Origin of the sequence: Mesorhizobium neociceri (assembly GCF_013520985.1) — a bacterium.
GTDB classification, from domain to species: Bacteria; Pseudomonadota; Alphaproteobacteria; order Rhizobiales; family Rhizobiaceae; genus Mesorhizobium; species Mesorhizobium neociceri.
Genome location: NZ_JACDTY010000023.1, coordinates 1 through 56,372, shown reverse-complemented (window position 1 = coordinate 56,372; position 56,372 = coordinate 1). Strand labels below are relative to the sequence as shown.

Here is a 56,372-nt window from a genome sequence, read left to right as displayed (position 1 = left end):
GCCGGAATATCCTCGATCGTATCCGCAACGGCTCCCAGGACCGACTTCGTCGTCGGGTGCGCCGGGTCGAGCCGGCCGAACACGTGGCTGAGCTCGGCAAGGCAGACGGCCGAGTGGTGACAGAGCCGATACGTCAGAAGGTTATCGACCGCTTCGGGCGTACGTCCCTGCAGGACATCCAGATAGACGCTGGCGTCGAGGAGCAATACGCCGCCGACAGGCGGCTGGTCACCTGCCCAGGACAGGGCGGAATCTGGTCGCCGTTCCAGCCCAGCGCTCCGCCGCTGTGGTTTTAGGGACCGCAGTGCGCCGCCTAGATCAAATGCCAAGATCGATGTCCGCGGAGATGCTGCCCTTGCGGCCGACGAGCCGGGCGCCAAAATCATCCTCGAGGGCCAGCCGCGACAAGGCGAGCTCAAGCAGTTCGGTGTCGGAGGTCACATGGGCGCGCTTCTTTGCCGCCTCGATCAATTCCGATGGCACCCTGCCCGAAAGGCGTGTGTTCTTGGCCGCGCCAAGCAGGCCGACCGCCCTCGCCTGCTCAAGCACGAGGCGGTTGCGGTTGTGGGCGATCCGCTCCTCGATTGCGGCTGCCGCTGCGCCACGGATGGTCATCCGAGATTCTCCTACTGTTGAACGGAATATAATGAATGTTGAACATGAAAGCAAGGAGACCACCCTCTGAGAGGCCATCACTGGATATGGACCCGACCCGACGCAAATCTCGCGGCTATTCCGTCACGCTGCGGCGATGGACAATTCCGCGCTTTGGCCGCACCTTGGCGCCCAAGAATCGCAGTGCTGCGACATTAAAATGGACGAGACTTCATGGGCAATGCCTGTAATTTGATGGTGTCCACCGACGCAATCGACGCCGATGACCTGCCGGACATTGTCGACGTCGTCATGGAGATGGGGCGGCCGGATGAAGGCCCCTCCCCTCCCCCGCCGGTCCTTGACCCGCGACGGACATCGTTGCCTACACATCTCGAAAAGCTCGCCGACCGTGCGCGCGATTATGTCGAGGCAGCCAGTTCGGCGAACACCCGTCGCGCCTACGCAGCCGACTGGAAGCATTTTTGCGCCTGGTGCCGGCGCCAGTCGTTCGATCCGCTGCCGCCAGATCCACAAGTTGTCGGCTTCTACATCACCGCCCAGGCCTCGGGATCGGAAAGGGACAAAAAAAGGTCGGTGGCGACGATCGAGCGCCGCCTGTCATCCCTGACCTGGAACTACACGCAGCGCGGCCAATCGCTTGACCGGAAGGACCGTCATATCGCCACCGTGCTCGCCGGCATCCGCAACACGCACGCCGCCCCGCCCCGTCAGAAGGAGGCCGTGCTGCGCGACGATCTTGTCGCCATGCTGGAGACCCTCGACCGCGGCACGCTGCGTGGCATGCGTGACCGCGCCATGCTGCTTTTGGGCTTCGCAGGCGGCTTGCGCCGCTCCGAAATCGTCGGCCTCGATCTTGCCCGCGATCAAACCGAGGATGGCCGCGGCTGGATCGAGGTGCTCGACAAAGGTGTTCTTGTGACACTGCGCGGCAAGACCGGCTGGCGCGAGGTCGAGATCGGCCGCGGTTCGTCCGACGCCACTTGCCCGGTTGTCGCGCTCGAGACCTGGCTGAGGTTTGCCCGCATCGCGCATGGCCCCTTGTTCCGCCGTGTTACTGGTCAGGGTAAAACGGTCGGCGTCGATCGGCTCAACGATCAGGAGGTTGCCAGGTTGGTCAAGCGCACCGCCTTGGCCGCCGGCGTGCGCGGCGATCTCTCCGAGGGAGAGCGGGGACAGAAGTTTTCCGGACATTCACTGCGCGCCGGCCTCGCTTCCTCTGCCGAGGTTGATGAGCGCTACGTGCAAAAGCAGCTCGGCCATGCCTCGGCTGAAATGACTCGCCGATATCAGCGCAGACGCGATCGTTTCCGTGTCAATCTCACCAAAGCATCAGGCCTGTAGGGCGAAAGACTCCCCTGCCCTTCGGAGCCGAGCGTGCGTTATCGCCAGGATAGCTGGTCCTTCGGCAACCGGCCGCTCGGGTCGAATACAGTTACCTTGTGCGGCAGATCCGGACCCCAGTCCCAAAGGACCAGGTTGCGATCCTCCATCTCGGCGCTCGGCGCAAAGCTCGGAACCACAATGCCGGCAATATTTCGAGGCCGCAGCCGGTCGTAGATAAACCAGGACGCCGGGCGCTCTCCGTCGCTAAGAGCCGTCGCCCAGGCGCAGGCCATCTCTTGGAGCGTCACAGAAAACTCTGCCCTCCCCTCTTCCGTTGTCAGATCCGCGATGTCGTCACAATCGATCTCATAGGAGCAAAGCACGCACGGATCGATCCGCTGCGCGAAGCCCTGATTGGCTTCCTTGATCGCCGTCATAAGGGTCAACGCGAGATAGAGCGCCGGCACACCTTTGGGATTGAATCGCGCACCTCTGATCGCCGCTCCTTCACCGGAAGTCGGCTTGAATGCCCAGCGTGGATCGTGTGCCCGGTAGCAGGTTCTGACGAACCTCACGCAAACCCGCCAACGGCCATGTGATCGAGATAATCACGGACCGCAGCGGCCCTGCCGTCCTTCACCAGCGCCTCAGCGGTGCGTCCCCCAAAAGCTGGAAGCGGCTGAGCCCGATACCAAGCCATCGCCTGCTCCTTGCCACCCGCCCAATCCGTAACGCGGCTGATGATCTCGAGCATTTCCCGCAGACGCCCCTGTGTCTTTACCGCAGCGCTGCGCTCTGACCGATAAAGGGTCTCGCGCGCAAGACCGGCGGTCTGGGCCAACTGGCCCTTGGACATGCCAAAACCGTCCGCGACCTGCTCGATCGCAATCTTCCCGTTCCGGTCCATATAGGACAAGATGAGAGGTCCATTCTGCTCGGGGATCTTGAGTGCGTGGGCCACAGAATCCATCCTACCATATTGAGAGTCATATTTCTTGTGCAAAAGATATGGCAGTTCTGGGCAACTTTCAAGCTCGGCACCGAACCAATTCGAAGTGCCGCCTAGCACGTACGCGGATTGAGCCGACCGTGCGCGCGACTGTGTCGAGGCAGCAAGTTCGGCAAACACCCGTCGCGCCGATGCCGCCGACTGGGAGGATTTTTGCGCCTGCTGCCGGCGTCAGTCGTTTGATCCGCAGCCGCCAGACCCACAAATCGGCGGCCTCTACATCACGGCCCAGGCCTGGGGATCGGCAGAGGGGCAACAAGTCGGTGTCGACCATCGAGCGCCGCCTGTCGTAGCTGACCCTGGAGCTTTACGCATCGCGGTCAACCGCTCGACCCAAAGGACCGGCATATCGCCACCGCGCTCGCCGGCATCGGCAACAAACAGCCTCCCCCGTCAAAGGGAAGCCCTCCTCCTCGACGATCTTTTCGCCATGCTGGGAAACGCTCGACCGCGGCACACTGCGCGGTCTGCGCGAACCGTGCCATGCGCCTTTTGGGCTTAGTCGGTGGCTTGCGCCGATCCGAAATCGTCGGCCTGGTATTGCGCGTGATCAAACCGAGGACGGTCGCGGCTGGATTGAATTCTTTCCAGACATGGGCGTGCTGTTAGGTTGCGGGGCAAGACCGGCTAGCGCGAGGTCGAAATTGGTCGCGGCTCGTCCGACAGCTGCCCGGTTGTCGCCCTGGCAGACCTGGCTGAAGCTGGCCCGTATAGCGCATGGCTCCCTCTTCCGCTTCGTCACCGGTCAGGGCAAGGCGGTGGGAGTTGAGCGGCTGAACGATCAGGAGGTGGCGCGGCTGGTCAAACGCGCCGCCTTGGCCGCCGGCGAGCGTGGGGGTCTTTCCCGAGGCGAGCGCGGCCAAAGGTTTTCTGGCCATTCGCTGCGCGCGTCCTCGGCCGAGGTCACGAGCGCTATGTGCAAAAAGCAGCTGCCACGCCAGTGCCGAGATGACACGCAAGTATCAGCGACGGCGTGACCGGTTTCGAGTTCTAACTATGGCGTCAGGATTTGTGGGGTGCGGTACGCCCACAGCCGCAGGTGACTCGGGATGCGGCAATGCGCCCGAGAACCACATTCCCCAAAGTTGATGAGTCCAGGGTCTCTTGGTGTCGTGCATCCCTCCAACTTGAAGACCTGTTCCCAGCTGGGAACTTAAAGTACGGGTGGTGAGTGCGAGACGAAGAGTTATGCGAGAAGTTTGCATTCTCGATGCGTCCTCGGGATCCTTCGCCAACAGCTGGACTAGACCCAGAGGTAGGCCGCCTGGCGACCGCTGCAACCTCCTGCTTGCCTCATCGACTGCGCACTGGAGGGGGGAGCGCGTGACAGGACGCCCACGTGTCAAGCGGTGGCTGATTGCTGTCAACTCGCGTGGGCTGCCTAAGACGAATCCTAGTCGTTGAGCTGCCATTCTCGAGAACCACTTGGCGCGGAATGCCTTGTTGCAGGGAAGGGGGCCGTGGGGCGTCTAACTTGCCAGCCTGGTAGGCGCGATTACCGAAGCGACATCGGAAGGGTCGTGACCTGGCTGCATCACAAACACATCCGATCGTCTCCGACGCGAAGGATGTGATACCTCCCTAGGGACTGCGCGAGTAACCGTGCCTGCCGTCACCAAGGGGAATTTCGACGCCGCACCAATGTGGGGCGTCTCTCCAGGCGCCGAAAGCTGCCCGCGCCTTTGTAGGTCGCTTGCCGCCGCACGCGGAAGCTAGAGCCAACCGGCACACCGACGTCGACTATCCACCAGAACAAAGCGTCAACGGACTCGCCCGTGCGCCCATGCTGCGTGACCACCTTCATAGCTATATTTTTCAACACCTGATGCGCAATTTTGACGGAATAGTGGAGCCAGCGATAGCGAAAGTTCCCATCTGGGAACTGCCTTATGTCCATTTGCTCGACTTCTCCGAATCGGGCATAACCCCAGTAACGGAGAAACCGCGTAATTCGAAAAGTTGGCGTAGTTGGCGTGGCGTTAACAGCTTGTTAACCACAGTCGCTATCAATAGGCGCTGGGTGCAAGAGGAGAATCTGGGTGACGCGGCATCTAAGCAGCCTTCAGTTCATGAATACCTTCTCGACGAAACTCGAGAAGGCACTCAACAATCTTTCGCTGGCTCAGTATCCTCCTGACGCGGTTCGCTCGATGCGCAAATTCACTTCGACTGAAGTGGCAGCATTGCTGGGAGTGACCGAAGCTTACATACGACAGGTCTCCTTAAAAGGGCAGGGACCCGAGCCAGAGACAACGGCCACCGGAAAGCGCCTATATTCTGTGGAGCAGGTACTGGACCTGCGGATGCACCTGGCGGAAAAGGCACGGAAGAAATGGATCAATCCTCGTCGTGTTAAAGGCGAGGATTGCCAGATCATCGCGATCACGAACTTCAAAGGCGGATCGTCCAAGACAGCGACCACTATTCACTTGGGTCATTGGTTGGCACTACGAGGATATCGCGTTCTCGCAGTCGATATGGATCCCCAAGCGTCGTTAACAAGTCTGCAAGGAGCGTTACCGGGATTTGACTACCGAGAAGGTGACACCCTTTACTCGGCGATTCGGTTTGATGATCCGGTGCCAACGGAAAAGATCATTCATCAGACGCATATCATCGGATTCGATGTCATCTGCGCCGGTCTTGAGCTGACAGAATTCGAAACGGCCGTTACCCTTGAAATGCGCAAGAGCGGAGGAACCAGTTTCCTGCTTCGAGTGTCACAGGCCCTCGAACAGATCGTCGACAGCTACGATATCGTTCTTCTCGACTGTGCGCCGTCACTCAATTTCCTGACGCTTTCGTCACTCACTGCCGCTACCGGTGTCCTAATCCCAGTTCCAGCGCATATGCTCGATGTCGACTCCACAGGGAAGTTTTTGGAGCTGGCCGCATCTTATATGCAAATCCTGGATGAGGCTGGTGCAGGCGCACGTTGGGATTTCGCCAAATTCCTCATCACAAAGTTTGAGGCCAACGACCACCCGCAAGCCAACATGCAGGCCCTAATGCGCCAAGTGTTTGGCGAGGATTTACTTCTGAATTCGGTCTCCAAATCCACTGCGGTTGCGGACGCTCTTACGTGGAAGCAGAGCCTCTATGAAGTGCAACGATCGAGGTTCTCGGCACCTAAAACTTATGATCGTGCAATCGAATCGATCAACGCCGCGAACGCGGAAATAGAAAGCCTCATCACAATGGCATGGAGGCGTGAACAGTGAGCCGTAAAGATTCTAAGGGCATGTTTGCTGCTGTTTTGGGGCAACTCGGGGAAGAGAATACGGAGGAGGGCGTTAGCCGCCGCACGTCGTCGCCGCACCTGATGAAGGTGGCGGCTGGTGTTCGCCAAATGCAAGAGCGTAGCGATATCGCCGACAAGTTACTGAAGTCAGGCGAACAGATCATTGAACTCGATCCCGACAAAATACGGCCGTCATCTATCACCGATCGATATGATGACGCCTACGAAATTTCCGCCATTGCTGAGATCACAGAATCCATGCGGGAGCGCGGTCAAATTGTGCCTGGATTGGTTCGGCCAGTACAAGGCAAGGATGGCGAGTTTCAAATCGTCTATGGTCGCAGACGACTTGCCGCAGCTAAGCAGCTTGGGATCGGATTCAAAGCGGCCGTCCGCGAGTTAACTGATGAACAAGCAGTCATTTTCCAAGGCGAAGAAAACACCGCTCGAGAGGACCTTTCATACATTGAAAAGTGCGCTTTTGCGCTTGCACAGCAGGAAGCGGGGTATAAACGGGACACCATCTGCGCTTCGTTGTCGACAGGAAAATCGCATGTCTCCGAGATGATCAAAATCGCCTCCTCGGTCGACAAGGAGATACTGCAATCGATTGGTAAAGCTCCCGGGATTGGTCGAGGACGATGGCAAGAATTCTCGAACCGCTATTCAGTCGACGGCTCACTCGCAAAAGCCTTTATTCGCAAAAACAAATTTCGTGAGGCAACGTCCGACGAGAGATTCATTATTCTGCTTGAGACGCTACCATTGGATCATAATGCGATCAAAGAACCTGCGGGTCCGGCCAAGCCATCAAAGCCCAAGATTGCTCTGAAATCCTGGGCTGCTCCAGACAAAACAGTCAGCGTCAGCCTCAAAGACAACGGAAAAACTACCATGATTGCGGTGGGAGAGGCTGAAGGATCGCGTTTCGCAGCGTTTATCGCCGGACAACTGGACGACCTGTTTGAGGCCTTTCGGAAGTCCACCATGAAACAAGGAGTCTGAAACCGCAAAAGAAAAAGGCCCCCAAACGGCAAGCCGTGGAAGCCTCTCTCTGAACTAAGCACTCTGAGAATCGCATCTCCACGAATCACTGTCAAGAGTCATTGGCGTCGTTTTGGCGAGCGGATTTCTTTTGCCTGATAGAGGGTGAAAGAAAATGGAGACGGGTATTGCAACGACGCCCTTTGGGCGGCGGCCGATGTCGCTTGCCATGCTGGCAGCGCAAAACGATTCACGTGAAATCCCCAAGGGCAGGGTCGTCGACAAGTGGCAGATCTACCGCAACCTCTGCGAGGGCAAGAGCATCGTCGGCATCGGCGATCGTGCGCTGGCCGTCCTGAATGCGTTGCTATCATTCTATCCTGATAGCGAATTGGGTGAGGAAAATGACCTCATCGTCTTTCCCTCGAACGCACAGCTGACGCTCAGGGCGCACGGAATGCCCGAGCCCACAGTCAGACGACACCTGGCGGCTCTTGTTGACTGCGGGCTGATCATCCGTCGGGATAGTCCGAACGGCAAGCGCTACGCGCGCAAGGGCAGAGGAGGGGAGATCGAGGAAGCATTTGGCTTCTCCCTGGCGCCGCTGCTGGCCCGCGCTCACGAGTTCGAGGCGGCGGCCGAGCGTGTTCGCGCCGACAACAGGGCGCTCAGGCTGATGCGCGAGCGGATCACCTTGCACCGCCGTGACATCCACAAGCTGATCGAGGCGGCTGTTGACGAAGATGTTCCAGGCGACTGGGGAGGCCTGTGGAAGCGCTTCCGCGGCGTAGTAGAGGCAATTCCGCGCCGAGCCTGCATTGCCGAGCTCGAACCGATCGTGGCGGATATGGCCGCATTACACGACGAAGTGGATAAGCTGCTGGAAAGTCATATGAAATCCACGTATCCAAGCGGCAATGACTCTCAAAACGAGCGGCAGCAATCTGATTCAAATACCGACTCTATTTTTGAATTTGAACCTGCTTTAGAGAAAGGCGGGGCGACGGCCGAGCCAAGGACGAAGATCGCAGAGCCCCCGAAAGCCTATCCGCTGGGGCTGGTGCTGAAAGCCTGCCCCGAAATTGCGGATTATGCCGTCGACGGGATCGGCAATTGGCGCGATCTGATGATAACCGCGGCCCAGGTGCGTGGATATCTGGGCGTTTCGCCCTCTGCGTATGAGGAGGCTTGCCATGTGATGGGCCAGGAGATCGCGGCGATCGTGATTGCCTGCATCCTGCAAAGGGCACAGCACATCAACTCGGCCGGCGGCTATTTGCGGGTACTGACCGAAAAGGCGACGGCAGGGCAGTTCTCTGTCGGGCCTATGTTGATGGCGGCGCTCAAGGCGAACGGCGCGACGGCGAAGATGACGGGATGACGATCGCCAATCCCGCAGCTTGTCGCTTTGCGCCTAGCTCAAAGCCAATGCGGCCTTGTGAATCTTTGGTTTCGCCGACCGGTGGTTGTCCGCGCAATCTGACCGAAAATGCACAAGGGCAGGGCAGTGTTCCGTAAGTCCTGTTCCCAATCATACGATGCTGGCATTGGATCAATGCTCGAGGTGGCGTCAGCGGTCCGCCGCTTGGTGCCAAAAGGTCGTTAAACAGGCCAAAGACTTGCCATGAGGGCCATTTGCTGCATCTATCTGAAACAGCTGCGACCAGTGCAGTCAGCCAAGCGTACATGTAGACACTTACGGCAAGGAAACACCTTTATGGCGACTGGAACGGTAAAGTGGTTCAACGCGACCAAGGGCTTTGGCTTCATTCAGCCCGACGGTGGTGGACAGGACGTGTTTGTCCATATTTCTGCTGTCGAGCGCGCTGGCCTATCGACGCTTGCTGACGGCCAGAAGGTCACCTACGAGATAGAACAGGATCGGCGGACCGGTAAATCGTCTGCCGGCAACCTGAGCAAGGCTGGCTGAACCAGGCACTCAAATTGGCAATCGCATCAAGCACGCAAGCTTCAGTGCACCAAGAGGACAGGTCTGGTGGCCTACCGGCATGTTGTTGAAGTGTCACCTTTGCTGACCCATATGCGCGTTGCGTCGGATGTTTCCTCCCATTCGTCCGGCGCGTTCCCCTCTGGAGGTTTTAACCTTCATACCTGGCCGGGCCTTGGTCCGGCCTTTTTCTTGCGCGCGAGAAACGGGTAAACTGAGGTGACGAGGCCCGGCGGTGATTGCGCGATCTCGCAGCCAGAATTGGGCAGTATCGCGTTGCCACTTCATCGGTGAAGGTCAGAGCGGTTAAGCCGATGGGTTATATTCGCGAGCCCGGCTGGCGAAGACTGACCTAAGGCCGTTTCTCGGCCTGCCATTCTCTCCGGTCATTCGAAGGACAATGGCAATTCGCCGCCTGCTTTTGCCGATATTTTCACAAGAGATGTGGAAGAATTGACTATTCTGCAGGCTTGTCGAAGACCATGGGCAACCCGCGTGTCGATGCCATCTCGACCACCAGTTCTTCGATAGCTTGGTCGGAAAGGCGGGTCTGCAGTATCGTACGAATCCGCTTGACCAGTTCGTGCACCGGCAAAGGCAAGAGATCCTCGGCATCATCGATAAGCCGACTGACTTCGATCACAACGTCAGCATCGATGTCGCTCGGCAAATTTCGCATATGCCATCTCCGATCGAGGTAAATATTGCCGGTCTACCTGCCCGTTGTCGAGAGGCGCGCTGTTCCGCTTCGACCTCAGTCGCTGCGTAGGATTTTCGCTTCTAACGCCGCTACAACGAAGGCCCGTCTCGCTACCGGCGGCTGAGCTTCACCACGCAGAACCTGAAGACATGCATCCATGGCCAGTTTTCGCTTGTTCGTCTGATGAGGGAAACTCCGCAGCAGGATCTCCGCCACGTCGAGCGCGCCGCCTTCCGGTGTCAGAATGTAGATGAGCAGATCTTCCAGGAAAGAACGATTTTCCGCCGTGTCCTCAAGCTGCAATGGCGCGAACCCGGTCGGCTGAGAAGGCTCCATCACCTCATAGCGACCGCCCAGCGCCCGGACAAAAATTTCAGCGCCGCGCATATAGTCGAAATAAACACATCGGGGCCGCGGCATGATGCGCATGGCTTGCGCCATCAGGAACGACAGCACCACGGTCTTGCCCGAGCCGGTCGGGCCGAACACCGTGAAGTGCCCGACATCGTGAACGTGGAAATTGAAGTAGTAGGCCGTCTGGCTGGTCGTTTCGAGCAAAGCGACAGGGCGTTTCCAATGCAGTCTCTCGCGTTGGCCCGAGGGGAAATTGTGTCCTGAAAAAAGACCGGCGAAATTGAGCGACGAGATTAAAGCACGTCGGGCGATGTAACTGAAATTTCCCGGCAGTTGCGCCCAGAAGGCGAGCTCCGTGTTCAGGGTCTCGCGGACCGGCACGATCGACATGCGCGAGAGCTCCGCCGTGATGTCGGATAGCGCGCGGTTGAGGCCATTCATGTCCGATGCCAATGCCATGACGCTCATGTGATGTTGTCCGAAAACGACTTCGCCGCCGGCCAGCTTGTCGGCGCCGTCGTGGACGGAGACCTCGACCGTCGTGCCCGCCTCGTCGGAACCCTCGACCTGGTTGGCGATGGTATTAATCCTGCGCATCGCCGTGACACGGTCTTCGATCGCGAAGCTCTGCGTCAGGACAAACTCATGTGGCAGGCGCAAGAGACCGTCCAATGAGCCCGGAGCGGTGAACGGCGGGTATTCCTTGATCGACACCACGGCGCCGAGCTTGGCTGCGTCCGGCCCGCGCAGTTCCAACGCCGACTTGCCGAAAAACAGCTGCCGCGTCGCCAGCACTTCGCCAAGGGACATGCGCGGCAAAGGCATTTCCACGTCGACGCCGCCGGCGAGGATTTTCGCCAGAAATTCGGCGGGCTCGGAAAAGAAACTGTCGCGGCGCTTCACGACACCGAGAAGACGCCCCCCATAAGCGGTGAAATCCTTGACCATCCCGTCGAGGATGTCATGCAGCTCGACTATTGCCTCTTCGCGGGTTTCCTCGCCTGCGGTGCTGATGCGGAATGCATTAAGCGCCTTGTCCACCCAGCCCACACGGCCGACCATCGGGCGGCGTATGACCGTCAGATACGCCTCGTTGACGAAAAGGTTTTTCGACCCAAGCTCATCCATGTAGCGGGCGTCGAGCTCGGCCACGAAAGGATTGTCAAAGTCGCCTTCGATCTCGGGCGTCACATGGCGGCGAATGATCGTTGTGTAGACCGCAAATCGAGAGGTCGACAGGTTGCGGAACGTCGTGTTGCGGTTGAACATGCGGCTGTTCAACTCGGCCTGGTCCATCGTCTGGAAGGGCAGGCCGCTGAGCTGGATGGCGCCGACCAGAAAACCGCTCTTCGTCACGATCAGATTGTCATCGACATGGCGAAGGTAGGGGATGTGCATCGCAGCGGGTTTTTCGCGGCGGCGCTCACGGCCAAATTTCAGGTCGGCATCGAGCCTCATGGCGAATAGCTCCTCGCGCCCCAAAAAGTAAGGTTCGCCACCGCTCCGCGTTTGGAGACCCGCCGCTCGAAAATATGAAACATATAGGGGTCGCGCTGGCACAGATATGCGCTAACCAGATGCACCACGCCGAACACGCCAAGACCGAGCATGAAGCTGCTCGTGGCGATAAAACCGATCACCGCCAGGATGCCATTCAGTGCGAAAACCTCGTAGCGCACCCCCCATTTCATCGGCGGGCGTGTCAGTGGCAGGCTGACCGGCTCGACATAGACCTCCTCGTCGTCCATGTCTCAGCTGCCTCCGGCGGTCGCGCGAACCGCATCCACCAGCTGGGCAGCGCCGAAGATCAGAGCGATGCCAATGATGATGGAAAAAGCCATCATCCACGCCAGCCGGCCCGTCATGGCGAGGAAGCCGAGAAAACAAACTGCGATGATGGCGAATGAGCGCGCTATGTTGCCCTGCAGAACGCCGACGAACCATTCCAGCACATTTTCGACTGGTGCCGCCGACTGGGCGTACGCAGTGGCTGGCGCGAGAGCTATTCCGACCGCCGAGGCCAAGGCCAGTTTCAGCGCAAATTTGCCCGCTTTCCTGTATTCCACCCTTGGCTCCTTTCAGTTGCCGAAATCCATGACATGACCGTCCTGCCAAGCGTCCTCGCTTGCTGCCGGAGCAGCCGCGAGCATTTCGGATTTGGTCAGGGCGGACTTCTTCACGACATCGCCGAACTTCCAGCGGTTGAGTATCTTCACGATGTATTCCGCGGTCTCCGGAGCCACCGGAATCCCTTGCGCCTTGTAGACGCTGTTGGGCCCGGCGTTGTACGCCGCCAGCATCAGCAGCGGATCCTGGAACTCGTCATAGAGGGACTTCAGATAGCGCAGGCCCGCCCGAACATTCAACTGCGTATCGCAACGGTCGCTCACGCCGAGATCGGCCGCCGTCCCCGGCATCAACTGCATGATCCCAAGGGCTCCGGCCTTGGACGGACCCTGATTGGCGCCGAGATCGCTTTCAGCCCACGCAATCGCCTCGGCCAGATCGGCGTCGAAGCCTTCGTCCTGCGCGATTGAACGCACAACTTCGGCGACTTCAGTACGGTTTCCGGTCTTGCACGCCCCAGGCCTCTGCGCCCCGACTGATGGAAGGGCTTGTGCCGGCGTTGCAAAGGCGACTACGACGCGGTCTGATGCCAGATCCCGGCCGTGCGCTTCCAAGGGCATTGTAGCGGCACACAGAGTAAGCAGAAGAGCTGTTCGAGTGTTCATACTGTCGCCAAAATTTAACACTTTACTATGGCTACACGAAGCCCTAGTAAAGTGTCAATACCCTATGCATCGCAGAGACGGATTTCGAATGAAACAGACTGCCCTTTGCACGGTTTTGCTGCTCCAAGGTGCCGTGGCTTATGCCGCCGGCGCCGACGCCCCAAATGCCTTCGCGCAGCCGTCGGAGCGGTACCTGCTTCAGTTTGCCAAGCCAGGCGAGAAGGTATTCGTCTATGAGCGCTACGATGCCAAAGGCGCGCTCTTTCAGCGCGACACGGCCGCCCTCAGCTCGCCGGTTAGGGTGCCGTCGGCGACCGAGCGCGTCATCAACGGCGTGGCCTATCGACTGCGCGGCCTCGCAGCCTGCCCAAAACCAAAGATTACCTACAAGACGCAGGAGTGGGACTGCACGAAGGCCGCGCAGGACTATGAAGAAGGAATCTACAACGATCGTGCTTCTGTCGTGCTTTGCAAAACCCTTGTGCTGCAGAGCAGGAAGGGGAAACCCGACGCCGTGTCGTGTTTTTCTCTCGTGGGTGCGGGCAATACAAACGACCCGTACAACGTCGCCTACGACGATGACGAAATGATTTTTTTCCATATGGCCGCGATCGGACGCAACAAGGACGGCAAGTCGCTGCGCCCCGATCTGGAGCACTCTGCCGACCTCGGTGGACAGTTCCAGGAATGAAACAGGCGCGCTTTGCAGTGATGGCCACATTTGCCGTGTTCGCATCGGCACAGGCGCAGGATGCCACCGGTTCAGCAGTCCCAACGCCCTTCGCGGTATCGAAATCGGCTCAACTTCTGACCGGAGATACCTGGCGCGACGGAGACCGCCTTTTCCGCCTCTATGGCGTGCAGTCATGTCTTCGCGGCACGTCGGCTGAACAGCCAAATGGGAACAAACTCGATTGCGGGAACATCTCGCTGGCGCACCTTGCTGCGCTGTTCGATAGCGCGGCGGTGACATGCCAGCCAATCGGCTACGCCCTCGACAAGGCGGCCTTTGTCGTGTGCGGTGCGCAGCTGAATGGCGAAACAATCGACGTCGGCACCGCGCTCATAGCGACCGGATACGCGTTTGCCGCAACGACAGCAAAAGGCAAAGCCGTCAATGAGAACTACCTCGTCGCAGAAATCAACGCTAAGATGAAACGCACGGGTTTGTGGGGCACGACGTTTCAGCATCCTGTTCAGCTGCTGCTAAATAAGCGGTCGGAGAGACAACAATGAAGCACGACGATGAGGCGCACAAATATTACTATCCCGTGGAAGGACGCGGTGACGGCGCTATTGGCGGAGCTGCGGCGTTCTTGGCGATCATCTTGGTGCCTGCAGGGCTGTATGCGGCCTGGAACACCGTGGCTGCATGGATTTCAGCACTCTTCTCCTAGGACTGCAGTTTCGTGAAAGAACCGAGCAACGCGCGCAAATCGTCGACGTCAATCTCGCACCAGCCATGAGCCGTCAGCCGTTGAAAGTAAGCAGCCTTCATTTTCATTTCCGCGATCGTGGCTACTGGAGCAATGGCAGCACGCCTTCGCACCGCGGCCTCTTCCGCTATAATCGCGTCCAGCTTTTGACCCAGCAGAACCGCATCCTTCCCCTCGGCCTCCATCGCTTGCTTGCCGAGACTTTCAAGCTCGGCGACGCTCTGACGATGTTTCGCAATCAGTTTCGCGACGCCTTCTGCCGCTTCCATCTGTCGGTTGCTGCAGACCAGTTGAATAGGCATCGTGTTGCTCCTGGCTTACATCGGTCAGACACAGATAGCGTGGAGGCGAGGAAAAATAGGGATGGCACCATCCCTATTTTGAAGCGACCAATTCTGAAAGACAGGGGGCGGGGGGCGCCTGCGTAGAAGGATTGGCTTCTGATGTTTCGTGCCCTGGTGGTCGAAGACCAGACGCTTATGCGTCTGGCACTGATGAACGAAGTGCAAGCAAGCTTCGAAGAATGCGTCGTTCTGGGCGCCGAAACGCTGAACATCGCGACCGTAGAACTTCAAAACAACCATTTCGACATTGTCGTGATCGATCCTGGCTTGCCCGGTTTTGATCCCACCTCACAAGGCGATCGCGTCGCTGTCGTCGATAGGATCATCGAGGCTTCACCCAGTGCCATCCATATTGTCGTCACCGGTTCCGATAACCGCTCCGAGGCAGATGGTTTCCGGCGAATCGGCGCCGCCGCCTATCTCGGCAAGACCGGCCTTGCGCCCGGCGTGTTCAGCGACGTACTGGACGACATTTCCACAAAGGGATTCTCCTTGCGCCTGTCGCGGGCTGTCATGACCAAGCCCGATTACCGCTTTTCCGTCCTCACACCGCGCGAACAGGAGGCCATCGACATGATGGCGCACCGCGCACCCGGCGTGAAACGCAAGGAGATCTTTTCGCTCATGGCCGACCGGCTCGCCATCGATGCCGGCTCGGCCGAAAAATACTACAAGCAAGCTCGCGCCAAGCTCATGCGGCAAGGCCATCCTCTTCCACAGGGACTGTGATCGCGATGGCCTCTCTAACCGTACATGGGATCAAGGTTCCCGTCGAACCGCAGGATGTTTCGCCGGTCATCTGGCGAGCGCTTCAAAGCCAGAGCTATGAAGCAAAGGAAGCGAAGTGGATCTTCAGGGCGGTCAAGGCGCGCGATCGCGTACTGGAGCTGGGGTCCGGCATCGGCATCATCACCGCACTGATCGCGAAAATCCCCGACGTTCAGGTGTGGGCTTTTGAAGCAAATCCCGCAACAGCGGAACTAGCCAAGCGTGTGATAGCGGCCAACGATCTCGACAATGTCAAATATTCCCAAGGTCTCCTCACAGCAGGTCCGCCGCGATCCTTCACCTTCTACGTTCGCCGCGACCTTTGGATGTCTTCCACGGACAAAGACCAGGGACCCTACGAGCGCGAACTTTCGATCGTCTCGGCCAATATTGATCGTTTCATCACCGATCATCGAATAAATGCCCTCGTCATGGACATTGAAGGTAGTGAGAAAGAGCTTCTGCAGGATGCCGAGTTGCCAGGCGTCGAGCGCATCTTTCTTGAGCTGCACGACCATCTCTATGGCCTTGACGGCATCCGCAACATCACGCTTGCGCTGGCAGAAAAGGGATTTGCCTACGATCCGCGGGGCTCCCGAGGGCCATGCGTGCTCTTCGCCAAGAACGATGGACCCCGCGAATACGAGGATGTCGAAGATGTTGCGTAATGCTCTCGCCGTCATATTCACCTTGGTCCTCCCGCTCGCCAGCGCCGCTGAGGAAATTCCCCTCGATCCCAACCAAGTGTCGGTCCAAGAGGCCAGCGGAAAGACTGTCGCGGTCTTTTCGGTAAAGCAGCTGCGGGCAGAGTTTCCGCAACAGACCTATGACACGCGAACCCCCTGGACGGGCGACAACGAGAAAATCGAATATCGTGGGCCACTGCTTGCAAACGTGCTTGCCAAGGCCGGAGTAACCGTCGCGCAGGAGGTGAAAGTCGTCGCCTTTGACAACTTCGTTTCCGATATTCGTATTGACGAAATCCGGTCTTATAATCCGATCCTGGCAGTCGAGCGCCGTTGCAACGAGACCGACAAGGCCAGCTCGCTCTGCCCGTCGGGCCAGGAGTTCCGCCCGATCAGCATGGTGGAGAAAGGGCCCATCTTCATTGTTTGGCCCTTCGACCAGTTGCCCGCTTCCTACGTTCCCGCAAGAAACTCGATCTGGGTGTTTTTCCCAGTCATCCTGCGCGCCACGCAATGAAGTTCTACAACGGCCGTCTGCTCGCTGTTCTGCCATATCTCGGTATGGCTGCAGCCCTTGGCCTGAGTGCGTGGACATTTATTCAATCGAACCGCTACCGTCAGGAGACGGATGCCATCCTCAATCAGACCTTCGAGATTCAGTGGCGCGCCGCACAGATTCGCGAGCGCCTTATACGGGTCTATGGCTATCTTCGCATTGCCGACGCGACGGGCAAGCTTGATGCGGACATCGATCGGCAAATGGCGCTGGTGAGCGTCAACGTCGCCCAGCTGGAAAACCTGCCCTATCTGAACCGTTTTTTTCCCAACCGTGACGCCGAACTCCTGGGCGGGGTTCGCCTGACCCTCGAGCAGAAAATCGCCCCCCTTGTGTCGGCGCGCAAAAACTACACACAAGCCATTGCCGACATGGCAAAGCTTGAACAGTCAATTTACGAGATCTCCAGCTCAACCGTTGATCACAGCGCCACGTTGCAGCAGACCGCCAGCATCGACATTGCGGCCTCGCGCAACTGGTTCATTTTCGCCATAGCGCTTGGACTCGGTGCCACCTTCTATCTCGTTATCCATCAGCGCTATTCCTCAGCCAATCGCCGTGACCAGCATATGCGCTCGTTCGCGTCGCTGTTTGCGCATATGACCCGGTCGCGTGTTACAGCCTTGCGTCTTTTCCTTGAGCACGCACAACCAGACAAGCAGCCTAGTGTTGAAATGCTTGACGCTGCGCGCGGTGCTGCCAACGAACTGGAATCGATCACCAACAGCGTGCTCCAGATCGCCTATGCACCACAAGATTCCAGCACCGTGGCGCTCGGCCAACTGCTTGAGGATCTCACGCGCGATCGCAGCAATTTGGTGCAAGTTCTGGTCGATACTAAAGCGCGTCTGCACCCCGTACCGGCGGCTCCCTTCCGGCTGGTGGTCAATGAGCTGATCGAAAACGCTCTAGCCGCGTTTTCCGGCGCCAGAAACGCACGAGTACTCATCTCCGCGACACTCAAACGACAACCATTCCTCCCGCGCAGTTATCTCGTGCTAGAAGTGGTCGACAAGGGCGCGGGCATGCCACCTGCAATTGTTGCAAAGGCAACTACCCCTTTCTTTTCAACGCGAGCTGGAAATCATACTGGCCTTGGACTGACCGCATGTTCCCAGATGGTCTCGACGCTGAACGGAAAGCTCGTCATCCATAGCGCCCAAGGTGTCGGTACAACCGTACAGGTCAGGATTCCTGTGCGTTCCACCGCAGCTCTGAAATGAGTATCTACGCCTCCGGCTGCGTCAGAAGCATGTGGTCAGTTGTTGGCGGGATCTTATCGGAAAAGAGGAAGGTCGCTGGATCAAGTTTCAACGACTTGCCGATCGCGGCAATCGTGTCCACGCTGATGTTGCCGCTGGCGCGCTCCAATTTCATATATGTCGCCTCCGCCACGCCGATGAGCTCAGCCATCTCGTAGCGGTGCAAAGTACGTCGTTGTCGCTCAAAATCGATGATGTGCGCCAGCCGCTTGCGGATCGCATTGTCGTCCAACCGATGCGCCCATTCCGGAACTTTCTTGCCGCCGGCGAGCAGTGCTGCAAAAGACAGTTGCAAGCCGTTTGCCATGATCTGCAGCGTCGTCAATGTGACATTATTTTTCTGACGCACGGTCTGGATATAGGTTCGATAGGCCAGTTTTTCGCCCTCGGCGGTCCGAAACAGCTCGGCCATGTGCATATGCGATATGCCACGTTTGGCTCTTTCCCGCTCGAGCGTAAGAGCAATGTTGGCGCGCAACGGGTTGTTGACCACGCCCGCGTCGTCTCGCTTCATAAATCGATGTAGTCGCACAAACCTGCCTTTTCGATCTGTCCTTTTTCGCGCGGATCATCCATAGTAAACTGTCAAATCCGCAGCGAGGAAAAGGCTATGACCATACTCAAATTCCTTTTGGTGGGTGCCGTCGCCATCGTGGGCGCCGCGTGTTTTCCATCCCAATCAAAAGCGTCGGAATGGGGCTGTCAGGTCCTCCTATGTCTTTCCGGCGACTGGCAGGGTACCCCCTCGTGCCGCCCGCCAATTTACAAGTTGATTGCGGCGATGGAAGCCCCGGGTTTTGATTGGCCGACCTGTCCGCAAGCCAACTCCAGCGCCGCGAGGTTCGAGAAGTATGAGGATTGCCCGCCTGGCTGGCAAGCAGTTGGCGGCAATGACTCCGATCGACCCGGAACGGGGCAAGTACGCAACTTCTGCCGCATCGCGTCCGACAGGCTCACGCTGCCCGTCACTTTCATGAATAGTCGCCTCGGCCAGAATCATGACGGATCTCGACAGGCCCAGATCGAAATCAAAGGTAAGTTGGTGACGGCAGAAATCCAGACCACGGGCAACGACAGAGGGCATTCCCTTGGGAGTGGCTCGACATACTTCACCATCTCTCGGCCGATGCGAGAAAAGCCCTGGTTCATCGAGTATGACGACGCGAACGGCATACGCCAGAAAAGCTGGTTCAATCTCAACATGCCATAAGCCAGGTGCTCACGCAGGGCGAGACCCTATGAGGGCCACAACTCAGGGAGGTTTTTAGTGTTCAAGGCGCTTTTTCTGGCCACTGTGATTATGAACACAGGAGTGTTGGCGACGGCTGGTCAGAGCGATAAGCCGCGATCAAACGTGGACAATCCTATGTGGCCCGCTTCACTGAAATGGGACTGCAAGACCGCTGCCAAAATCGTGTGTGAGCGTGATGGCAGTTGCTCAGTGGCTGAGGACCACACTGGATTTGTGCTGAACTACGGCAGCAACGAAGCTGAGTTCCCGGCCAGCAATGTCAGGATCAAACGCCACTATCAACAGACCGTGCAGGCAAGCCCTTTGCAGCAGGAAGTTAAAGTCGAGCTGGCCGACAATCGCGTTCTTTGGCTGACGGCCGTGGATGCCAGCCGCACTTATTCGCAAGCGTGGGTCGGCGCACTGAGCGAGTTGAAGGGTGGCGCGGTACTGATGGAATCCGAAGGGGTCTATTGCATGCCGCACAAGTGAGTGCGCCGAGAGGGGGAGGTGAGCGAAGGCCGATATGGTCTCACCTGGGACGCCGGCCACGGCGGTTCAGAAGAGTTCAGAGTCTCCACCCCAGTTTTAATCAGACGGTGAGCTGGTGTTAATTAAACTAGATCTGTCGAAGAGTAAGCCGTACTGTTGCAACAATGAAGAGTTGTCATTCGATTGCAACCGACAAGACTTACAGAGCGCGCCATTAATACGTTCAAAATTAAGAAAAACCCCGCTCATGGCAAGCTTCTGGAAGGTTTGGACGCAAGCTTCAAGTGCGGGGACTAGCAGCCCGAGGGGCCGCCCTGCGATTGTTGAGACCATATTTCAGTCCCCGTAGTTTATCCCGGGAGACTGGGCACGGCTGTCAATCGGCATCTTGCGGATGCCTTTTCCGGTGGCGGCAAAGCGGGGCGCGCAGGACTGGCAGCACGCGCCGCGATTCTACCATCACAGCCCGTCGCGCGTCGAAGGCTGGGCCTGGGCCGCGCATATAGTGAAGTTCCGGGCGGTATCGAGGTGCAACGAGTTCGCGGAAGTCCGAGACGAGTTGCGCGATCAAAATCCGGAGTTTCATGAGATTATCTCCTGCCGTGTCTACTACCAGGATACAAGGATTACATTTGGTCAAGATCGACGGTAGATCTATTGCACGAAGGTGCATCCAATACTTTGGCATTATCCGGCCTGGCGCTGGCGCCGCTCTTAGCGCTCGCCGTGATCGCACTCGAACTTGGAGCCAGCGTGATGATCCTCACCGGTTTCTTCCGCTGGCAGGGCGCGCTTGCGCTGGGCGCTTTTACGCGGATGTCGACGTCTATTGCGCTACGCTAATGGGAATTGCCCGCCCGCCACGAGCGTTTCATGGCAGCGAACTCTTTCTTCGAACACCTCGGTCTTGTCGGCGGCTTCCTTCTTGTCGCCTGGTTCGACCTCGACCCCTGACCCTGCCCTAGCTCATGGCGTCTGCGTCCATGATCGCCTGGGCAAAGGCCTCAGGTGCTTCCTGGGGAAGGTTGTGGCCGATACCGCCGCTGACAACGCGATGCGTATACTTGCCCGAGAACTTTTTCGCATACGCGGTGGCATCAGTGTGCGGCGCGCCGTTGGCGTCGCCCTCGAGCGTGATTGTAGGAACGGTGATAACCGGCGCCTGCGCAAGTTGCCTTTCAAGTGCGTCGTACTTCGCTTCGCCTTCGGCGAGGCCGAGCCGCCAGCGATAGTTGTGGATGACGATGTCGACGTGGTCGGGATTGTCGAAGGCGGGGGCACTGCGCTCGAAAGTGGCGTCGTCGAAGTTCCACTGTGGCGACGCGATCTGCCAGATGAGCCTGGCGAAGTCGCGCCGGTATTTCTCGTAGCCGGCGCGACCGCGCTCGGTGCTGAAATAGTACTGGTACCACCACTGCAACTCGGCTTTCGGCGGCAGCGGCTGCTTGCCGATCTGCTGGTTGCCGATCAAATAGCCGCTCGCCGAGACCAGCGCCTTGCAGCGTTCCGGCCAGAGTGCCGCGACGATGTTCGCCGTCCGGGCGCCCCAGTCACAACCGCCGATAACCGCCTTGTCTATCGCAAGGGCTTCCATCAGGGCGATGATATCGGAGGCGATGACGGACTGCTGGCCGTTGCGCGCCGTCGTATCGGACAGGAAGCGGGTCGGGCCATAGCCACGCAGATAGGGAACGATGACGCGACAACCGCTCGAAGCCAGCAAATGCGTGGCATCGACATAGGTGTGGATGTCATAGGGCCAGCCGTGAAGCAGGATAACCGGCGTGCCGTCGACCGGACCCATTTCGGCATAGCTGACGCTAAGCGCCCCGGCATCAACCTGCTTCAACGGGGGGAAACTATTGCTCATGTTGGCTGCCTTTACCGGATCCGTCGTGGCGGCCGCAGCCTTGGCCGACGCGATCAGCCCCAGCTCGGCGGCGGCCAACGTCATCGCCGTGGCGCCGATCAGATGGCGCCGACGAAAATCGACGGTTGCGGGTGTCTTGTCCGTGTCCATGGCGGATGCCTCCCACATTTTCAGTCTGACCGGCGTTTCGTGAGCACCGGTCGCTGATGCTAGTGCCAACGGCCGCGTCAGACTAGACTGACAGTCACGTCGATGCTTTTGCTCAACGCCTTGGAATAGGGGCAGATCTGGTGCGCTTCCTCGACAAGGGCTTGCGCGACATCCCGCTCGACGCCAGGCAGGCTCACGTTGAGGCGCGCGCGCAGGAAAAAGCCGTCGCCGCCATGGTTCAGGTCCACTTCGGCGTCGATGGTCGGGTCCGAGGCGAGCGTCACCCTGCGCTTGCGCGCCACGATGTCGAGCGCACCTTCGAAGCAGGCCGACCAGCCGGCCGCCAGCATCTGCTCGGGGTTGGTGCCAGGCCGTCCGGAGCCGGGCGGCGAGAACTTGACTTCGAGCTGGCCGTCGTCGCTGCGGGCGATGCCATGATCGCGGCCGCCTTGCGTGTGAGCCCTTCCTGTATACACGAGCTTCTCGCCCTGCGGGGCCGTTGCTGCTTGTGACATGGTCGTTCCTTTCGGTTTTCGAGGATGATTGGGAGAAAATTTCGGAGCTGGGTCAGGCTGCGGCGGCAACGCCGTATCGTGCTGCAGGAAGGCGATTGGACAGGTTGGGGAAGAGGTTCTGACGTGCCGCTTCGTAGGCGTCCCAGTCGGCGGCGTCGGGCAATGCGGGAATGGTCACCAGCTCACCCTGGTCGAAACCGGCAAGCGCAGCGTCGACCATGTCCTCGGCGGACATCAGGATCGCGCTTGGAAGGTTTTCGAGCGGCCTGCCGGAGAGGTCCCAGAAATCGGTGGCGGTGGCGCCCGGCAGCACGGCCTGGATGCGCACGTTGCTGGCGGCCAGCTCCTTGAAGAGCGACAGGCTGAACGCCAGAACAAAGGCTTTCGTGCCGCCATAGACGCCGTTCAGGGATTCTGGCCGGATGGCAACGATCGACGCGACGTTGATGATCGCCCCTCCGCCACGCGCTACAAAGGATGGCGCTGCAGCGTAGGTGAGGCGGGTGAGGGCGGTCACATTCAGCGCGACCATCCGCTCCATCGCGTCGACATCGGCCTCCAGCAATGGGGCGACCGAACCGATGCCGGCATTGTTGACCAACATGGTGATGCCCGGCTCGGTGGCGAGCAGCGTTTCGATCCGCTTCAGGTCGGTTCTGTCGTTGAGATCCGCGGCAATGACGTTGACGGCGCGGCCAGTCGCGCCGGCAATGCGTCCCGCCACCTCGTCGAGTTTTTTCTGGCTGCGCGCAACCAGGATGAGGTCGTAGCCGCGGCGTGCGAGCCTGTCGGCGTATATCGCGCCGATTCCCGAAGAGGCGCCTGTGATGACTGCGATCCCTTTGGAAGGAGTAGACATTTTATTCTCCGATCAAGTCTTGCGCCGCCTGGGGCGATGGATTGATGAATGCGCGGCCGGGGGGAGGACCCGGCCGCGCGAGCGGCAGTGAGCGGTGGGGGAGGGCCGCCCTGTCGCTGTTAGATCTGCTGGCGCAGCGGCCGGAACGCGGCGCGCAGCTCTTCGGAAAAGACTTTCGGCTGTTCCCAGGCAGCGAAGTGGCCGCCCTTCTCGAGCTTGTTGTAGTGAATGAGCTTCGGGTAGGCTTTCTCTGCCCAGCTCTTCGGCGCTGCGTAGATCTCATCGGGGAAGGCGCTCACGGCGACCGGCAGCTTGACGCCGCGAACGTCGAAGAAGCCTGCGCCATTCGAGATCTGCGTCGTATCCCAGTAGAGCCGGGCCGAGGAGACCGCCGTATTCGTCAGCCAGTAAAGCGTGACGTTGTCGAGGATGTCGTCGCGCGTCAGGCCCTCGGTTGCGCCGTCGAAGACGCGGGCGATGAGGTCATAGCTGCGGATGTCATGGTCGAGCATCCATGCCGCCAGACCGACCGGCGAGTCGGCGATGCCGTAGAGGCTCTGCGGCCGGTTCGACATTTCCAGCGCATAGCCCAGCCCCTTTCCGTAGAATTCAACCAGCTGGTCCCACGCATTGCGCTCTTCTGCGGTAACGTCGGCGGGAGGCGCCTCGTGGAAGGCCAGCGCCTTCGAGATGTTGGCCGGGACGGTGGCCGCCATGTTGGTGTGGATTCCGAGCAATCCTGCCGGCTGCTGCAGGGCCATGATCTCGGAGACCGCATTGCCCCAGTCACCGCCCTGCGCCACGTATTTCGTGTAGCCAAGGCGCTGCATCAGCGTCGCCCAGGCCTGGCCGATGGTGACAGGGGTCCAGCCGGGAGCCGTCGGCTTGCCGGAGAATCCGTGTCCGGGCAGCGAGGGGATCACGACGTGAAACGCGTCGGCTGCGCTGCCGCCATGCGCAGTCGGATCGGTAAGCGGGCCGATGATCTTCAGCTGTTCGATGATCGAACCCGGCCATCCATGTGTCACGATCAGCGGCAACGCGTTCTCGTGCTTTGAACGCACGTGAATGAAGTGAATGTCCAGCCCATTGATCTCGGTGACGAACTGGGGCCAGGCGTTGAGCCGTGCCTCCACCTTGCGCCAGTCGTGATCGGTCGCCCAGTACTGAGCGAGCTTCTGCACCGTCGCCAACTGCACGCCCTGGGAGTGGTCCGTGACGGTTTCCTTGTCAGGCCAGCGAGTCGCCGCCACGCGCCGGCGCAGATCGTCGAGTTGCTCCTGGGAGATGCTGACGGAGAAGGGGCGGATCGCTTCCGCTTCCGCTGCGCCCAATGCATTCGGAACCATGCTGATGACGCCGACTGCTGCCGTAGAGACTAAAAGCTCTCGCCTCGTGGGGGAAAGTAGATCTTTTGACATAATTTGCTCCTATGCAAAGAGAAAACTGATTTGACTTATGCATAGTTCTGTCGTCATCGACGCTTAAGCTATTGCACGAAGGTATCGGCGATACTTTTGGATTGGTCTGACGGCTGATTGCGCAACCTGGAGATGAACCGCGAGCGACGCGTGTGTGTCGACGCTGGAGCTGGACCGTGTTGCGCTAGCTAGCTAGGTGTGTCTGGCTTCTTAAATGCGGTCAGCGTCATGACGTCAGCGCAGCGGGCGCCAGGGTGCCCGCCGCGCTCAGATCGGCGCTGTACATTGTGGAGTCTGTCCAGCGCGACACAGCATAGACCCGGCGAGGCTGGCGCCTTGTCCGGCTCCCCCAAATGTCATTTGGCGGCGTCGACTGCTTCCAGAATGACCGCAGCCACTTCTTTCGGGTGCGACAGCATCGGAACGTGGCTCGACGCAATGGTTTTGACATGGGCGTTCATGACCTTCGCGCTGTCCGCGAGCAGCTTGGGATCTATCATCTGGTCATTCTTGGTGACGACCGCCCAGCTTGGCTTCGACTTCCAGGCGGCCGTTGTCACCTTCTCGTCGAAGTTCGCGCCGCGCACAGGGCCTTGTGTGATCGCTATCAGGTTGGACTCCGCCTTGGGAACATCGGGGGCGAAGTATTTGGCGATATCGTCGTGTGACAGTGTCAGAAAGCCCGCGGCATCAACCTGCGGGTGCGCCAATCCGGGCGGCGTGGGGTAGTTTTTGTTGAGATCGGACGTGGACTGACCATCGCCAGGGGAGAAAGCGGCGACATAGACCAGCGCCTTGACGCGGTCGTCATTGCCAGCCTGCGTAATGACGGTCCCTGCCCAGGAATGGCCGACCAGAACGACAGGGCCTTTTTGCTGCGCGATGGCGCGCTGCGTGGCGGCCACGTCGTCAGCAAGCGAGGTCAACGGATTTTGAACCGCGATAACGTTCAGGCCCTTTGCCTGAAGCAGTGGAATGACCTTGTCCCAGGACGAGCCGTCGGCGAATGCACCATGGACAAGAATGACCGTCGTGGGGGCAGTCTGCGCCAGTGCCGGTGTCGAACCGCCGGCAGCAGCGAGGAGCATGGCACCTGCAAAGATCGCGATGCCTGCGCGCCGAACGCCAAATTTTGAGACGGCAATCCTTGTCATCACTTCTCTCCTTCCCAGTCGGGGTTTGTATCCGTCGCTCGTGATGCCCACAGATGCCCTGCACACGAAGTCAGAGCCATTGCACGTTGGTATCGGCGATACCTTTGGATTGGTTCCAGATCACGGTGGACGGCATGGAGATCAGTCCGGGCTCAGGGTCAGACTTGGTCGCAGGCTACACCAGATAGCCGGACACGCCGTCCCACAATAATTTGAACGCCGTCACGATCAGCAATCCATAACAGGCTCTGTAGAGCTGACGCTGATCCAGCCTCCCATGAAGCCGCCAACCAAGCCAGATGCCGGCGGGAATGGCGAGCACACATATGGCCATTATGACCCAGGTGTTGCCTTCCGGTCTCGACAGCACCAGCCATGGCACCGCTTTGGTCATATTGCCAACAGTGAAGAACAAGCTCGTCGTCCCTGCATAGACTTCCTTGGTGAGGCCGAGCGGCAGCAGATACATGGCAAGCGGCGGTCCGCCCGAATGTGCCACCATGGTGGTGATACCCGACGTAAGACCTGCTGCGGCGGCCTTCGGCGAGGAGCGCGGACGGATCGTGACGTTCGCTCCTGCGGCAAACCAGAGGCCGACGAAGATCAGAGTGGTCACCGCCATCACGATCGAGATGGCGCGGTGATCCAGAATGTGAAAGAGCAGATAGCCAAGTCCGATCCCGACGACGAGGCCTGGCAACAGCAGCAAGAGGTCGGGTTTCGACCATGTCGAGGACTTCCAGTAGCGCAATGCGACCAGGTCCATCGCAACGAAAAGCGGCGCCAGAAGCCCACCTGCCGTCACCGGATCCATGACGATCGACAACAGCGGAATGCCAATGATGGCGAATCCACCGCCGAACGCGCCCCTCATAAAGGAAATCAGGAAGACGCCGGCAAAAGCGACAATTATCGTGGCGGCCGTCAGCTCCATGCGGACACTCCAGCTTCCCGTTGACTGTGTATTGGAGGTTCAGCCGAGCTGCGCAAGCAACAGCACCGCGGACTTGGGCCTCAAGGCGGTTGCGTCAATCGTTGAACCAGCGGCGCGCCTCGCGGTTGGCTTCAAGGCGCGACCGACCGATGTCTTTCAGCAGGTCGTCGCTCAGTTCGAGCAGGGCCTTGCGCGAGCGCCGCTTCTTCACCTGCCGCTCCAGCCAGGCCATCCTGGACGTGACTGAGAAAGCCGAATCGCAGGTCTGTTCGAGGTCGTGGTCCAGCCCCTTCGGCATCAGGTAATTTGTCTTGATCGTGGCCATTGTCGTATCCTTTGGCTCCAACTGAACCCTGGTAGAACTGGCCCGTCGCCGCAGAAGAATCGATTGCACGAAGGTGTCGGCAATACTTTTGGATTGGCCGTCGGTCGGGACCGACGAAACCGACACCAAGGCATAATAGACCTTTGCCGGACGCTGGCGCAGTTTAGCCGACAGGCTGGAAAGGATAGCGCATGAAGAGTGATCAGGGCGGCGTACTGGATGCGCTGCCGGCAATGGCGTGGACTGCGCTGCCCGATGGAAGCGTTGACCTGATCAATCGACGCTGGTGCGACTACTGCGGCCTCGGCTCGGGCGAGGAGCGCTGGGAGTGGCAGGCTGTGGTCCATCCGGACGATCTGGACGGGCTTCTTGAGGACTGGCGGTCGATCATCGCTTCCGGTCAGCCCGGTGAAATGGATGCGCGTATACACCGCGCGGACGGAGAGTATCGCAGGTTTCTCATCCAATGCAGCCCGGTGCACGACCAGGCCGGACAGCTCAGCAAATGGTGTGGAACCGCCACCGACGTCGAGGAGACAGTTAGGCAGCGCGAGTTCGATTTTCAGGCGATCGTCGACAGCATTCCAATTCCGGTTGCCGTCACATCGTCATCGGGCGACGTCGAGGCCCTGAACAAACCAACGCTCGACTATTTCGGAAAGACGTTCGAGGAGCTGAGGGGGTGGAAGGCGTCCGAAGTCGTGCATCCGGACGACCTCGAGCGGACGATCTCCGAGCAGATTGCTGCACACCAGGAGGGTAGCTCCTATCACGTCGAGAGTCGGCATCGCCGCTCTGATGGCGTATACCGCTGGTACAGTGTCTATGGCCTGCCTTTGCGGGATCGGCAGGGCCAAATCCTTCGCTGGCTTCATTTGCTGATTGATATCGATGACAGAAAGCGGGCCGAGGATGCGTTGCGCGAGAGTGAGCGCAAGGCGCGGGCCATCGTCAACGGCATTCCGGGTCTGGTGGCGACCCTGACGGCGGATGGTAAGACAGACGTGGTGAACTATCAGATGGCAGCCTACCACGGCCTGCCGCCCGACGAGCTCAAGAAATGGTCGACAAACAAAACGATACATGACGACGATCTTCCGGAAGCGACGGAGATATTCAACAAGGCGATCGCGTCCGGCGTGCCTTATGAGCTTGAATACCGGCTGCGGCGCTTCGATGGCATGTATCGGTGGTTCTACAGTCGCGGCATTCCGCTTCATGACGCTGCGGGCCGTATCGTCTGCTGGTACGCGTTGCAGACCGACATCGATGACAGGAAAAAGGCAGAAGAGTCGCTGCGCGAAAGCGAACGCAATACCCAGACGATCATGGACAGCATCCCGGCCGGGATCGGCGTACTAGGGCCAAGCGGTGAAGTCGAGGCTGTCAACAAGCATATGGTCGACTATTTCGGCAAGTCGGAGGAAGAGCTCAAGGATTGGAGTGCCATCGACATTGTTCATCCTGACGATCTACAGCGCGTCCTCGCGACAAGGCTGCACGCACTGACAACCGGAAAGGCCTATTCCACAGACCAAAGACTTCGTGGCGCCGACGGCACCTTTCGCTGGTTCCGGGTGCGAGGACGTCCGTTGTACGACGGCGACGGCAATATCCTGCGGTGGTATCTCGTATACGCCGAAATTGACGAAAAGAAGCGCGCCGAGGACGCGCTCGCAGCGAGCGAACGCAACCTCCAACTCATAATCGACACCATCCCCGCACTGGCCTGGTCGGGACGTCCCGATGGCAGCGACGAATTCCTGAGCAAGCACTATGTCGAATATGTCGGCCTGTCGCCTGAACAGGTGCCGGGCTGGGACTACAAGACCGCGCTGCATCCCGATGACTGGGAACGCCTTGACACGACTTGGAAAAGCGCGGTCGTCCGCGCTGTACCTATGGAGGCCGAAGGGCGGCTTCGCCGACATGACGGCAAATATCGGTGGTTCCTCTTTCGCGCCAACCCATTGCGGGACGACAACGGAAACATCGCCAAGTGGTACGGGGTAAGCACCGACATCGACGACATGAAGCGGGCGCAGGAAGCATTGGCGACCAGCGAGCGCGACCTCCAGGCGACTCTCGACACTATTCCGGCAAGGGTTGGCGTTTTCAGCGATGACGGAACACGCGTATCCGTCAACAAACGTACGGTCGAGCTGAGCGGCATCCCCGCAGTCGCCGATTGGCGGCTCGTTTTCCATCCCGACGATCTGCCGCTTGCCGAGAGTCGATGGAAGGAATGCCTGACCACCGGAGAGGACTTTGAATGCGAATACCGCGCCCGCATGGCTGACGGCACGTATCGCTGGCATCTGGGGCGTCGGGTGCCCCTGCGCGACGACACAGGGAAGATAATTCGTTGGTACGGCATCGCCCACGACATTGAAGATCGCAAGCGCGCGGAGCAGGCCTTGCAGGAAAGCGAGCGCCAGTCTCGCCTGATCGTCGACAGCATCCCGGCCAGGGTCGGCATCTACGATACAGAGGGAAACCGCATTTCCGCCAACAAGCGGGCACTCGAACTGAGCGGCTATGCCATTGGGTCGGATTGGAGAGAAGTTTTCCATCGAGACGATCTCGAACGCGCAGAGGAACTCTGGCGTGCATCTCTGGCGAACGGCGAGCCGTTCGAATGCGAATATCGCGCGCGCATGGCTGACGGGACGTATCGCTGGCACATAGGGCGCCGAGTGCCGATGCGCGACGAGACCGGAAAGGTGATCCGCTGGTATGGTGTCAGCACCGACATCGAGGATCGAAAGCGCGCCGAGCAGGCGCTGGCGGCGAGCGAACGCGAATTACGTCTGATCCTGGACTGTATTCCTGCAAGGGTCAGCGTCCACGACACCAATGGCATCCGTGTTGCCGCCAACAGGCAGTCGATCGAGCTCAGTGGCCTGCCGGGGGATGCCGATTGGAGGGAGCTGTTCCATCCGGATGACGTTGGGCTCGCGGAAAAGCTATGGCGCGAGAGTCTGGCCAAAGAAGAGCCCTTCGAGGCTGAATATCGCGCGCGGATGGCGGATGGCACCTATCGCTGGCATCTGGGGCGCCGGGTGCCGATCCGCGACGAGACAGGAAAGGTGATCCGCTGGTACGGCGTCAGCTCCGACATCGAGGATCGAAAGCGCGCCGAGGAGGCGCTGGCGGCGAGCGAGCGCAATCTGCAGCTTACCGTCGATACGATCCCAACACTTGCCTGGGCGGCGCGTCTGGATGGCACCGCCGAGTTCCTTAACAAGCATTATCTCGACTATGTCGGCCTTACCGCCGAAGGGGCGCAGGATTGGGGCTGGGCGGCCGCGGTCCATCCCGAGGATATGACTGGTTTGGCCGATACCTGGCAAACCATCATGGCTTCGGGAAAACCGGGAGAGACCGAAGCGCGGCTGCGGCGCCATGATGGCGAATACCGGTGGTTCCTGTTTCGCGCCAATCCGCTGCACGACGAACATGGCAAAATCGTCAGATGGTATGGCGTCAACACCGACATCGAAGACCGCAAGCGCAGTGAAGAGGGTTTCCGCGCCATCGTGGAAACGACGCCCGAATGCGTGAAAGTCGTAGCCCGCGACGGCACGGTTCTGCGCACCAATGCGGCCGGCGCGATAATGGCAGGTGTGCCATCCATAGATAACGTCATCGGGCAGCGGTTTTTCGACTTCGTGGCTCCCGAGCACCAAGAAAAATATCACCAGTTCCACGAGAAGATCTGCGCCGGCGAAAAAGGCTTCCTGGAATTCGACCTCATCAATGCGCAAGGCGTTCGCCGGCACATGGAGACGCACGCCGCCCCGCTGCGCAATAGCGATGGCTCAATCGCACAGCTCGGTATCACGCGCGACATGACGGCGCGCAAGCGAGCGGAAGACGCCCTCAGGCGCAGCGAGGCGTTCCTGGCGGAAGGCCAGCATCTCGCACGTATGGGCAATCTTTCCTGGCATGTCACCAGCGGCGAGATCATCTGGTCTGAGCAACTTTACCGCATCTTCGAGTTTGAGCCGGACACGGTCATTACGCTCGATCGGATGGCCAGCCGCGTCCACCCCGAAGACATGCCGATGATTGTCAATACGGTCGAGCGGGCGCAACGCGGCGATCGCGAGTTCGAATGCCAGCCCCGGATCGTGCTGCCCGATCAGTCGGTCAAATATCTGCACCTGATCGCGCACCGGGCTGGATGCCACGGCGATGGCCAGATCGAATATATCGGCGCCGTTCTCGACATAACGCAACGCCGGCTTTCGGAAGAGGCGCTCGAGAAGCTTAGATCGGAGCTTGCGCAGGTCACCCGCATCATGAGCCTCGGCGCCTTGACGGCCTCGATCGCCCACGAGGTCAACCAACCGCTGGCGGGCATCATCACCAATGCCAGCACGTGCCTTCGCATGCTGGCCAGCGACCCGCCCAATGTCGACGGAGCGCAGGAAACAGCGCGGCGCACCATACGCGACGGCAAGCGGGCGGCGGACGTGATTGCGCGATTGCGCGCCTTGTTTACCAAGCGCGCGGTGACCTCCGAGCCGGTCGATCTCAACGACGCAGCGCAGGAGGTCGTCGCACTGCTATCGGCGGATCTGCAACGCAACCGCGTGACGCTGCGCATAGAGCTGGCTGACGAACTGCCGATGGTTGCCGGCGATCGCGTCCAGCTCCAGCAGGTAATCATGAACCTCTTGCGCAACGCGGCGGATGCAATGAGTGACATCAAAGACCGGCCGCGGCTTTTGCAGGTTCGGACCGCAGGTGACGAAGATGGACAGGTTCGCCTTACCGTGCGCGATGCGGGCATCGGTTTTAGCCCCGAAGGGGCCGAACGGCTGTTCGAGGCGTTCTACACGACAAAGAGCGATGGAATGGGTATTGGCCTCTCCGTCAGCCGCTCGATCATAGAAAGACACAATGGACGTCTTTGGGCGCAAGCCAATGATGGCCCCGGAGCGACATTCGCGTTTTCGATCCCGCATTGTTCGACGGATGCAACCTCTGTCGACGATGTTGCCATGACCAAGGTGGCGCATGGCAATACCCAAATCCCATCGGAGTTTTCATGAAATTAGCGCATCCCCTCGTGTCGATCGTTGACGATGACGAATCCGTACGCGAGTCTCTCCCCGATCTGCTCAAGGAGCTCGGCTTCAGCGCCAAGGCGTTTTCCTCGGCTGAAGAGTTCCTGCCATCTGACTACGTCGGCCAAACCAGATGCCTGATCCTCGACGTCGCTATGCCTGGGATGACCGGCCCGGAATTGCATCTTGAGCTGCTGCGCCGCGGGCAGAGAATTCCAACCATTTTCATCACGGCTCTCAAGGATGACACTGTGCGGCCGCGTCTGATCGAGCAAGGGGCTGTAGACTGCCTGTTCAAACCGTTCACAGAGGACGCTCTGCAGGAGGCTTTGAATTCGGCGCTACCGCCGGACTGATGCGCGCAGCTTGATAGGCATGTGGCAAGGGGGGTAATAATAGCTGTGCATACGAACTTGGCGAATGCACCCGTGGACTTAGAGAGCTGACTCCTATGCCGCAGGAAATCCCGCTCGTCTTCGTTGTCGACGACGACATTTCGGTCCGAGAATCGCTCGAACTGCTGATACGATCGGCAGGCTGGCAACCCGAAATGTTCGAGTCGGCGCAGCAATTCCTGTCCCGCCCGAGGGCGCTGGTTCCGAATTGCCTTATCCTCGACGTCAACCTTCCAGATTTGAACGGCCTGGATTTGCAGAAGCTGGTTTCTGTGGAACGGACCGAGATGCCCATCATCTTCGTCACCGGCTACGGCGACGTGCCGATGACGGTAAAGGCAATGAAGGCGGGTGCCGTCGAGTTCCTGACCAAGCCTTTCAGCGAAGAATCGATGCTGGCGGCCTTGGAACAGGCTCTCGATCGGAGCGGGGCAGCGCTTGCCCTCGAAATCGAGATGCAGGTGCTGCGCGACCGCCACGCATTGCTCAGCCGCCGCGAGCAGGAGGTGATGGCCCTGGTCATTACGGGACTGCTGAACAAGCAGGTGGCGTATGAGCTAGGCATCAGCGAGATCACCGTCAAGGCACACCGAGGCAGAGTGATGGAGAAGATGCAGGCTGCGTCATTCGCCGATCTCGTCAACATAGCCGGCAGGCTACGCATCGGCCATTAGGGTTGCGCCGGCCACGGTCGGTTTCTTCGACACCAACACCAAACCGGCGCTTGCGGTACGAGATCCATGGCAATCTCGCATCAGGTGACCAACCGGAAGGACTGACCTGTGGGCAATGTCAGTAGCTCTCGATGTGCAAAAATCGAGTCTAAAGTATTGGCGATACCAACGTGCAATAGAACTCCCAAGCATACGGATAAATATGAATTCAGACACAGGAGCACCAGACACTCGCATTCTGCTCGATCCTGCCGGCACCACTGATGGCTTCACCGCCTGAATGACGGTCCGACTGGCGGGAGGAGCTGAGCCGCCGAGGGAACCGGGATCAATGTCGAGTTATGCCGACGTCGCTCAGCTAGCCGCTGACCCTATTGTGCAGACGGGCATGCTCGCCGCGCTAGGAACGGTGTCTACGCGGCTAGCGCTTCGCAAGCGATCCGAACGCCAACTAGTCGGGCAATTGGCTCTGTTTGCCGCGCTTACTGCCCTGCTGATATCCCAAGACATCGTTCCGTACGCGCCAGGACCACAGAATGCCTCCGGTCTGCTGCGCTTTTTTATTGGGCTCGCCAAGATCGCGTGGTGGACCAGCGCAGCCTGGTCACTGATCAGCCTCGTGCGCGTCTTCGTGATTTTCGAAGGACGTGTTCGCGAAGGTCGTTTCCTGCAGGACCTCGTCGTCGGCATTATCTACATCGGCGCGGTGCTGTCAGTTGTCACCTATGTCTTCAATGCTCCGGTAGGCACCCTCATTGCCACCTCCGGCGCCATCGCGGTGATCCTTGGTCTGGCCTTGCAAAGCACATTGAGCGACGTGTTCTCGGGTATCGCGCTCAATCTGGCCAGGCCGTACGGGATCGGGGATTGGCTCGTCCTCGGCAACGCAATGGAAGGCAAGGTCGTCGAGACCAATTGGCGCGCAACGCATCTGCTGACTGGCGCTAATGATCTGGTCATTGTTCCCAACAGTGATCTCGCGAAAGCGCGACTCACAAATCTGAGCACTCCCGAGCCCAGCCATGGCGTGACACTCGCGATACGTTTGCGGCCGACCACAGCTCCGTCTGCCATGATCGAGTTGATGCATTCTGTGTTGCTTAGCAGCACGTCCATCTTGAGAACCCCAGAGCCCAGTGTTCACGTAACCTCGCTCGATGCGAACGCAGTCGAACTGGAGGTAGCGTTCAGGGTTGCCGACGTGTCCCTGGTGGGCGTCGCAAAAACCGAGATATTTGATCTGACCTATCGCCACGCGAAGGCCGCAGGGCTGGCCCTCGCCCAACCTCCCGATGGCGGCGTCACCGTTGCCGCATCGGCTTCGGGCGCCTTGTCAGCCGGGCTTCGCGCCACGCAGATGCGACTGCTCGACACCGTTCCGCTATTCGCCCATCTGACCGAGGATGAAAAGGAAGCACTCGCTTCGACGATGACGCGCCGCACCTTTCGCAAAGGCGACGTATTCGTTGAGCAGGGAAGCGTGCTGAAATCCCTTATGATCCTTCGCAGCGGCGTAGCCGTCGTCACGCGGCGGCGCGAGGGTGCCACCGGCGAGGCGGCCGAACTGGCCAGGCTGGCGCCGGGCGATTTCTTTGGAGAGGGCGGTCTGCTGACCGGTGCGGGCGAGCCCGGTTCCATCACGGCGCTGACCCCAGTTGTGGTTTATGAGATCACCCAGGAAGGGCTGGCGCCGCTCATGCGGGACCGGCCGACCATTGCGGATGAGCTCGGGTCGCTCCTGTCCAGGCGGACCGCTGCGGAGCAGTCCAGGCTTGATGAGCGTGACGGCTCTGTACTGCCGAAATTAGATCCCCGCCTGACCGCCCGCATCCGGCATCTTTTCCATCTCTGATTGATTATGACCCCAATACAAAAGTATCGACGATACAATCGTACTATTTATTCGAGCAAATTATCCTTGCATATTGATCATAATTCAACGCACCGACTTGCCCGGCAAAGATTTACTGCTGTGGCGGCGGTGCATCCATGGAGAGATCGAGATGCCTTCTGCAACTGCATTGAAGCAGGCCCGTGAGCCGAAACCGCTGCCGGCGCCCAACGCCGATTTCTATCAGATCGAGGACACGTTGAGTGCCGAGGAACGTGCGATCCTCACAAAGGTGCACGATTTCATGGAGACCCGGGTCGCGCCGATCATCAACGATTACTGGGTCAGAGATGCTTTTCCGTTCGAGCTGATCGAACCGCTGAAGGAACTCAATATTGGCGGCCTCAACGTTGGCGACTACAGCTCGAGGCTGAAGGGCCTGGTGGCGATGGAGATGTCGCGCGTCGACCCGTCGTTCACGACCTTCTTTGGTGTTCACACCGGCCTTGCCATGGGGACGATCGCCCTGCTGGGCTCCGAGGAGCAGCGGCAGAAATGGCTGCCGCCCATGGCGCGGCTGGAGATGATCGGCTGCTTTGGCCTGACCGAGCCGCTGGTTGGCTCGGGGACGGGTGGCGGACTGCTCACGACCGCGAAACGCGAAGGCGATACCTGGATCCTCAACGGCGAGAAGAAGTGGATTGGCAACGCACCCTGGTGCGACGTGTCGATCATCTGGGCGCGCGACCTGGACGATAACCAGGTCAAGGGGTTCATCGTCGAGAACAAGACGACGCCCGGTTTCAGCGTGGCGAAGATCGAGAACAAGATGGCGCTCAAGGTGGTCCAGAACGGCCTGATCACCATGAAGGGCTGCCGCGTTCCGGAAGCCAACCGCCTGCAGAACGCCAATTCGTTCCGCGACACCGCTCACGTGCTGCGCGAGACCCGATCCGGCGTCGGCTGGATGTCCACCGGAGTGCAGATGGGTGCCTACGAAGCGGCGGTGAAATACACCCAGCAGCGCATTCAGTTCGGCAAGCCGATCGCTTCGTTCCAGATGATCCAGGATCTCATCGCCAAAATGCTCGCCAATGTAACGGCGTGCCAGGCGCTGATGTTCCGCCTCGAGGAACTCCACGGCGAGGGCAAGCTTCTCGACCAGCATGCGTCGCTCGCAAAGGCATTCACGACGCAGCGGATGCGCGAGACGGTCGCCTGGGCGCGTGAGGTGCATGGCGCCAACGGCATCATTGTCGACAACAATGTCGGACGCCTGTTCGCAGACGCCGAGGCGCTCTACTCCTACGAGGGCACCTTCCAGATGCAGAACCTCATCGTCGGCAAAGCCGCCACCGGGATCAGCGCCTTCGTTTGAGTCGCTGACTGCCGGAGCGGTCAAACATCCCATCATTCACTTCGAAACTCAGGAGACGATCCATGAGCTCGCCCGCTGTTGCACAGACCCTGGAGCACGCCATGAGCTTGCCGGTCAGCGAAATGTACGCCGCCAACGTCCTCTACGAGAAGAGGGGCGCCATCGCCTATGTGACGATCAATCGTCCGAAGGTGCTGAACGCGCTCAATCGGGCGACCTGGCTGGATCTCCGCTCGGCGTTCGAGGACGCGCGTGACGATGCCGCGGTGCGCGGCGTCATTCTTACCGGCTCCGGCGACAAGGCGTTTGTCGCCGGCGCCGACATCAGCGAACTGGCGCATGTAAGCGCGGTCGAGGCGGAGGTATCGAGCCGTCTTGGGCAGGCAGTGCTCGATCTGGTGGAAAATCTTGGCAAGCCAGTCATTGCCGCAGTCAACGGCTTTGCGCTGGGCGGCGGCTGCGAGACGGCAATGGCCTGCACCCTCCGCATCGCCGTCCCCGAGGCCAAATTCGGCCAGCCTGAAGTGAAGCTGGGATTGCTTCCCGGCGGCGGCGGCACCCAAAGGTTGCCGCGGCTGATCGGCAAGGGCCGCGCGCTTCAGCTCATTTTGACCGGCGGCCTGATCGACGCCGAGGAGGCTTATCGCATCGGCCTTGTCAACGAGATCGTGCCGGCGGCTGAACTGCTGGCGCGCGCGGAAACGATCCTCCACCAGATCGCCGCCAACGGACCGATAGCCGTGCGCTATGCGCTCGAAGCCACGCACAAGGGCATGGACACGAGCCAGAGCGAAGGCCTGTCTCTCGAAGCCGCCTATTTCGGCCTTAGCGCCGGAACAGAAGACAAGAAGGAGGGCACGTCCGCCTTCCTCGAGAAACGTGCGCCCCAATTCCACGGGCACTGAACCGCAAGATTTCAGGAGAACGAAAATGACGACCGACAACATCTTTTCCGGGCTGAAGGTGGTGGACTTCTCAAGCTTCGTCGCCGGTCCCAGTGCCGCCGTGATCCTGTCGGACTTCGGCGCCGACGTCATCAAGGTCGAGCCGCCGACAGGCGACCCCTGGAGACACGGGCACCAGGTCGCACCGCAGCCGCTGGCAGAGGATCCCTATCAATGGCATCTCGCCAACCGCAACAAGCGCAGCATCGCGCTCGATCTGAAATCGCCCAGCGCGCAGCTGGTGCTGCAGAAGCTCGTCACCTGGGCCGACGTCTTCGTCGTCAACACGCCGCACCACGCCCGCGCCAAGCTCAAGCTTGAATACAGCGATGTCGTGGAATGGAATCCGAGACTGATCTACGCCGACCTAACGGGTTTCGGCGAAAACGGGCCGGACGCGAACCTGCCCGGCTTCGACATCACCTCATATTGGGCCCGCAGCGGGTTGCTGTCGATGACGCGCGATGCCGGTGCGCCGCCAACCTGGCCGGTGGGCGGCAGCGGCGACAACGCGACGGCCATGGGGATTTATTCGGTGATCGTTACCGCGCTTTATCGGCGTGAGCGCACGGGCAAGGGCGCCTACGTTACGACCTCGCTGCTTGCCGAGGGCGTCTGGTCGGCAAGCGTCTCGATCCAGGGTGCGTTGGCCGGCGCCAAGTTTGCCGCCCCGCACGATCGCGAGAATCCCGCCAATGCGGGGCTTAACATCTACAAAGCCTCCGACGGAACCTGGTTCGCCCTGATCATTACACCCGACAAAGTCGCGGATGTGGCAAAGGCGATCGGGCGCGAAGACCTCCTCGCAGACCCACGCTTTTCCGACCACGCAAAGCTCGCGGCAAACAGACCGCAACTGACGGCTATCCTCGACCAGGTCTTTGGCGCGCAGCCAATGGCGCATTGGTACGATGTCTTCAATGGTGTCCACGTCACGTTCGGTGCCATTCGCGGCCCGCAAGAGGTGATCCAGGATCCGCAACTGCGGCTGAACGACATCGTCGTTCCACTCGTCGGCGCGGGGAGCAAGCTCACCGAGACAATCAGCAGCCCAATTCAGGTGCACGGCGTAACCAAGGTTCCTGCCAAGGGTGCTCCCGGTCTTGGTGAACATACCGAGGAGATCCTGCGGGCGGTCGGATTCGATGCCAAGGGCATCGACAGCCTGCGTGCCAGCGGCGCCGTGCCGAAGGCACAGGAACGCGCTGCATAGCGGATCGAAAACGACAGTACGGAGACAACAAGCAATGACCGACATCCTCACCGAACGTTCCGGCGGCATCCTGCGGGTCGAGCTCAATCGCCCGGAGAAGAAGAATGCGATGACCAGCGCCATGTACACGCAGTTGGCGAACATCCTGATCGATGCCGCCGAGGACGGAGAAATCCGCGTCATCCTCTGGCATGGCGCAGGAGATGACTTCTGCGCCGGCAACGATGTAGGCGAGTTCCTCAAAGCATCGGCTGGGCCGGGGGAATCTCCGCAGACGCGGCTGATGCGCGCCTTTGTAGGATTCGAAAAGCCAATCGTCGCGGCGGTACAAGGCGCGGCGGTCGGCGGCGGAACCACGATGCTGACCCATTGTGACGTGGTCTACGCCGGCGAAGGTGCCCGGTTTCAACTGCCCTTCATCAATCTGGCGCTGACGCCGGAGTTTGGATCGAGCTACTCGCTGCCGGCGCGCATTGGGCATCTCCGCGCCGCGGAACTGTTCCTGCTGGGAGAGCGGTTCAGCGCCGCGCGGGCAGCGGAGCTGGGTCTGGTGACCCGCTTGGTGCCCGACGATGGCTTGTTCGCGACGGCGATGGAGACGGCACAGAAGCTTGCAGCCAAACCAGGTGGCGCATTGCAGGCCAGCAAGCGGCTCCTCAAACGGGGTTTCATCGACCAGATCAAGGCGGCCATCGACGCGGAAGGACAGGAGTTCAGCGAGCGACTGCGCTCAGCCGAAGCCAAGGAAGCACTGTCCGCCTTCCTTGAGAAGCGTCCACCGAATTTCACGAAGACATCGGCGATGGCGGCCGAATAGGCGTTGCCGTCATCCGCGACATGAAAGGAACAGGTCATGAGCATATTGGAAGCTACCAAGGCAAAGACTATTTCGGGCGCGGCCCGCATGGGCCGGCTGTTCGTGCTGGAACTCAGTGGCGGCCGCATCCACGCCATGAATTCGGACGGCTCCGACCAAAGCGTCATCGTCACCGGCTGCCGGTTTCCCGACGGCATCGTGGTCGATGCTGAAGCCGGCCATATCTACTGGACCAACATGGGGACGCTCAACCTCAATGACGGCTCCATCGAGCGTGCCGATCTCGACGGAAGCAATCGTCAAATCATCATACCGAACGGCGTCACCCATACGCCAAAACAGCTTCAACTCGAGCAGCGCAGCGGCAAGCTCTACTGGGCCGACCGCGAGGGGATGCGGGTGATGCGTGCCAACCTCGACGGCACCGACGTCGAGACACTGGTTCAGACCGGCCAGGGCGAAGACGATCGAAGCGACGCGACAAGGTGGTGCGTCGGCATTGCCGTGGACCCGATCCGGCGCCACGTCTACTGGACACAAAAGGGTCCGGATAATGCGGGCCTCGGCAGAATTTTCCGGGCAGGCCTGGATTTTCCGAAAGGTGAGGACGAATTTAACCGCTCGGACATCCAGGTGCTGTTCGACGACCTGCCTGAGCCAATCGACCTCGAACTCGATCTCGAAAAAGGCTTCCTCTATTGGACCGATCGCGGCGATCCTCCCTTCGGCAATACCGTCAACCGCGCGCCGATCGAGCCGCCGGCTGGTCGCGGTCGCGCGACAGAGATCCTGTTCGCTGGGCTGATGGAGGGCATCGGCATCGCCCTCGATATTGCTGGTGACCGCATGTTCATCACCGACCTCGGTGGGTCGGTGTATTCCGCCAGGCTCGACGGGACTGAGCAGCGGACGCTTCGCTATGCCCAGGGCAATCTCACCGGCATTGCCTACGCCTGACCATTCTCAAGGAGATCAGATCATGTCCGACACCAAAACCATTCGCCAGGTCGCTGTCATCGGAACCGGCGTTATCGGCGCAAGCTGGACGGCGCTGTTCCTGGCCAAGGGTCTAGACGTCGTCGCAACCGACGTTGCGCCCAATGCTGAAGCCGGGTTGAGACGGTTCGTCGACGCTGCGTGGCCGGCGCTCGAGAGGCTAGGGCTCGCTCCCGGCGCCTCGCCTCTGCGGCTCGTCTTCACAGCCGATTTGGCAGAAGCCCTAAAAGGCGCTGAACTCGTGCAGGAGAACGGACCCGAGCGGCTCGATTTCAAGCAGAAACTCTACGGCCAGCTCGACCAGTTGTTACCGCCCGACGCCATCATTGCCTCGAGTTCGTCGGGGCTCGCCATGAGCCAGATTCAGTTGGGCGCAACATCGCATCCCGAGCGCTGTGTGATCGGGCATCCGTTCAATCCGCCGCACCTGATGCCACTGGTCGAGATCGTCGGCGGGGCAAAAACCTCGGAAGACACGATCCGGCGCGCAGAGGAATTCTACACCTCGATCGGCAAGAAGACTGTGCGCATCAACAAGGAACTGCCGGGGCACGTCGCCAACCGTCTCCAGGGTGCGTTGGCGCGTGAGGTCTATTACCTTGTTGCCGAAGGCGTGTTGAGCGCAGCCGACGTCGATACGGCCCTGTCCTATGGGCCAGGTCTGCGCTGGGGCATCATGGGCAACATGATGCTCAACCATCTCGGCGGTGGCCAGGGCGGCATCGACCACTTCTTCGAGCAGTTCGCCGGCCCAATGACCGCTTCGTGGAAGTCTCTCGGCGCGCCGGTGCTGACGAAGGAAGTGCAAAAAAAGCTAATCGACAGCGTCCATGCCGAGGTCGGATCACGCACAGTGGCGGAGCTGGAAGCGGAACGCGACGAGCTGCTGATCGGCTTGCTCGAATTGCGGACCAACGCCGCGGGAGCAGCCGCCGCGCGCGCGGCGTAGGCTCAGGAGCGGCCGCGATCACCGATCGCGGCCGCTCCTGCAATTGCTTTCCTAAACTACAGAGGATGCCGCCATGACGGGCAGGCTCATAGCAGGCGCCAACTCCGCATATCAGTATCCACTGCTCATAAAGCAGCTGTGGCATACGCCGCTCGTGCAGGCGCCGGATCAGAAGATTGTCTATCGCGACGTGAGGCGCTTCACGTATCGCCAGTTGCGCGAACGCATCGGGCGACTCGCGTCCAGTCTCGCCGGGTTGGGTGTTGCAGCCGGCGACACTGTCGGCGTGCTCGACTGGGACAGCAATCGTTTTCTGGAAGCCTATTTTGCGGTTCCAATGATGGGGGCTGTCCTGCAAACCGTGAACGTCCGGTTGTCGCCGGAGCAGATCGCCTACACGATCGATCACGCGGGCTCCTCGGTGCTTCTCGTCAACGATGATTTCGTGCCGGTCCTGGAAGGGATCATCCAGCAACTGCCCAAGGTGAAGACGCTGATCCTGATGTCCGACCGGGCGGCGCCCCAGACTGGCAGCCTCTCCTTTGCAGGCGAATATGAGCACCTGCTGGCCGGTGCCGCGGGCGATTACGACTTCCCGGACTTCGACGAAAACACCCTCGCCACGACCTTTTATACTTCAGGGACGACGGGCAAGCCAAAAGGCGTCTATTTCAGCCATCGACAGCTGGTGCTCCACACGCTCGCTCAAATGGCCTTCCTGGGCACTGCCACGAAACAGGGCCGCTTCTGCCGCGACGACGTCTATATGCCGATGACCCCGATGTTTCATGCGCACGCCTGGGGATTGCCATGGACGGCGACGCTCAGCGGAGTGAAGCAAGTCTATCCGGGTCGGTACGATCCCCATTTGCTTCTCAAGCTGATCAAGACTGAAGGCGTTACGGTCACGCACGGCGTGCCAACGATCCTGCAAATGCTTCTCGGCGCCGCCACGGCGGCAAACACCGACCTTGCCGGATTGAAGATGGCGGTCGGGGGTTCGGAGCTGCCGAAGGCGCTCGCCAGGCAAGCCCTCGCTCTCGGCGTTGACGTCTATGCCGGCTATGGCATGTCCGAAACTGCTCCGCTGCTTTCTCTTGCACAGGTCAGAACCGAAGACCTCACTGCGGATGTGGACAAACAGCTGGATATCCGAACCATGGCCGGCATCTCGGCACCGCTTGTCGACCTGCGCCTGGTCGACAGGAACCGGGATGAGGTGGCGCGCGACGGCAAAACCACCGGCGAAATCGTGGTGCGCGCACCGTGGCTCACGCAGGGCTACGCCGACGATCCGCAAGCGTCCGAGCAATTGTGGTCCGGTGGCTATCTGCATACCGGCGACATCGGCGTCATCGACGCCGGCGGCTATCTCCGTGTCGTCGACCGGATCAAGGACGTCATCAAGTCCGGTGGCGAATGGGTCTCATCGTTGCAAATCGAGGACCTCATTTCTCAGTGCGAGGGTGTGTCCGAAGCTGTGGTGATCGGCATCAAGGACGAGAAATGGGGCGAGCGACCCCTGGCTCTGGTCATCAGGAATGCCAACAGCGGCAGCGAACTCAACGAAACGCGGATAAAGGCGCATCTGAAGTCGTTTGCCGATTCAGGTGTGATCTCGAAGGTCGGCATTCCCGACAAGATACTGTTTGTCGATACGCTTCCCCGGACCAGCGTCGGAAAGTTCGACAAGAAGCAACTCAGGGCGACCTATGGCAACATGGCGGTAGTTGAACAAAGGGAGGAACTACATCATGAGTGACCGGATCCCGGCAGGCCGTCTCCATTTGGACGATCTCCACGTCGGACAGCGCTTTGTCAGCGCCAGCCATACGATCGATGAACCGCAGATCAAGGCTTTCGCCACGCAATTTGATCCACAGCCGTTTCATATGGATGCGGAGGCAGCCGCGGACACCTTGTTCAAGGGGTTGGCGGCAAGCGGCTGGCACACCGCCGCCATCACCATGCGGCTGAATGTCGAAGGCGGCCTGCCACTGGCCGGCGGAATTATCGGGGCAGGAGGAGAGATAAACTGGCCGGCGCCGACACGCCCCGGCGATGTCCTGCACGTGGAGAGCGAAGTCGTCGAGATCACGCCCTCCCGGTCGAAGCCAGATCGCGGCATCGCCACCATCGTCAGTCGGACGGTCAATCAAAACAACGATGTCGTTCAAGTACTCACGGCAAGACTCGTCGTCCCGCGCAGAGTTGCAGGCTAAGCGTATAAGAGTTTCACCCGATCCCAGCGTGACTCGTCCCTGATCGGGCGATTAAGTCCAACCGCTTCCAGCTGTTGGATGTTGGCATCGGTTCTACCTAGACTGCGGTTTCCCGATCTGTACCAAAGTATTTCCGATACCATCGTGCAATAGATCTGCAGCCTGACTTCAGGAGATAGTAACACATTCAATCAGGGATATGTGTCATGGACGATCGCAGACTTGCCAACTCGCGCGCCGCGAACCCATTTTCCAACAAGGAGGCCTGCATGAAGTCGGAAGGCGACGCGGGGGCCGTCTCGAGGCGAACCGCCCTGGCGCTGGGCGCAGCGGCCGCTTCGGTGCTGTCCATTCCCCCCCTTCACGGCCATCGCTAGGTCTGCCGTGAGTTCCTCCCCTCGAAATCAAGGAGCCGAAACCATGACGTTCGTAAAAATCAAGGACGGAACAGAGATATTCTACAAGGATTGGGGGCCGAAGGATGCTCAGCCTCTCGTGTTTCATCACGGCTGGCCTCTCAGCTCGGATGACTGGGACGCGCAGATGCTATTTTTCCTGGCCCAGGGCTATCGCGTCGTGGCCCACGACCGTCGTGGGCACGGCCGCTCGACGCAAGTCCTCAGCGATGGTCATGACATGGACCACTACGCGGCAGATGCTTCGGCTGTGGCCGAGCATCTCGATCTGAAGAACGCCGTCCATATCGGCCATTCGACCGGCGGCGGCGAAGTCGCGCGCTACGTTGCAAAATATGGTCAGCCTCAGGGCCGTGTCGCCAAGGCCGTCCTGGTCAGCGCCGTACCGCCGCTCATGGTCAAGACCGAGAGCAATCCCGGCGGCACACCGATCGAAGTCTTCGATGGTTTCCGAACAGCACTTGCCGCCAACCGATCGCAGTTCTTTCTCGATCTGGCCTCAGGACCGTTCTACGGTTTCAACCGGCCGGGCGCGAAGATATCGCAGGGCATCATTCAGAACTGGTGGCGTCAGGGCATGATGGGCGGTGCGAAGGCCCACTATGAAGGCATCAAGGCTTTCTCGGAGACCGATCAGACGGAAGATCTTAAAGCGATCACGGTGCCGACGCTCGTCCTGCAGGGCGACGACGACCAGGTCGTACCGTACAAAGATGCATCACTGCTTCAAGCCAAGCTGCTCAAGAATAGCTCGCTCAAGGTCTATACCGGCTTTTCGCACGGCATGTGCACGGTGAATGCGGACGTGATCAACGCCGATCTGCTCACCTTCATACGCGCCTGAATCACGACCCGCTTTGAAGCAGCAATCAACCGCGGTGTTGCCGTTGCGGTTGGGTGCTGTCGATCACTCTCGTGAACGATCTGCTGTTGGCTCCCGATCGCCATCCGCGGCTTGGCGCGCAGCTCGCAGGTCTTCACCAGCGCGCGCGGAGAGCTATGCGGGCGGTCATTCGCCACGAGGCCACCGATGCCGTGGCGGCTGCAGCCCATGACGCCGGCCGATAGACCAATCCAAAAGTATTGCCGACACCATCGTGCAATGGATTTGCGACCGCCGTCAGTCGATCTCTAACGCATCCAATTGAGGAGATGTGTCATGAGCGATCCCCGGTTTAGCAATTCACGCGTCGCTGCAATCATCAGGACGAAGAACGACATCAGCGTCACCCAGGCGCGATGGATACTCATTCCGTTGTTCGGATTGTGGATCCTGGTTTCCGCCGCAAGCGTGGTCCTCCAGTGAGGAAATGGACCCGGCCGTGAGCGCAACCACGACACAATTGCCCTTCACTATCGCCGGATTTCCTCTCCGGTCGTGGGCTTTCGCCGTCCGTATCTGGATGGCCTCGGTCGTTGCCCTGCTGGCGAGCTTCTGGCTTCAACTCGAGGCGCCGGCCTCAGCCATGCTCACCGTCATGATATTGGCGGAACCAACGCGTGGGCAGGCGCTGGAGAAGGCCGGGTTTCGCCTGATTGCCACCCTCGTGGGCGTGGTTGCCTCGATTGCAATCGTGGGCTCGCTGTCGCAGACGAGAGATCTGCTCCTGGTGGCCTTCGCGCTGTGGATGGGCCTTTGCATCTATGCATGCGGCCTGCTCGACGGCTACCGCGCCTACGCTGCGGTGCTATCGGGATATACCGTCGCGTTCATAGCCATCCAGCAGATCGATAACCCGCAGGGGGTCTTTGAAGCAGCGACGGAACGCGGTGCTGCCATTGCAGTTGGGGTGCTGTCGATCACTCTCGTGAACGATCTGCTGTTGGCCCCGGATCGTCATCCGCAGCTTGGGGCGCAGCTGGCTGCCCTGCACCAGCGTGTGCGAAATTATGCACGGGCGGTCATACGTCGTGAGGCTACCGACGCGGTGGCTGTCGCAGCCCTGATCAGAGAGATCGTCACGCACCGCCCGGACATATCGAGCCTCGCAGCCGAATCGAGCAGCGGCCCGGTGAGAAGCGCCGCGGCCCGCAGCGCGATGGTGGCACTCGTGGCGGAACTGCAGGCGGCGCGCGCCTTGGCCGCCCTTCCGGCAAAATCGGATACCGCACTGCGCGAACGTTGGGCTTCGGCGTTTGATTTGAGCTCCGAAGAATTTTCGAAGATATCATCTCGCGATCAAGATGCCGGCTCGCTCGACGCTGATCAAGTGCCACTTCAGTGGGCGCTTGGCGAACTCATGCGGCGGGATTCAGAGGTTCGCGTTCATCTTGCGGCGCTGAAGTCCGTCGTGCGCCCGTCCCGGTCATGGCGAGCGCCACTCTACCGGTCACAGCGGATTGCGATAGAAAATGGAGTTCGGGCGGCAGCATGCGTTGCGGCAGCTTGCCTCTTTTTCGTGTTGGCCGGCTGGCCGAGCGCGAGTTCGGCGCTTTCTCTGGTTGCAGTCGCAATGGGATTGGGTGCGACGACACCGGCGCCACGAACCTTCACGACGCTCGGTTTTTTCGGCGCGCCGATCGCGGTCGCCCTGACCGGCATCCTGGAATTCTTTGTCCTCAACGGGGTTTCCGACTTTCCACTGCTGGCGCTCGGCCTGGCTCCATTCCTGATCGGCGCCGCGCTCATGGCGACCTCGCCGAATCCGGTCTGGGCAGGTCTTGGAAAAGTGAACCTGATTTTCATTTCGGCGATATTCGCCCCGAGCAATCCGCAAACCTACAATCCGCAGTCATTCCTGTTTACCTCGCTGTTCACCTGTGCGGCGATGAGCGTGCTGCTCGCAACCCAGTATCTCATCCCGCCGGTATCGGACCGTCAGCGCAGGCGCTGGCTGCTCGCGTCGGCGAGGCATGATCTTCGGCAGCTGCTGGATCGTCCCGATCGGCGCTACGCACCCGAGGAGGCTGCATTCAGAGATGCCGTGCGGGTCGGGCAGATCGCTTCGGCCGGCCCGAACGAGGCGGAGTACCGGACGTCCGTCGAGCATGCGCTGGAATATTTCGATCAAGCCGCTGCAATCCGCTGCGGTGCAGCCCGACTCACCCAGCTGACGGATCGCGCCATAGGCGCTCTGGTCGTGAACGCGCGGGCAGCTTTGGCCGCGCGCGATCCCCAGCTTATCCGCGTAGCCGCCAACGATCTGCGTGCCTACGCTGAGACTGATCATGCCGTCGCCGCCGCGCGTGCAGCGCTGGTCGTTGCCGGTGCAATTGTCGAACAAGCGGCCGCGGCCGCCATTCATGTTCAGGGAGCCAGGTCATGACGCACGATTTTCATGAGCTAGTGATCGGCGGCGTCTTTTTCGCGCCATTCATCACCTACGCCGTCGCAGCGCTCGTCATCATTCTGGGGCTTCGGCCGATCCTGCACCTCGTCGGCTTCGCAAGCATCTTTAGCCATGTGTCGATCGCCGAGTTCAGCCTTTATGTGGCCGTGCTTGGCGGCCTTGTGCTTCTCGCTTGATGGAGACTGTTATGGACGCGCAACTCAAGGAAGAGTTTGTTCAGGAAGCGGCGCTGGCCCCGGAGACGGAGCCTCCCGCGCTGACGCCCAAGCAAATTGACAACGAGGCATTGCAGGTTGCGAACCTCAATCTTCCTGTTCCGGCTGCTCCGCAAGACGGCGCCCAGACAGCTCTCATGCCCCAAGGCCAATTGACCCGACGGGGGGCCGCGATGCGACTCGCGCTAGCAGCAGTGGCGAAGCGGCTGGCCACGCTGGCGCTGGCGCTCGTCGCGGTGCTCATTTCCGTCGTCGCCTGGGACCACTACTTGACCGCCCCATGGACTCGCGACGGGCGTGTCCGCGTTCAAGTGGCAAGCGTTGCTCCTGAAGTTACCGGCCGGATCAAGGAACTGCGCGTTGCCGACAACCAGTTTGTGCACAAGGGCGATGTTCTGTACGTGCTCGATCCGTTCGATTTCGATGTGGCCCTGCAGAGCACTAGAGCTGCGCTGCAGCAAAGGGCAGCGGATGTGCAGGTAAAGCAGCGGCAATCCGAACGGCAGGGGAAATTGTCGAGCCTCGCGACCACCCCCGAACAGCAGCAGGTCTACGCCGGCAACGCGATTCAGGCTGAGGCCGCATTCGAAGCCGCGCAGTCCCAGGTCGCCCTGGCTGAAGTGAACCTGAAGCGTACCGAGATTCGCAGTCCGGTGAATGGATATGTGACGAACCTGCTGCTGCGCGCCGGGGACTATGCACGCCAGGGTATCGCAAATGTTTCGATAATCGATACCGACAGTTTCTGGATCGACGGCTATTTCGAAGAGACCAAGATGGCCCGCGTCTGCACCGGCGCCCAGGTCGAGGCGAAGCTGATGGGCTACTCAACGCCGATCATCGGGCACGTCAGCACCATCACACGTGGCCTCAGCGTTTCCAACGCAGCCGCTGGCGCCCAGGGACTACCGAATGTGGATCCGATCTATACGTGGGTGCGGCTCGCTCAACGCGTTCCGGTTCGCATCGCGATAGACGAGGTGCCGCCCGGCGTACCGCTTGTCTCCGGTATGACGGCAACCGTCACGGTCCGTGACCACTCCGCCGCCGATCATTCCACCTGGCTCGACGGTGCACATGCGAGTCTGTCCAACGTGCTGGACGGACCCGTGGCGCGGCCCGACTGTATCCCAACGGTGACGGCCGACGGTGAGCTGGCGCAATCGGTCCCGGAATGGGAAGCACAGGCGACACTCGAGCCGGACCAGATCAATCCCGGCCTGGCTTCCAGCATACAGGCGCCACCTCGCCAAGATTGACCCTAATGGCCGCCTGGTTATGTGCGGATTTCGGGAACCGGCAGACGCAATTTGCACGGCCGGCACTCCGACGTCCGGATCGCCTGCCATCGGCCATGTCTAACCGACTTCGCCGGTACCAAGGTATCGTCAACACCATCGGACAATCGATCCAAGGCACGTTCCGCTGCATTCTCCTAGCCGCCGAGGCGATCCGATCTCGCGAACAGCATAGCGTCATTACCCATCGAAGGAGTCGTCCACCATGCACGCAATTCGAAAACTTCGTGAGTCAGGCCACGCCACCGTAGCTGACTACGAAAAGCTTCTCGCTGCAAATGTAGTATTTCACAGTCCGGTGCTGATACGGACGGCAGAAGGTCGCTCGGTGGTTGCAAAGATATTCGCGGCGTCGACCACTCTACGAGACGGTGCCTATACGGGTGAGTGGAAACTGGACGACCGAAGGACCCTTTTGAGATGGAAGGGAACAATTCAGGGTCACGAGCTGGAAAGTTTCGATATTATCGAAGAAAATGACGAGGGGCTCATCGTCGATCGCACAGTGGCCTTTCGCCCAATGCCCGCAGCGAAACTTTTTCGGGATGCCATGCGGGCTGCTATTGGAAACTCGGTTCCAGACGATTTCTGGGAATATCCAAACTAGAACTTCAGTGCATCGGAGAGGCCGTCCGCTGCGGTGTCGGTTCGATTGGAAAGCTACATTCCGTATCATACTACCCGACGTTCCCAAAGCCGGCCAAGTCGATCTTGAGAGACTTGCTCCATGCTCCACTCGATCATACGCCCGGCAACGCGAGCGTCACTACGCAGAAATCCTTTGTGGAAGCCGAGCGATTCAGCAAATCGCGGTGACAGAACCGGGTTTATGAGTGCCCGTCTAGTACCAAGGTATCGTAGATACCTTCGTCCAATCGATCAGGGCGCTCGCTCGCTCTACACTTTCCACAGCCCAGCGATCACTCTCGCGAGGATACGGCGAAGGAGGGAGCCATGCCATTCACGATCAAGGTCAACGGTGAGACGCATGACGTCGACGTGGACGGCGACACGCCTCTTCTCTGGGTGTTGCGTGATGTGCTTGGAATGATGGGCACGAAATTCGGATGCGGCATGGCGCTCTGCGGTGCATGCACCGTGCATGTCGATGGCGAGCCCGTCCGCTCTTGTATCACCACTATCGACAGTATTGCCGAATCGTCCATCACGACCATTGAGGCGATTGGAAGGACTGAGGCGGGCGCCAAGATACAGCAGGCCTGGCTCGACCTCGAAGTGCCACAGTGCGGCTATTGCCAATCGGGGCAGATCATGTCCGCGGCGGCGCTGCTCGCGAGCAATCCACACCCGAGGGACGCCGACATCAACGACACGATGTCAGGAAACATCTGCCGTTGCGGGACCTATGTCCGCATCCGCGATGCAATCAAGCAGGCTGCTGCAAGCTGAACGGAGGGCTGTCATGATAAATCACGGTGGATCCCAAGGCTCCTGCCACAATCGACAGGGCGGGGCAGATAGCGTCTCGCGGCGTAGCTTTCTGCAAGTTGCGACGACTTTAGGCGGAGGCCTGGTTCTAAGTCTCGCCCTCCCAGCGGCAAACGCCACAGCGGCGGTCGATGCCGGGAAGTTCTCCCCCAACGCCTTCATCAGCATCGGTGGCGACGGAAAGATCGTGCTGACGATGCCCTATGTCGAGATGGGGCAGGGGACCTACACCTCCATTCCGATGCTGATCGCCGAAGAGCTCGAGGTCGATCTGAACCAGGTGAGCTTGGAGCACGCACCGCCCGATGAGAAGCTCTATGCCAATCCACTGATTGGGGTGCAGGCGACGGGTAACTCGAATGCGATCCGCGGAGCCTGGCAGCCGCTTCGCCAGGCCGGAGCGACGGCGCGTGAAATGCTTGTCTCGGCGGCGGCAACGCGCTGGAATGTCGATCGCGCGACTTGCCATGCCGAGCGTGGTCAAGTGGTCCATGCGGCGACAGGGCGACGTCTCGGCTTTGGCGAACTCGCCGCGGAGGCGGCGCGATTGCCGGTTCCAGAAAACGTTGCGCTGAAACAGCCGGGCGATTTCAAGCTCATCGGCACATCGGCCAAGCGTCTCGATCTCCCGTCTAAGGTGAACGGCACTGCCGTATACGGCATCGACGCCCGCCCACCGGGCGTGAAGATCGCGACGCTTTCGCAGTCGCCCGTATTCGGCGGCCGCGTGAAGAGCGTGGACGACACTGCGGCAAAGGCGGTCAAGGGCGTGCGACAGATCGTTAGGCTTGAGGACGCTGTCGCCGTTGTGGCTGATCACATGGGGGCTGCGAAGAAAGGCCTCGATGCGCTGGTGATCGAGTGGGATGATGGACCCAACGCCGCGCTGACGACGGGGGCAATCGCCGATATGCTCGAGCAAGCGACCCTAAATCCCGGTGCTGTTGCAGAGACGGTCGGTGACATCGATGCGGCGATGGCAACCCTCCTTGTCAAGGTCGAAGCGAGCTACCACGTGCCATTCCTCGCGCACGCAGCGATGGAGCCGATGAATTGCACTGTCCACCTGCGCAAGGATGGTTGCGAAATCTGGGTAGGCAGCCAAGTCCTCGGACGAACCCAGTCCGTGGCCGCGAAGGTAGCAGGCCTGCCGTTAGACCAAGTCGTTGTCCACAATCACTTGATCGGCGGCGGTTTCGGTCGGAGGCTCGAAGTTGATGGTGTCGCTCGAGCTGTCGAGATTGCCAAACATGTTGACGGTCCGGTCAAGATCGTATGGTCGCGCGAGGAAGATATTCAACACGACATGTATCGTCCAATGTTCTTCGACCGTCTGTCTGCCGGACTCGACAAGACAGGGATGCCGATCGCGTGGAGCAACCGTTTTGCGGGTTCTTCAGTGATCGCGAGATGGGCGCCTCCTGCGTTCAATAACGGGCTCGATCCCGATACCACCGAAGGCGCGATCAATCTTGTCTATGATCTGCCCAATTTGCATGTCGAATACGTTCGGGTGGAGCCGCCAGGCGTTCCGACCGCCTTTTGGCGCAGCGTCGGACCTTCCCATAATGTCTTCGTGACCGAGAGCTTCATGGATGAGCTTGCCGCGATTGCCAAGCAGGACCCGGTGGCTTACCGGCTGTCCATTCTCGACAAAACGCCTCGCGCGAAGGCCGTGCTGCAACTGGCTGCCGAAAAAGCCGGCTGGGGAGAGAAACTACCCGAACGTGTCGGTCGCGGGGCATCGGTCCAATATGCATTTGGGAGCTATCTCGCGCAGATTGCCGAAGTCGAAGTCTCGAAGGAGGGCAAGGTTCGCGTTAGACGAGTAGTATGCGCTGTCGACTGCGGAACACCAGTCAATCCCAACACGATCGAGGCACAGATACAGAGCGCTGTAATGTTCGGCATCACCGCAGCGCTTCATGGCGAGATCACCGTCAAAAACGGAAGGGTGGAACAGTCCAACTTCGATACATATGAAATTCTGCGGATCGACGAAGCTCCGACTGTCGAGGTCTACATCATTCCCAGCGCCGAAGCGCCAGGCGGTATGGGCGAGGCGGGAACCTCCGCCATCGTGCCGGCCGTGGCCAACGCTATCTTTGCCGCCACCGGAAAACGCATCCGAAAGATGCCGATTGACAGCAATGCGCTTAGCCTCCCGGGATAACTGCAGACAAGAAATTTCATCTCAACGCGCAGAGCGGCAATAGTGGTGCAGCGGAAGAAGTGAGGTTGTACCGGTGTCGTGGCGATTCGCGACCGGGCCCGCAGATTATCGCCCCATTACTGACTGAGTTTCCTACTCCAGCAGTCCGTGACCTTTATCGGTTGTTCGGACACAAGATAGTTGCCGCCTGCCGCACACGTCGGGAGGAGGTGATCAGCACGGTTATCCCGGCCAGCGCTGGAGCACAGCAGACGTCCGCAAGCTGACGACTGTAGCGAAACATTGGATTCAGTTCGAGCACCCGGGCGGCAACTGTCCTCGCTTCTTCAAGCCGGCCGACTTTGGCAAGGGCAGCGGCCAACTGCACGAAAGTTATGCTATCTGCGGGATTAGCGTGAACCGACTTAAGGCGGCGCGACAGGCTTCGTCATGGCGCCGCGCAGCAAATGGCTCGTCGCCTGTGCATCGAAGGCGGCGAAAGGCCACGGGTCGAATGGGCTTAGCCGCATGCTTCGCTCGCTCCATTTCGATGGCTCGCTCTGCTTCTCCCCTTCATCCAACTCGGTGGCCGCACTGGCGGTGCTGTTTTCTACTGACCGCTTGTGTGCCAACTTGAAATTAAGCAATCCAGCTGTCGAACCGAAATTTCAGTTGCCGTTACTGCCGCAATCCAGTTGGCGTCTCTCTGAAAGCACAGATATGACTTGGAGTAAGTTCGATAAAAACTTATCAATATTGAGAGATATTTACTTCTCCCCGGTGAAAGTCGCGTAATCTATCTTATGGAACTTGCTAGGCGGATAGAAATCGAACAGCTATTTTGAGTCGCAGCCGCTCGAAAATGTTACTTCTTCTATTCGGTGCCGCACGGCCTCATCCGCCAGCAAGTCATCCAGGAGGCCGTCGCGAAGGCGCCAACCGGCAGCAGCTCATGACGCTCGCAACCGACGAGTTCATCCGCCGCTTCCTGCTCCACTTGCGCGGGCTGCCGACCTTGCTGTCGATCAGATCGGACGGGAATGGCTTCATCAGGCCGCGAGGATCGAGCTCCGTGCCCAGCCAGCGCATTCTGCGGCGCCAGTATGACCGGCATACGGTCATGAATGGTCGCCATAAGCTCGTTCGGCTCGCAAGTCACAATGGCAAAGGTCCGGATGAGTTCGCCGATGATCTTGTCGGCATACTCTTCCCAGATGCCGGCCATCGCGAAAGGCTCGCCCGATTTCATGGCAATGGCATAGGGCTGTTTTTTCTTACCGATGCATCAAGCTTCTGCCATTCGAAATAGCCGTCCACCGGGCGCGAGGCAAAGGCTTTGCGAAAAAGGCCATTCGTCATAATCGTCTCGGATCGCGCATTGACCGGCGGTGGCCTGCCGCCGCCATCGCGCGCCCAGCCCGGAAATCTTGCAGCGAAGCGTGCCGCAGTTTTGGCTCACCGCGCAAGGTTCGAACCCTGCCGACGATACCGGGCTTGGCCCATTTGACGTCTTCTGAGGCTATTGCCTTGGCAACCCGGTTGGTGCCCTGCCCGCCTTGACGCGCTCCCAGAGCCGTTCACGTACGCCCTTAGGCAAGGCAATGGCGGCGGATCTGGCATAGCGACCGTCGCGAGCCATGAGCGCCTTGGTTTCCTTGCCCTTCTCCGCTTGATGCCGATGAGATCGAAATCACCGATGTCCCAGCATTTGATCTTCAGCCAGGGCCTCGCCCTTGGAAATCGATGTCCGACTGCAACAAAACCGCAAGCGTGACGTTGCAGATTCGGAAAAACAGAGGCGCATCATGCCGGACGATAAGAGTAAAACAGACAACAGGATCGCAATCAGGTCGCTGGAGACGAAGAGTACGAGGTCGGTTACCTCGCCAGCAAATTCGGCCTCAGTATCCCAGACGTGCGCCAGCTTATCGCCAAGTACGGAAATGACCGCGAAACGCTGGAGCGAGAGGCGAAGGCTATCGGGAAGAGGTAGTTGAATGTCCGCTCTGGCCACGAGCGCCGATGATCCGTTATCGGCATGGTTTGCCCACAATGACGAGAATTGCGAATCTTGGACCACCTAAGCCCGGCCTTAACTAGAGAGGTCACCCAATGCTTTCCTTGCTACGCGCGCTTCATGCCCACGCCGCAAAACCAGGAGATGGGCTTCTGCCGGAATTTCTAAACATGTCTCCGTGGCCGCACGGAAAGCCCATGAATGAGAATTCAGTCACCGCAGAAGCCCTAAAGGCGAGCCAAAGCCGCCGCCAGTCCGCCAGAATATTAAAAGGCCCAACATCATCTGAAGCGCCTGCGGGGAACCATTCTCAAAGGGTCAGTCGGAAGGGAATTCCCAACATGGTTGACGATGCAGTCAAGCCGCCAGAAAAAGCGAGCAGCGTTGCGGCGCGCCGTCTAGTGAGAAAACCCAGATAAGCACCTTGCAAGCAACCGAACTGGTTGGCTTCCTTGCTCCGCACAATTGGTCATCGCTGTTGCGGGAGGCTCGGATTATTAAGAAACCTTAGAACCGCACCAGCGGCTCCCGCAATCTCAACGATGATGCGATCGCAAGTCCACAAGGGCCGAGTTGCACTGTCGCGTGTTCGCCGTTCCGTCACTTTAGCTGTCTAGCCCCGTCACTCGCCAAGCAGGCGGACATAGTTTTTAACCAAGGGCCGATCTGCAATTGCCGGCCGATCGGCGCGCTCTAAGTCCGGCAGGCGTCGATCTCCCTCAACCGCAGTGGCCGGCGCGGACAGCGGATTGCTTTCACCGGCAAATCGCGCCGGCCATTTTCCTCCGCCGGCATGTCGAGTATCATCCCTATTTCGACGTGGGGAAGATACCCGCTCTCGTTTAATGTGGATTTGCCTTGTCCTTCAAACGGCTGTAGAATTTTTGATTAGCGACCGTCGATTAACGTCCCTTCGTCGCCGGTCTTTGTCCCGCCGCCGTTTTTCTCATCGCCAAGGCGACGGGACATTCTAGGATGTCAGCCGGATCAGTGACTAGGCTAGACAAGCCTACTGCGCCTCAGCAGCCTGCCGTCGTCGTTTTCATTTGGCCAGGAGCAGCCGACTTGGCATCCGTATCCTGTTGGCCGGGCGCGGCCTGTCTGGCACTACCGCTCTGTTGACCCGGCGCGCAGTCCTTGGCCGAATTCGAGTTCGTTCCACTCGTGGTCGTCGAATCCGTTCCCTGGTCAGTCGTAGTGCTCGGCATTGTCGTGGTTGTCGTTGTCGACGATCCGCCTGTGGTGGTGGTCGATTGTGCAAAAGCGAACACAGTTGACAATGCCGCAATGGCTGCGGCGAAAAGAAGCCGTTTCATGATCAACTCCTTAATGAACGTCCCTTCGGTCACCTAACATCGCAGCGAAATGACGGTTCCAAGAAAATCAAGGCGGGTTAGAAGGGCGAGCTTTTTTCGGCAGCGGCCAGAAGTGATCACGCCGTCCGCAGCGGTCGATTCCTCAGGGATGTAGCCGCTTACTCCAAGGATGAGACGAAGCCCGCTACCGGCGCTCCTAATAGGTGGCGGGCTTTCGTGTTTCTGGCGCCGGCAGCGTGGCCTCATGGATGGTCGAGCACGGTCACGCCTTGGATTGGCCTCGCTACAGCCATGGCACCTATGCAGGGCAACAGGCGAAGGCCGAGGCTGCGAAGGTCGGTCTGTGGGTCGGAAAGTTTCAGGCGCCTTGGGATTGGCGTGCGGGGCATGCAGACAAGGCACCAGCGGTTAGCCAGCCCCTTGGGATCATCAAGAACCAAGTGGTGCAGAGCTATTCGTGTCAGCCGCGGCGGACCTGCCCACAGATTAGCTCGTGCGATGAAGCAAACTGGTATCTGGCTAACTGCTCCTGGGGCGGCAGATCGCGACAAGGACGGCATCCCTTGTGAGAGCTTGTGCTGAACCGCATGCGGAACGCACACCAACTTTTTTAGGAATGGGCCGGTCGACAGTGCCCTTACCAAAGGGGCCGCGCTGCGTCACAACGGAAGTTGCAGGTCACCAAACTAGTGGTTTCCGTTTAACATAAGAGTCCGGCTTGGGATTCCCTTTCGCGAGTGCGCATGCGAGTTTGGCGCATGCGCACAGGAATATTCCTCACCGTTTCGCCGATTGATCGCCAACGCCTGAGCG

57 protein-coding genes and 2 pseudogenes (1 of these 59 running past the window's edge) are annotated in these 56,372 nt (G+C 59.7%); 39 read left to right on the top strand and 20 right to left on the bottom strand.

Going from position 1 to position 56,372, the window contains the following annotated elements; genetic code table 11:
- Positions 1-329, bottom strand: the 5' portion of a protein-coding gene (locus H0241_RS30095; protein ID WP_181061399.1) for a type II toxin-antitoxin system VapC family toxin. Its footprint begins 265 nt before the window's first position; the window shows 329 of its 594 coding nt (coding positions 1-329); the start codon lies at positions 327-329; its stop codon lies beyond the left edge, outside the window.
- Entirely contained in the window at positions 319-615 is a 297-nt protein-coding gene (locus tag H0241_RS30090; protein WP_181061398.1) for a hypothetical protein, read from the bottom strand. Before H0241_RS30090 ends, H0241_RS30095 begins: the two co-directional genes overlap by 11 nt.
- A 213-nt stretch (positions 616-828) precedes the next feature.
- On the opposite strand from H0241_RS30090, the gene H0241_RS30085 reads away from it, so the two are divergent.
- Complete coding sequence (locus H0241_RS30085) at positions 829-1,959, top strand: site-specific integrase (RefSeq protein WP_181061397.1); 1,131 nt, start codon at positions 829-831, stop codon at positions 1,957-1,959.
- A gap of 38 nt (positions 1,960-1,997) precedes the next feature.
- Here H0241_RS30085 and H0241_RS30080 read toward each other — a convergent pair whose 3' ends face one another.
- Together H0241_RS30080 and H0241_RS30075 are read right to left on the bottom strand one after the other, a co-directional pair.
- Positions 1,998-2,516 carry an RES family NAD+ phosphorylase gene (locus tag H0241_RS30080; protein ID WP_181061396.1) on the bottom strand — a complete coding sequence of 173 codons (519 nt, stop codon included), beginning with the start codon at positions 2,514-2,516 and terminating at the stop codon, positions 1,998-2,000.
- Complete coding sequence (locus H0241_RS30075) at positions 2,513-2,902, bottom strand: antitoxin Xre/MbcA/ParS toxin-binding domain-containing protein (protein ID WP_407941787.1); 390 nt, start codon at positions 2,900-2,902, stop codon at positions 2,513-2,515. The genes H0241_RS30080 and H0241_RS30075 overlap by 4 nt, the downstream gene beginning before the upstream one ends.
- Before the next feature lie 121 nt (positions 2,903-3,023).
- On the opposite strand from H0241_RS30075, the pseudogene H0241_RS30070 reads away from it, so the two are divergent.
- From H0241_RS30070 to H0241_RS30050, 5 genes and pseudogenes are all read left to right on the top strand, one after another.
- Positions 3,024-3,958: pseudogene (locus H0241_RS30070) on the top strand (tyrosine-type recombinase/integrase); the annotation flags it as partial.
- A 1,031-nt stretch (positions 3,959-4,989) separates the two neighbouring features.
- Positions 4,990-6,171, top strand: a complete 1,182-nt coding sequence (repA, locus tag H0241_RS30065) for a plasmid partitioning protein RepA (protein WP_181061395.1) — start codon at positions 4,990-4,992, stop codon at positions 6,169-6,171.
- Positions 6,168-7,196, top strand: coding sequence for a plasmid partitioning protein RepB (gene repB, locus H0241_RS30060; protein WP_181061394.1), 1,029 nt, complete (start codon positions 6,168-6,170; stop codon positions 7,194-7,196). Before repA ends, repB begins: the two co-directional genes overlap by 4 nt.
- Positions 7,197-7,350: 154 nt before the next feature.
- A complete protein-coding gene (gene repC, locus H0241_RS30055; protein ID WP_181061393.1) occupies positions 7,351-8,556 on the top strand; it encodes a plasmid replication protein RepC in 1,206 nt (401 codons plus the stop codon).
- 336 nt (positions 8,557-8,892) lie between these two features.
- Entirely contained in the window at positions 8,893-9,105 is a 213-nt protein-coding gene (locus H0241_RS30050; protein WP_181061392.1) for a cold-shock protein, read from the top strand.
- Between the two features lie 475 nt (positions 9,106-9,580).
- Here H0241_RS30050 and H0241_RS30045 read toward each other — a convergent pair whose 3' ends face one another.
- From H0241_RS30045 to H0241_RS30025, 5 genes are all read right to left on the bottom strand, one after another.
- Positions 9,581-9,802 (bottom strand): hypothetical protein, encoded by a 222-nt coding sequence (locus H0241_RS30045; RefSeq protein WP_111543961.1) that lies wholly within the window; start codon positions 9,800-9,802, stop codon positions 9,581-9,583.
- Positions 9,803-9,877: 75 nt separating this feature from the next.
- Positions 9,878-11,737, bottom strand: coding sequence for a VirB4 family type IV secretion/conjugal transfer ATPase (locus tag H0241_RS30040; RefSeq protein WP_210285129.1), 1,860 nt, complete (start codon positions 11,735-11,737; stop codon positions 9,878-9,880).
- Entirely contained in the window at positions 11,632-11,925 is a 294-nt protein-coding gene (locus tag H0241_RS30035) for a type IV secretion system protein VirB3 (protein WP_023720449.1), read from the bottom strand. The genes H0241_RS30040 and H0241_RS30035 overlap by 106 nt, the downstream gene beginning before the upstream one ends.
- Positions 11,926-11,928: 3 nt before the next feature.
- Complete coding sequence (locus H0241_RS30030) at positions 11,929-12,243, bottom strand: TrbC/VirB2 family protein (protein WP_023720448.1); 315 nt, start codon at positions 12,241-12,243, stop codon at positions 11,929-11,931.
- 12 nt (positions 12,244-12,255) lie between these two features.
- Positions 12,256-12,864, bottom strand: a complete 609-nt coding sequence (locus tag H0241_RS30025; protein WP_181061390.1) for a lytic transglycosylase domain-containing protein — start codon at positions 12,862-12,864, stop codon at positions 12,256-12,258.
- 133 nt (positions 12,865-12,997) lie between these two features.
- On the opposite strand from H0241_RS30025, the gene H0241_RS30020 reads away from it, so the two are divergent.
- From H0241_RS30020 to H0241_RS30010, 3 genes are read left to right on the top strand one after another with little or no spacing between them, the layout of a single operon-like run.
- Positions 12,998-13,600 (top strand): hypothetical protein, encoded by a 603-nt coding sequence (locus H0241_RS30020; RefSeq protein WP_181061389.1) that lies wholly within the window; start codon positions 12,998-13,000, stop codon positions 13,598-13,600.
- A complete protein-coding gene (locus H0241_RS30015; protein ID WP_181061388.1) occupies positions 13,597-14,145 on the top strand; it encodes a thermonuclease family protein in 549 nt (182 codons plus the stop codon). The genes H0241_RS30020 and H0241_RS30015 overlap by 4 nt, the downstream gene beginning before the upstream one ends.
- Entirely contained in the window at positions 14,142-14,306 is a 165-nt protein-coding gene (locus H0241_RS30010) for a hypothetical protein (RefSeq protein ID WP_181061387.1), read from the top strand. Before H0241_RS30015 ends, H0241_RS30010 begins: the two co-directional genes overlap by 4 nt.
- Here H0241_RS30010 and H0241_RS30005 read toward each other — a convergent pair.
- Positions 14,303-14,647, bottom strand: a complete 345-nt coding sequence (locus H0241_RS30005; protein WP_181061386.1) for a hypothetical protein — start codon at positions 14,645-14,647, stop codon at positions 14,303-14,305. The two genes, H0241_RS30010 and H0241_RS30005, sit on opposite strands and share 4 nt — an antisense overlap.
- Before the next feature lie 141 nt (positions 14,648-14,788).
- Between H0241_RS30005 and H0241_RS30000 the strand changes: the two genes are divergently transcribed.
- Genes H0241_RS30000 through H0241_RS29985 form a run of 4 tightly spaced genes read left to right on the top strand, consistent with a single transcriptional unit; the run spans position 14,789 to position 17,922 of the window.
- A complete protein-coding gene (locus H0241_RS30000; protein WP_181061385.1) occupies positions 14,789-15,418 on the top strand; it encodes a response regulator transcription factor in 630 nt (209 codons plus the stop codon).
- Positions 15,419-15,423: 5 nt separating this feature from the next.
- Complete coding sequence (locus tag H0241_RS29995) at positions 15,424-16,125, top strand: FkbM family methyltransferase (protein ID WP_181061384.1); 702 nt, start codon at positions 15,424-15,426, stop codon at positions 16,123-16,125.
- A complete protein-coding gene (locus H0241_RS29990; RefSeq protein ID WP_181061383.1) occupies positions 16,115-16,660 on the top strand; it encodes a hypothetical protein in 546 nt (181 codons plus the stop codon). The genes H0241_RS29995 and H0241_RS29990 overlap by 11 nt, the downstream gene beginning before the upstream one ends.
- Positions 16,657-17,922 carry a sensor histidine kinase gene (locus H0241_RS29985; RefSeq protein ID WP_181061382.1) on the top strand — a complete coding sequence of 422 codons (1,266 nt, stop codon included), beginning with the start codon at positions 16,657-16,659 and terminating at the stop codon, positions 17,920-17,922. The genes H0241_RS29990 and H0241_RS29985 overlap by 4 nt, the downstream gene beginning before the upstream one ends.
- A gap of 4 nt (positions 17,923-17,926) precedes the next feature.
- On the opposite strand, the gene H0241_RS29980 is transcribed toward H0241_RS29985, so the two are convergent.
- Positions 17,927-18,475 (bottom strand): helix-turn-helix domain-containing protein, encoded by a 549-nt coding sequence (locus tag H0241_RS29980; protein WP_181061381.1) that lies wholly within the window; start codon positions 18,473-18,475, stop codon positions 17,927-17,929.
- A gap of 96 nt (positions 18,476-18,571) precedes the next feature.
- Here H0241_RS29980 and H0241_RS29975 point away from each other — a divergent pair, with 96 nt between their 5' ends.
- From H0241_RS29975 to H0241_RS36275, 3 genes are all read left to right on the top strand, one after another.
- A complete protein-coding gene (locus tag H0241_RS29975) occupies positions 18,572-19,171 on the top strand; it encodes a hypothetical protein (RefSeq protein ID WP_181061380.1) in 600 nt (199 codons plus the stop codon).
- A gap of 57 nt (positions 19,172-19,228) precedes the next feature.
- A complete protein-coding gene (locus H0241_RS29970; RefSeq protein WP_181061379.1) occupies positions 19,229-19,684 on the top strand; it encodes a hypothetical protein in 456 nt (151 codons plus the stop codon).
- Between the two features lie 657 nt (positions 19,685-20,341).
- Positions 20,342-20,527: a DoxX family membrane protein gene (locus H0241_RS36275; RefSeq protein WP_328824894.1), complete on the top strand. Its 186-nt coding sequence runs from the start codon at positions 20,342-20,344 to the stop codon at positions 20,525-20,527.
- A gap of 118 nt (positions 20,528-20,645) precedes the next feature.
- On the opposite strand, the gene H0241_RS29960 is transcribed toward H0241_RS36275, so the two are convergent.
- The 7 genes from H0241_RS29960 to H0241_RS29930 all read right to left on the bottom strand — a co-directional run bounded on the left by H0241_RS29960 (position 20,646) and on the right by H0241_RS29930 (position 26,912).
- Positions 20,646-21,704, bottom strand: a complete 1,059-nt coding sequence (locus H0241_RS29960; protein WP_181061378.1) for an alpha/beta fold hydrolase — start codon at positions 21,702-21,704, stop codon at positions 20,646-20,648.
- Positions 21,705-21,781: 77 nt separating this feature from the next.
- Positions 21,782-22,219, bottom strand: a complete 438-nt coding sequence (locus tag H0241_RS29955; RefSeq protein WP_181061377.1) for an organic hydroperoxide resistance protein — start codon at positions 22,217-22,219, stop codon at positions 21,782-21,784.
- Positions 22,220-22,271: 52 nt separating this feature from the next.
- The gene (locus H0241_RS29950) at positions 22,272-23,078 is read right to left on the bottom strand and encodes an SDR family NAD(P)-dependent oxidoreductase (protein ID WP_181061376.1); all 807 of its coding nucleotides are present in this window, start codon (positions 23,076-23,078) and stop codon (positions 22,272-22,274) included.
- Positions 23,079-23,197: 119 nt separating this feature from the next.
- The gene (locus H0241_RS29945; RefSeq protein WP_181061375.1) at positions 23,198-24,499 is read right to left on the bottom strand and encodes an epoxide hydrolase family protein; all 1,302 of its coding nucleotides are present in this window, start codon (positions 24,497-24,499) and stop codon (positions 23,198-23,200) included.
- A 356-nt stretch (positions 24,500-24,855) separates the two neighbouring features.
- Positions 24,856-25,653, bottom strand: coding sequence for an alpha/beta fold hydrolase (locus H0241_RS29940; RefSeq protein WP_181061374.1), 798 nt, complete (start codon positions 25,651-25,653; stop codon positions 24,856-24,858).
- Between the two features lie 175 nt (positions 25,654-25,828).
- Positions 25,829-26,587 (bottom strand): sulfite exporter TauE/SafE family protein, encoded by a 759-nt coding sequence (locus H0241_RS29935; protein WP_181061373.1) that lies wholly within the window; start codon positions 26,585-26,587, stop codon positions 25,829-25,831.
- A 94-nt stretch (positions 26,588-26,681) separates the two neighbouring features.
- On the bottom strand, positions 26,682-26,912 hold the full coding sequence (locus H0241_RS29930; RefSeq protein WP_235984553.1) for a DUF1127 domain-containing protein: 231 nt from the start codon (positions 26,910-26,912) through the stop codon (positions 26,682-26,684).
- 191 nt (positions 26,913-27,103) lie between these two features.
- On the opposite strand from H0241_RS29930, the gene H0241_RS29925 reads away from it, so the two are divergent.
- The 22 genes from H0241_RS29925 to H0241_RS29820 all read left to right on the top strand — a co-directional run bounded on the left by H0241_RS29925 (position 27,104) and on the right by H0241_RS29820 (position 53,021).
- Complete coding sequence (locus H0241_RS29925; RefSeq protein WP_181061372.1) at positions 27,104-31,972, top strand: PAS domain-containing protein; 4,869 nt, start codon at positions 27,104-27,106, stop codon at positions 31,970-31,972.
- Positions 31,969-32,343 (top strand): response regulator, encoded by a 375-nt coding sequence (locus H0241_RS29920; RefSeq protein ID WP_181061371.1) that lies wholly within the window; start codon positions 31,969-31,971, stop codon positions 32,341-32,343. The genes H0241_RS29925 and H0241_RS29920 overlap by 4 nt, the downstream gene beginning before the upstream one ends.
- A 95-nt stretch (positions 32,344-32,438) precedes the next feature.
- A complete protein-coding gene (locus tag H0241_RS29915) occupies positions 32,439-33,056 on the top strand; it encodes a response regulator transcription factor (RefSeq protein ID WP_181061370.1) in 618 nt (205 codons plus the stop codon).
- Between the two features lie 331 nt (positions 33,057-33,387).
- Positions 33,388-34,908: a cyclic nucleotide-binding domain-containing protein gene (locus H0241_RS29910; protein ID WP_181061369.1), complete on the top strand. Its 1,521-nt coding sequence runs from the start codon at positions 33,388-33,390 to the stop codon at positions 34,906-34,908.
- Between the two features lie 151 nt (positions 34,909-35,059).
- Complete coding sequence (locus H0241_RS29905) at positions 35,060-36,265, top strand: acyl-CoA dehydrogenase family protein (protein ID WP_181061368.1); 1,206 nt, start codon at positions 35,060-35,062, stop codon at positions 36,263-36,265.
- A 62-nt stretch (positions 36,266-36,327) separates the two neighbouring features.
- A complete protein-coding gene (locus H0241_RS29900; protein WP_210285128.1) occupies positions 36,328-37,170 on the top strand; it encodes an enoyl-CoA hydratase-related protein in 843 nt (280 codons plus the stop codon).
- Positions 37,171-37,195: 25 nt separating this feature from the next.
- Positions 37,196-38,422 (top strand): CaiB/BaiF CoA transferase family protein, encoded by a 1,227-nt coding sequence (locus tag H0241_RS29895; RefSeq protein ID WP_181061367.1) that lies wholly within the window; start codon positions 37,196-37,198, stop codon positions 38,420-38,422.
- 34 nt (positions 38,423-38,456) lie between these two features.
- A complete protein-coding gene (locus H0241_RS29890) occupies positions 38,457-39,239 on the top strand; it encodes an enoyl-CoA hydratase (protein WP_181061366.1) in 783 nt (260 codons plus the stop codon).
- Between the two features lie 36 nt (positions 39,240-39,275).
- Entirely contained in the window at positions 39,276-40,196 is a 921-nt protein-coding gene (locus tag H0241_RS29885) for an SMP-30/gluconolactonase/LRE family protein (protein ID WP_181061365.1), read from the top strand.
- A 22-nt stretch (positions 40,197-40,218) separates the two neighbouring features.
- Entirely contained in the window at positions 40,219-41,184 is a 966-nt protein-coding gene (locus tag H0241_RS29880) for a 3-hydroxyacyl-CoA dehydrogenase NAD-binding domain-containing protein (RefSeq protein WP_181061364.1), read from the top strand.
- A 73-nt stretch (positions 41,185-41,257) separates the two neighbouring features.
- Complete coding sequence (locus tag H0241_RS29875; RefSeq protein WP_181061363.1) at positions 41,258-42,946, top strand: fatty acid--CoA ligase; 1,689 nt, start codon at positions 41,258-41,260, stop codon at positions 42,944-42,946.
- Entirely contained in the window at positions 42,939-43,406 is a 468-nt protein-coding gene (locus H0241_RS29870; protein ID WP_181061362.1) for a MaoC family dehydratase, read from the top strand. The genes H0241_RS29875 and H0241_RS29870 overlap by 8 nt, the downstream gene beginning before the upstream one ends.
- A 206-nt stretch (positions 43,407-43,612) precedes the next feature.
- The gene (locus H0241_RS29865; RefSeq protein ID WP_181061361.1) at positions 43,613-43,783 is read left to right on the top strand and encodes a hypothetical protein; all 171 of its coding nucleotides are present in this window, start codon (positions 43,613-43,615) and stop codon (positions 43,781-43,783) included.
- Positions 43,784-43,826: 43 nt separating this feature from the next.
- Positions 43,827-44,666 carry an alpha/beta fold hydrolase gene (locus tag H0241_RS29860; RefSeq protein ID WP_181061360.1) on the top strand — a complete coding sequence of 280 codons (840 nt, stop codon included), beginning with the start codon at positions 43,827-43,829 and terminating at the stop codon, positions 44,664-44,666.
- Between the two features lie 315 nt (positions 44,667-44,981).
- The gene (locus H0241_RS29855) at positions 44,982-45,128 is read left to right on the top strand and encodes a hypothetical protein (protein ID WP_181061359.1); all 147 of its coding nucleotides are present in this window, start codon (positions 44,982-44,984) and stop codon (positions 45,126-45,128) included.
- Positions 45,129-45,144: 16 nt separating this feature from the next.
- Positions 45,145-47,088, top strand: a complete 1,944-nt coding sequence (locus tag H0241_RS29850; RefSeq protein ID WP_181061358.1) for an FUSC family protein — start codon at positions 45,145-45,147, stop codon at positions 47,086-47,088.
- The gene (locus H0241_RS29845) at positions 47,085-47,288 is read left to right on the top strand and encodes a DUF1656 domain-containing protein (protein WP_181061357.1); all 204 of its coding nucleotides are present in this window, start codon (positions 47,085-47,087) and stop codon (positions 47,286-47,288) included. Before H0241_RS29850 ends, H0241_RS29845 begins: the two co-directional genes overlap by 4 nt.
- Before the next feature lie 11 nt (positions 47,289-47,299).
- Positions 47,300-48,586, top strand: a complete 1,287-nt coding sequence (locus H0241_RS29840) for an efflux RND transporter periplasmic adaptor subunit (RefSeq protein WP_181061356.1) — start codon at positions 47,300-47,302, stop codon at positions 48,584-48,586.
- Between the two features lie 244 nt (positions 48,587-48,830).
- Positions 48,831-49,232 carry a hypothetical protein gene (locus H0241_RS29835; RefSeq protein WP_181061355.1) on the top strand — a complete coding sequence of 134 codons (402 nt, stop codon included), beginning with the start codon at positions 48,831-48,833 and terminating at the stop codon, positions 49,230-49,232.
- Between the two features lie 347 nt (positions 49,233-49,579).
- Positions 49,580-50,035 (top strand): (2Fe-2S)-binding protein, encoded by a 456-nt coding sequence (locus H0241_RS29830; protein ID WP_181061354.1) that lies wholly within the window; start codon positions 49,580-49,582, stop codon positions 50,033-50,035.
- A 13-nt stretch (positions 50,036-50,048) separates the two neighbouring features.
- Positions 50,049-52,247 (top strand): xanthine dehydrogenase family protein molybdopterin-binding subunit, encoded by a 2,199-nt coding sequence (locus H0241_RS29825; RefSeq protein ID WP_181061353.1) that lies wholly within the window; start codon positions 50,049-50,051, stop codon positions 52,245-52,247.
- Positions 52,248-52,676: 429 nt separating this feature from the next.
- Positions 52,677-53,021: a hypothetical protein gene (locus tag H0241_RS29820; protein ID WP_181061352.1), complete on the top strand. Its 345-nt coding sequence runs from the start codon at positions 52,677-52,679 to the stop codon at positions 53,019-53,021.
- 204 nt (positions 53,022-53,225) lie between these two features.
- Here the strand turns inward: H0241_RS29820 and H0241_RS29815 are convergent.
- Together H0241_RS29815 and H0241_RS36605 are read right to left on the bottom strand one after the other, a co-directional pair.
- Positions 53,226-53,648, bottom strand: a pseudogene (locus H0241_RS29815) (SOS response-associated peptidase); the annotation flags it as partial.
- A 268-nt stretch (positions 53,649-53,916) separates the two neighbouring features.
- Positions 53,917-54,240, bottom strand: a complete 324-nt coding sequence (locus H0241_RS36605; RefSeq protein WP_456238138.1) for a hypothetical protein — start codon at positions 54,238-54,240, stop codon at positions 53,917-53,919.
- Positions 54,241-55,380: 1,140 nt separating this feature from the next.
- Between H0241_RS36605 and H0241_RS29805 the strand changes: the two genes are divergently transcribed.
- A complete protein-coding gene (locus H0241_RS29805) occupies positions 55,381-55,596 on the top strand; it encodes a hypothetical protein (protein ID WP_181061351.1) in 216 nt (71 codons plus the stop codon).
- Positions 55,597-56,372: the final 776 nt, after the last annotated feature.

What these genes read in the sequence shown, in the direction of transcription:
- H0241_RS30090 (WP_181061398.1), bottom strand. Translation starts at nt 615, where the DNA reads ATGACCATCCGTGGCGCAGCGGCAGCCGCAATCGAGGAGCGGATCGCC.
- H0241_RS30085 (WP_181061397.1), top strand. Translation starts at nt 829, where the DNA reads ATGGGCAATGCCTGTAATTTGATGGTGTCCACCGACGCAATCGACGCC.
- repC (WP_181061393.1), top strand. Translation starts at nt 7,351, where the DNA reads ATGGAGACGGGTATTGCAACGACGCCCTTTGGGCGGCGGCCGATGTCG.
- H0241_RS30050 (WP_181061392.1), top strand. Translation starts at nt 8,893, where the DNA reads ATGGCGACTGGAACGGTAAAGTGGTTCAACGCGACCAAGGGCTTTGGC.
- H0241_RS30045 (WP_111543961.1), bottom strand. Translation starts at nt 9,802, where the DNA reads ATGCGAAATTTGCCGAGCGACATCGATGCTGACGTTGTGATCGAAGTC.
- H0241_RS30035 (WP_023720449.1), bottom strand. Translation starts at nt 11,925, where the DNA reads ATGGACGACGAGGAGGTCTATGTCGAGCCGGTCAGCCTGCCACTGACA.
- H0241_RS30025 (WP_181061390.1), bottom strand. Translation starts at nt 12,864, where the DNA reads ATGCCCTTGGAAGCGCACGGCCGGGATCTGGCATCAGACCGCGTCGTA.
- H0241_RS30020 (WP_181061389.1), top strand. Translation starts at nt 12,998, where the DNA reads ATGAAACAGACTGCCCTTTGCACGGTTTTGCTGCTCCAAGGTGCCGTG.
- H0241_RS30015 (WP_181061388.1), top strand. Translation starts at nt 13,597, where the DNA reads ATGAAACAGGCGCGCTTTGCAGTGATGGCCACATTTGCCGTGTTCGCA.
- H0241_RS30010 (WP_181061387.1), top strand. Translation starts at nt 14,142, where the DNA reads ATGAAGCACGACGATGAGGCGCACAAATATTACTATCCCGTGGAAGGA.
- H0241_RS30005 (WP_181061386.1), bottom strand. Translation starts at nt 14,647, where the DNA reads ATGCCTATTCAACTGGTCTGCAGCAACCGACAGATGGAAGCGGCAGAA.
- H0241_RS30000 (WP_181061385.1), top strand. Translation starts at nt 14,789, where the DNA reads ATGTTTCGTGCCCTGGTGGTCGAAGACCAGACGCTTATGCGTCTGGCA.
- H0241_RS29995 (WP_181061384.1), top strand. Translation starts at nt 15,424, where the DNA reads ATGGCCTCTCTAACCGTACATGGGATCAAGGTTCCCGTCGAACCGCAG.
- H0241_RS29990 (WP_181061383.1), top strand. Translation starts at nt 16,115, where the DNA reads ATGTTGCGTAATGCTCTCGCCGTCATATTCACCTTGGTCCTCCCGCTC.
- H0241_RS29985 (WP_181061382.1), top strand. Translation starts at nt 16,657, where the DNA reads ATGAAGTTCTACAACGGCCGTCTGCTCGCTGTTCTGCCATATCTCGGT.
- H0241_RS29980 (WP_181061381.1), bottom strand. Translation starts at nt 18,475, where the DNA reads ATGAAGCGAGACGACGCGGGCGTGGTCAACAACCCGTTGCGCGCCAAC.
- H0241_RS29975 (WP_181061380.1), top strand. Translation starts at nt 18,572, where the DNA reads ATGACCATACTCAAATTCCTTTTGGTGGGTGCCGTCGCCATCGTGGGC.
- H0241_RS29960 (WP_181061378.1), bottom strand. Translation starts at nt 21,704, where the DNA reads ATGGACACGGACAAGACACCCGCAACCGTCGATTTTCGTCGGCGCCAT.
- H0241_RS29955 (WP_181061377.1), bottom strand. Translation starts at nt 22,219, where the DNA reads ATGTCACAAGCAGCAACGGCCCCGCAGGGCGAGAAGCTCGTGTATACA.
- H0241_RS29950 (WP_181061376.1), bottom strand. Translation starts at nt 23,078, where the DNA reads ATGTCTACTCCTTCCAAAGGGATCGCAGTCATCACAGGCGCCTCTTCG.
- H0241_RS29945 (WP_181061375.1), bottom strand. Translation starts at nt 24,499, where the DNA reads ATGTCAAAAGATCTACTTTCCCCCACGAGGCGAGAGCTTTTAGTCTCT.
- H0241_RS29940 (WP_181061374.1), bottom strand. Translation starts at nt 25,653, where the DNA reads ATGACAAGGATTGCCGTCTCAAAATTTGGCGTTCGGCGCGCAGGCATC.
- H0241_RS29935 (WP_181061373.1), bottom strand. Translation starts at nt 26,587, where the DNA reads ATGGAGCTGACGGCCGCCACGATAATTGTCGCTTTTGCCGGCGTCTTC.
- H0241_RS29930 (WP_235984553.1), bottom strand. Translation starts at nt 26,912, where the DNA reads ATGGCCACGATCAAGACAAATTACCTGATGCCGAAGGGGCTGGACCAC.
- H0241_RS29925 (WP_181061372.1), top strand. Translation starts at nt 27,104, where the DNA reads ATGAAGAGTGATCAGGGCGGCGTACTGGATGCGCTGCCGGCAATGGCG.
- H0241_RS29920 (WP_181061371.1), top strand. Translation starts at nt 31,969, where the DNA reads ATGAAATTAGCGCATCCCCTCGTGTCGATCGTTGACGATGACGAATCC.
- H0241_RS29915 (WP_181061370.1), top strand. Translation starts at nt 32,439, where the DNA reads ATGCCGCAGGAAATCCCGCTCGTCTTCGTTGTCGACGACGACATTTCG.
- H0241_RS29910 (WP_181061369.1), top strand. Translation starts at nt 33,388, where the DNA reads ATGTCGAGTTATGCCGACGTCGCTCAGCTAGCCGCTGACCCTATTGTG.
- H0241_RS29905 (WP_181061368.1), top strand. Translation starts at nt 35,060, where the DNA reads ATGCCTTCTGCAACTGCATTGAAGCAGGCCCGTGAGCCGAAACCGCTG.
- H0241_RS29900 (WP_210285128.1), top strand. Translation starts at nt 36,328, where the DNA reads ATGAGCTCGCCCGCTGTTGCACAGACCCTGGAGCACGCCATGAGCTTG.
- H0241_RS29895 (WP_181061367.1), top strand. Translation starts at nt 37,196, where the DNA reads ATGACGACCGACAACATCTTTTCCGGGCTGAAGGTGGTGGACTTCTCA.
- H0241_RS29890 (WP_181061366.1), top strand. Translation starts at nt 38,457, where the DNA reads ATGACCGACATCCTCACCGAACGTTCCGGCGGCATCCTGCGGGTCGAG.
- H0241_RS29885 (WP_181061365.1), top strand. Translation starts at nt 39,276, where the DNA reads ATGAGCATATTGGAAGCTACCAAGGCAAAGACTATTTCGGGCGCGGCC.
- H0241_RS29880 (WP_181061364.1), top strand. Translation starts at nt 40,219, where the DNA reads ATGTCCGACACCAAAACCATTCGCCAGGTCGCTGTCATCGGAACCGGC.
- H0241_RS29875 (WP_181061363.1), top strand. Translation starts at nt 41,258, where the DNA reads ATGACGGGCAGGCTCATAGCAGGCGCCAACTCCGCATATCAGTATCCA.
- H0241_RS29870 (WP_181061362.1), top strand. Translation starts at nt 42,939, where the DNA reads ATGAGTGACCGGATCCCGGCAGGCCGTCTCCATTTGGACGATCTCCAC.
- H0241_RS29865 (WP_181061361.1), top strand. Translation starts at nt 43,613, where the DNA reads ATGGACGATCGCAGACTTGCCAACTCGCGCGCCGCGAACCCATTTTCC.
- H0241_RS29860 (WP_181061360.1), top strand. Translation starts at nt 43,827, where the DNA reads ATGACGTTCGTAAAAATCAAGGACGGAACAGAGATATTCTACAAGGAT.
- H0241_RS29855 (WP_181061359.1), top strand. Translation starts at nt 44,982, where the DNA reads ATGAGCGATCCCCGGTTTAGCAATTCACGCGTCGCTGCAATCATCAGG.
- H0241_RS29845 (WP_181061357.1), top strand. Translation starts at nt 47,085, where the DNA reads ATGACGCACGATTTTCATGAGCTAGTGATCGGCGGCGTCTTTTTCGCG.
- H0241_RS29840 (WP_181061356.1), top strand. Translation starts at nt 47,300, where the DNA reads ATGGACGCGCAACTCAAGGAAGAGTTTGTTCAGGAAGCGGCGCTGGCC.
- H0241_RS29835 (WP_181061355.1), top strand. Translation starts at nt 48,831, where the DNA reads ATGCACGCAATTCGAAAACTTCGTGAGTCAGGCCACGCCACCGTAGCT.
- H0241_RS29830 (WP_181061354.1), top strand. Translation starts at nt 49,580, where the DNA reads ATGCCATTCACGATCAAGGTCAACGGTGAGACGCATGACGTCGACGTG.
- H0241_RS29825 (WP_181061353.1), top strand. Translation starts at nt 50,049, where the DNA reads ATGATAAATCACGGTGGATCCCAAGGCTCCTGCCACAATCGACAGGGC.
- H0241_RS29820 (WP_181061352.1), top strand. Translation starts at nt 52,677, where the DNA reads ATGGCGCCGCGCAGCAAATGGCTCGTCGCCTGTGCATCGAAGGCGGCG.